The 57671-nt window shown below is 71.3% G+C and carries 45 protein-coding genes (2 of these 45 cut by a window edge); 15 read left to right on the top strand and 30 right to left on the bottom strand.

The features are described 5' to 3' along the window. Nucleotides 1-796, top strand: partial view of a DNA gyrase/topoisomerase IV subunit A gene (locus ACZ7DE_RS27530; RefSeq protein WP_470765687.1) — the 3' end only. 1667 nt of this gene lie to the left of the window's left edge; 796 of the gene's 2463 nt are visible here — the last part of the coding sequence; the start codon falls outside the window, past its left edge; it ends in the stop codon at nucleotides 794-796. Here ACZ7DE_RS27530 and ACZ7DE_RS27525 read toward each other — a convergent pair. Beyond that, complete coding sequence (locus tag ACZ7DE_RS27525; protein WP_470765685.1) at nucleotides 793-1854, bottom strand: CobW family GTP-binding protein; 1062 nt, start codon at nucleotides 1852-1854, stop codon at nucleotides 793-795. The genes ACZ7DE_RS27530 and ACZ7DE_RS27525 overlap by 4 nt on opposite strands. Nucleotides 1855-2174: 320 nt before the next feature. Between ACZ7DE_RS27525 and ACZ7DE_RS27520 the strand changes: the two genes are divergently transcribed. From ACZ7DE_RS27520 to ACZ7DE_RS27495, 6 genes are all read left to right on the top strand, one after another. Further along, nucleotides 2175-2732 (top strand): DUF6082 family protein, encoded by a 558-nt coding sequence (locus ACZ7DE_RS27520; protein ID WP_470765683.1) that lies wholly within the window; start codon nucleotides 2175-2177, stop codon nucleotides 2730-2732. A gap of 233 nt (nucleotides 2733-2965) precedes the next feature. Beyond that, nucleotides 2966-3205 (top strand): hypothetical protein, encoded by a 240-nt coding sequence (locus ACZ7DE_RS27515; protein WP_470765682.1) that lies wholly within the window; start codon nucleotides 2966-2968, stop codon nucleotides 3203-3205. Between the two features lie 419 nt (nucleotides 3206-3624). Beyond that, entirely contained in the window at nucleotides 3625-4899 is a 1275-nt protein-coding gene (locus ACZ7DE_RS27510; RefSeq protein ID WP_470765681.1) for a citrate/2-methylcitrate synthase, read from the top strand. 180 nt (nucleotides 4900-5079) lie between these two features. Further along, nucleotides 5080-6021: a sucrase ferredoxin gene (locus ACZ7DE_RS27505; protein ID WP_470765680.1), complete on the top strand. Its 942-nt coding sequence runs from the start codon at nucleotides 5080-5082 to the stop codon at nucleotides 6019-6021. A gap of 129 nt (nucleotides 6022-6150) precedes the next feature. Next, the gene (locus ACZ7DE_RS27500; RefSeq protein WP_470765678.1) at nucleotides 6151-7845 is read left to right on the top strand and encodes an ATP-binding protein; all 1695 of its coding nucleotides are present in this window, start codon (nucleotides 6151-6153) and stop codon (nucleotides 7843-7845) included. After that, a complete protein-coding gene (locus ACZ7DE_RS27495) occupies nucleotides 7842-8522 on the top strand; it encodes a response regulator (protein WP_470765677.1) in 681 nt (226 codons plus the stop codon). The genes ACZ7DE_RS27500 and ACZ7DE_RS27495 overlap by 4 nt, the downstream gene beginning before the upstream one ends. 120 nt (nucleotides 8523-8642) lie before the next feature. Here ACZ7DE_RS27495 and ACZ7DE_RS27490 read toward each other — a convergent pair whose 3' ends face one another. From ACZ7DE_RS27490 to ACZ7DE_RS27480, 3 genes are all read right to left on the bottom strand, one after another. Next, nucleotides 8643-9704 (bottom strand): ABC transporter substrate-binding protein, encoded by a 1062-nt coding sequence (locus ACZ7DE_RS27490; protein ID WP_470765676.1) that lies wholly within the window; start codon nucleotides 9702-9704, stop codon nucleotides 8643-8645. Between the two features lie 174 nt (nucleotides 9705-9878). Further along, the gene (locus ACZ7DE_RS27485; protein WP_470765675.1) at nucleotides 9879-10742 is read right to left on the bottom strand and encodes an ABC transporter permease; all 864 of its coding nucleotides are present in this window, start codon (nucleotides 10740-10742) and stop codon (nucleotides 9879-9881) included. Then, nucleotides 10732-11547, bottom strand: coding sequence for an ABC transporter ATP-binding protein (locus ACZ7DE_RS27480; protein WP_470765674.1), 816 nt, complete (start codon nucleotides 11545-11547; stop codon nucleotides 10732-10734). Before ACZ7DE_RS27480 ends, ACZ7DE_RS27485 begins: the two co-directional genes overlap by 11 nt. A gap of 160 nt (nucleotides 11548-11707) precedes the next feature. Here ACZ7DE_RS27480 and ACZ7DE_RS27475 point away from each other — a divergent pair, with 160 nt between their 5' ends. Then, nucleotides 11708-12400 (top strand): response regulator, encoded by a 693-nt coding sequence (locus ACZ7DE_RS27475; protein ID WP_470765673.1) that lies wholly within the window; start codon nucleotides 11708-11710, stop codon nucleotides 12398-12400. 80 nt (nucleotides 12401-12480) lie between these two features. Here ACZ7DE_RS27475 and ACZ7DE_RS27470 read toward each other — a convergent pair whose 3' ends face one another. The 6 genes from ACZ7DE_RS27470 to ACZ7DE_RS27445 form a co-directional block, all read right to left on the bottom strand. Beyond that, on the bottom strand, nucleotides 12481-14073 hold the full coding sequence (locus ACZ7DE_RS27470; RefSeq protein ID WP_470765672.1) for a solute symporter family protein: 1593 nt from the start codon (nucleotides 14071-14073) through the stop codon (nucleotides 12481-12483). After that, nucleotides 14070-14648: a DUF485 domain-containing protein gene (locus ACZ7DE_RS27465; RefSeq protein WP_470765671.1), complete on the bottom strand. Its 579-nt coding sequence runs from the start codon at nucleotides 14646-14648 to the stop codon at nucleotides 14070-14072. The genes ACZ7DE_RS27470 and ACZ7DE_RS27465 overlap by 4 nt, the downstream gene beginning before the upstream one ends. An 80-nt stretch (nucleotides 14649-14728) precedes the next feature. Beyond that, on the bottom strand, nucleotides 14729-15421 hold the full coding sequence (locus ACZ7DE_RS27460; RefSeq protein ID WP_470765670.1) for a response regulator transcription factor: 693 nt from the start codon (nucleotides 15419-15421) through the stop codon (nucleotides 14729-14731). Next, nucleotides 15418-16569, bottom strand: coding sequence for a sensor histidine kinase (locus ACZ7DE_RS27455; RefSeq protein WP_470765669.1), 1152 nt, complete (start codon nucleotides 16567-16569; stop codon nucleotides 15418-15420). The genes ACZ7DE_RS27460 and ACZ7DE_RS27455 overlap by 4 nt, the downstream gene beginning before the upstream one ends. Next, a complete protein-coding gene (locus ACZ7DE_RS27450) occupies nucleotides 16566-17090 on the bottom strand; it encodes a DUF1453 domain-containing protein (RefSeq protein WP_470765668.1) in 525 nt (174 codons plus the stop codon). Before ACZ7DE_RS27450 ends, ACZ7DE_RS27455 begins: the two co-directional genes overlap by 4 nt. 254 nt (nucleotides 17091-17344) lie before the next feature. Then, a complete protein-coding gene (locus ACZ7DE_RS27445; RefSeq protein WP_470765667.1) occupies nucleotides 17345-19465 on the bottom strand; it encodes a DNA gyrase/topoisomerase IV subunit B in 2121 nt (706 codons plus the stop codon). A 445-nt stretch (nucleotides 19466-19910) separates the two neighbouring features. Between ACZ7DE_RS27445 and ACZ7DE_RS27440 the strand changes: the two genes are divergently transcribed. Then, complete coding sequence (locus ACZ7DE_RS27440; protein ID WP_266522504.1) at nucleotides 19911-20141, top strand: DUF7455 domain-containing protein; 231 nt, start codon at nucleotides 19911-19913, stop codon at nucleotides 20139-20141. 110 nt (nucleotides 20142-20251) lie between these two features. Here the strand turns inward: ACZ7DE_RS27440 and ACZ7DE_RS27435 are convergent, their stop codons facing one another. The 7 genes from ACZ7DE_RS27435 to ACZ7DE_RS27405 all read right to left on the bottom strand — a co-directional run bounded on the left by ACZ7DE_RS27435 (nucleotide 20252) and on the right by ACZ7DE_RS27405 (nucleotide 32047). Further along, nucleotides 20252-21118 (bottom strand): serine protease, encoded by an 867-nt coding sequence (locus tag ACZ7DE_RS27435; protein WP_470765660.1) that lies wholly within the window; start codon nucleotides 21116-21118, stop codon nucleotides 20252-20254. 133 nt (nucleotides 21119-21251) lie between these two features. Beyond that, the gene (locus ACZ7DE_RS27430) at nucleotides 21252-22796 is read right to left on the bottom strand and encodes an RNA polymerase sigma factor (protein ID WP_470765659.1); all 1545 of its coding nucleotides are present in this window, start codon (nucleotides 22794-22796) and stop codon (nucleotides 21252-21254) included. 427 nt (nucleotides 22797-23223) lie between these two features. Continuing rightward, complete coding sequence (locus ACZ7DE_RS27425) at nucleotides 23224-24111, bottom strand: FadR/GntR family transcriptional regulator (protein WP_470765657.1); 888 nt, start codon at nucleotides 24109-24111, stop codon at nucleotides 23224-23226. Nucleotides 24112-24274: 163 nt separating this feature from the next. After that, on the bottom strand, nucleotides 24275-26431 hold the full coding sequence (locus ACZ7DE_RS27420) for an ABC transporter ATP-binding protein (RefSeq protein ID WP_470765655.1): 2157 nt from the start codon (nucleotides 26429-26431) through the stop codon (nucleotides 24275-24277). Nucleotides 26432-26712: 281 nt separating this feature from the next. Beyond that, complete coding sequence (locus tag ACZ7DE_RS27415; protein ID WP_470765653.1) at nucleotides 26713-27471, bottom strand: NUDIX hydrolase; 759 nt, start codon at nucleotides 27469-27471, stop codon at nucleotides 26713-26715. Nucleotides 27472-27611: 140 nt separating this feature from the next. Next, on the bottom strand, nucleotides 27612-29531 hold the full coding sequence (locus ACZ7DE_RS27410; protein WP_470765651.1) for a glycogen debranching N-terminal domain-containing protein: 1920 nt from the start codon (nucleotides 29529-29531) through the stop codon (nucleotides 27612-27614). Between the two features lie 677 nt (nucleotides 29532-30208). Next, the gene (locus tag ACZ7DE_RS27405) at nucleotides 30209-32047 is read right to left on the bottom strand and encodes a DUF4192 domain-containing protein (RefSeq protein WP_470766073.1); all 1839 of its coding nucleotides are present in this window, start codon (nucleotides 32045-32047) and stop codon (nucleotides 30209-30211) included. A gap of 534 nt (nucleotides 32048-32581) precedes the next feature. Here ACZ7DE_RS27405 and ACZ7DE_RS27400 point away from each other — a divergent pair. Then, the gene (locus ACZ7DE_RS27400) at nucleotides 32582-34747 is read left to right on the top strand and encodes a RecQ family ATP-dependent DNA helicase (RefSeq protein ID WP_470765649.1); all 2166 of its coding nucleotides are present in this window, start codon (nucleotides 32582-32584) and stop codon (nucleotides 34745-34747) included. A 566-nt stretch (nucleotides 34748-35313) separates the two neighbouring features. Continuing rightward, entirely contained in the window at nucleotides 35314-35934 is a 621-nt protein-coding gene (locus ACZ7DE_RS27395; protein WP_470765647.1) for a hypothetical protein, read from the top strand. Nucleotides 35935-36148: 214 nt separating this feature from the next. On the opposite strand, the gene ACZ7DE_RS27390 is transcribed toward ACZ7DE_RS27395, so the two are convergent. The 3 genes from ACZ7DE_RS27390 to ACZ7DE_RS27380 all read right to left on the bottom strand — a co-directional run bounded on the left by ACZ7DE_RS27390 (nucleotide 36149) and on the right by ACZ7DE_RS27380 (nucleotide 38271). Further along, complete coding sequence (locus ACZ7DE_RS27390; RefSeq protein WP_470765645.1) at nucleotides 36149-36784, bottom strand: hypothetical protein; 636 nt, start codon at nucleotides 36782-36784, stop codon at nucleotides 36149-36151. Nucleotides 36785-36852: 68 nt separating this feature from the next. Beyond that, nucleotides 36853-37554 (bottom strand): ribonuclease HII, encoded by a 702-nt coding sequence (locus ACZ7DE_RS27385; RefSeq protein ID WP_470765643.1) that lies wholly within the window; start codon nucleotides 37552-37554, stop codon nucleotides 36853-36855. A gap of 93 nt (nucleotides 37555-37647) precedes the next feature. Beyond that, a complete protein-coding gene (locus ACZ7DE_RS27380; protein WP_470765641.1) occupies nucleotides 37648-38271 on the bottom strand; it encodes a TetR/AcrR family transcriptional regulator in 624 nt (207 codons plus the stop codon). A gap of 196 nt (nucleotides 38272-38467) precedes the next feature. Here ACZ7DE_RS27380 and ACZ7DE_RS27375 point away from each other — a divergent pair, with 196 nt between their 5' ends. Next, nucleotides 38468-40015: an MFS transporter gene (locus tag ACZ7DE_RS27375; protein WP_470765639.1), complete on the top strand. Its 1548-nt coding sequence runs from the start codon at nucleotides 38468-38470 to the stop codon at nucleotides 40013-40015. 374 nt (nucleotides 40016-40389) lie between these two features. On the opposite strand, the gene ACZ7DE_RS27370 is transcribed toward ACZ7DE_RS27375, so the two are convergent. From ACZ7DE_RS27370 to ACZ7DE_RS27360, 3 genes are all read right to left on the bottom strand, one after another. Beyond that, entirely contained in the window at nucleotides 40390-41295 is a 906-nt protein-coding gene (locus tag ACZ7DE_RS27370; protein WP_470765637.1) for an ADP-ribosylglycohydrolase family protein, read from the bottom strand. Continuing rightward, nucleotides 41292-41969 (bottom strand): histidine phosphatase family protein, encoded by a 678-nt coding sequence (locus tag ACZ7DE_RS27365; protein WP_470765635.1) that lies wholly within the window; start codon nucleotides 41967-41969, stop codon nucleotides 41292-41294. Before ACZ7DE_RS27365 ends, ACZ7DE_RS27370 begins: the two co-directional genes overlap by 4 nt. A 119-nt stretch (nucleotides 41970-42088) precedes the next feature. Continuing rightward, a complete protein-coding gene (locus ACZ7DE_RS27360) occupies nucleotides 42089-42694 on the bottom strand; it encodes a YdbC family protein (RefSeq protein ID WP_470765633.1) in 606 nt (201 codons plus the stop codon). A 155-nt stretch (nucleotides 42695-42849) separates the two neighbouring features. Here ACZ7DE_RS27360 and ACZ7DE_RS27355 point away from each other — a divergent pair, with 155 nt between their 5' ends. Beyond that, entirely contained in the window at nucleotides 42850-43383 is a 534-nt protein-coding gene (locus ACZ7DE_RS27355) for a TerD family protein (protein WP_470765631.1), read from the top strand. Between the two features lie 93 nt (nucleotides 43384-43476). Here the strand turns inward: ACZ7DE_RS27355 and ACZ7DE_RS27350 are convergent, their stop codons facing one another. Next, nucleotides 43477-46377: a vitamin B12-dependent ribonucleotide reductase gene (locus tag ACZ7DE_RS27350; RefSeq protein WP_470765629.1), complete on the bottom strand. Its 2901-nt coding sequence runs from the start codon at nucleotides 46375-46377 to the stop codon at nucleotides 43477-43479. Between the two features lie 162 nt (nucleotides 46378-46539). Further along, nucleotides 46540-47109: a transcriptional regulator NrdR gene (gene nrdR, locus ACZ7DE_RS27345; RefSeq protein ID WP_470765627.1), complete on the bottom strand. Its 570-nt coding sequence runs from the start codon at nucleotides 47107-47109 to the stop codon at nucleotides 46540-46542. Nucleotides 47110-47701: 592 nt separating this feature from the next. Here nrdR and lexA point away from each other — a divergent pair. Then, nucleotides 47702-48481, top strand: coding sequence for a transcriptional repressor LexA (gene lexA / locus ACZ7DE_RS27340; protein WP_057575372.1), 780 nt, complete (start codon nucleotides 47702-47704; stop codon nucleotides 48479-48481). A gap of 103 nt (nucleotides 48482-48584) precedes the next feature. On the opposite strand, the gene ACZ7DE_RS27335 is transcribed toward lexA, so the two are convergent. From ACZ7DE_RS27335 to ACZ7DE_RS27320, 4 genes are all read right to left on the bottom strand, one after another. Beyond that, nucleotides 48585-50612 (bottom strand): ATP-dependent DNA helicase, encoded by a 2028-nt coding sequence (locus tag ACZ7DE_RS27335; RefSeq protein WP_470765625.1) that lies wholly within the window; start codon nucleotides 50610-50612, stop codon nucleotides 48585-48587. A 232-nt stretch (nucleotides 50613-50844) separates the two neighbouring features. Further along, nucleotides 50845-51576: a GNAT family N-acetyltransferase gene (locus ACZ7DE_RS27330; RefSeq protein WP_470766071.1), complete on the bottom strand. Its 732-nt coding sequence runs from the start codon at nucleotides 51574-51576 to the stop codon at nucleotides 50845-50847. Continuing rightward, nucleotides 51471-53480: an IucA/IucC family protein gene (locus ACZ7DE_RS27325; protein WP_470765623.1), complete on the bottom strand. Its 2010-nt coding sequence runs from the start codon at nucleotides 53478-53480 to the stop codon at nucleotides 51471-51473. The genes ACZ7DE_RS27330 and ACZ7DE_RS27325 overlap by 106 nt, the downstream gene beginning before the upstream one ends. Nucleotides 53481-53901: 421 nt before the next feature. Further along, nucleotides 53902-55491, bottom strand: a complete 1590-nt coding sequence (locus tag ACZ7DE_RS27320) for a diaminobutyrate--2-oxoglutarate transaminase family protein (RefSeq protein WP_470765621.1) — start codon at nucleotides 55489-55491, stop codon at nucleotides 53902-53904. 281 nt (nucleotides 55492-55772) lie between these two features. On the opposite strand from ACZ7DE_RS27320, the gene ACZ7DE_RS27315 reads away from it, so the two are divergent. Next, on the top strand, nucleotides 55773-56996 hold the full coding sequence (locus tag ACZ7DE_RS27315) for a trypsin-like serine peptidase (RefSeq protein WP_470765619.1): 1224 nt from the start codon (nucleotides 55773-55775) through the stop codon (nucleotides 56994-56996). Nucleotides 56997-57273: 277 nt separating this feature from the next. Here ACZ7DE_RS27315 and hflX read toward each other — a convergent pair whose 3' ends face one another. Then, nucleotides 57274-57671, bottom strand: partial view of a GTPase HflX gene (hflX, locus tag ACZ7DE_RS27310; RefSeq protein WP_470765617.1) — the 3' end only. Its footprint extends 1096 nt past the window's final position; the window shows 398 of its 1494 coding nt (coding positions 1097-1494); its start codon lies beyond the right edge, outside the window — the gene reads right to left on this strand; the stop codon is at nucleotides 57274-57276.

Raw genomic sequence — 57671 nt, 5'->3', positions numbered from 1 at the left:
CGCCGTCGCGGCCACCGCGCGCGGGGAGATCGGCGCGGTCACCTCCGCGGGCCGCCTGCTGCGGATCAACGTCGTGGATCTGCCGCAGCTCCCGGACACCGCGTCGGTGCCGAACCTCTCGGGCGGCGCCCCGCTGGCGGAGTTCGTCTCCCTCGAGGGCGACGAGAGCGTCGTCTGTCTGACCACGCTCGACGAGTCGTCGCCGGGTCTGGCGATCGGCACGGAACAGGGTGTGGTCAAGCGCGTCGTGCCCGACTATCCGACCAACAAGGGCGAGCTGGAGGTCATCGGCCTGAGGGACGGCGACCGGATCGTCGGGGCGGTCGAGCTGCGGACCGGCGAGGAGGACCTGGTCTTCATCACCGACGACGCGCAACTGCTGCGCTTCCAGGCCGCCCAGGTGCGCCCGCAGGGCCGTCCGGCGGGCGGGATGGCGGGCATCAAGCTCACCGAGGGCGCGAAGGTGATCTCGTTCACGGCCGTCGACCCCGCCGTGGACGCGGTGGTCTTCACCATCGCGGGCTCGCGCGGAACGCTGGACGACTCCGTGCAGACGACCGCCAAGCTCACCCCCTTCGACCAGTATCCGCGCAAGGGCCGCGCCACCGGCGGTGTGCGCTGCCAGCGGTTCCTGAAGGGCGAGGACTGTCTGTCGCTGGCCTGGGCGGGCCCCGTCCCGGCCAAGGCGGCACAGAAGAACGGCCTGCCGGCCGACCTCCCGGAGATCGACCCGCGCCGTGACGGCTCGGGAGTGTCGCTGCCGAAGACGGTGTCGGTGGTGGCGGGGCCGGTCTAGGCCGGGGCCTCCTGGAAGGCCTCCTCCTCGGGGTCCGGCACGTAGCGCAGGACGCCCCACAGGTCGTGTTCGCCGGCGGGTGGGGCGTCGCTCACGCACGCCTGGAGTTCCCTGCCGAGCGCTGCGGCGTCGATGCCCGACCCGATGAGGACGAGCTGGGTGGCGCGGGTCTCGGCGTTCGGCCAGGGTTCGGGGTAGAAGCGCAGGAAACGACCCACGGCGTGCACGGCGTACCGGTTGACCGGGTCGTGCGGACCGAAGTCGACATACCCCTTGATCCGGTACAGCCCTTCCGGCCGGCTGTCGAGGAACTCCAGCAACGGCCTTGGGGCGAGGGGGACTTCGGAGGTGAAGGAGACGCTGTCGTAGCCGGTGTGGAGATGGCCGGCGTGCTCGTCCGCGTCGTGGTCGTGCAGGTCGTCGAAGGACAGCTGCCCCACGCGCTCCTCGCTCGGCCGGCAGTCGAAGAGGAACTCGGGGTCGATGCGGCCGTGGGCGGCGGGGACGACGGCGGCGCGGTCGGCGAGGGAGCGGACCAGCCCGAGGATCCCGTCGGCGTCGGGCGCCCGGTCCACCTTGTTCACCACGACCAGGTCCGCCAGGGCGAGGTGGCGGTCGATCTCGGGGTGCTTCGCCCGGGTGCCGTCGAACTCGGCCGCGTCGACGACCTCGACGAGTCCGCCGTACACGATCCGCGGGTGGTCGCTGGCCAGCACCATCCGCACGAGTTCCTGGGGCTCGGCGAGGCCGCTGGCCTCGATCACGATGACGTCGATGCCGGCGGCCGGGCGGGCGAGGCGTTCGAGGTAGACGTCGAGCTCACTGGCGTCGACCGCGCAGCACAGGCAGCCGTTGCCGAGGGAGACGGTGGAGTCGCCGAGCGCTCCGGCCACGGCCATGGCGTCGATCTCGATGGCGCCGAAGTCGTTGACGATCGCACCGATCCGGCTGCCTCCACTGCGGTGCAGCAGGTGGTTGAGCAGGGTCGTCTTGCCGGAGCCGAGGAATCCGGCGAGGACGACCACCGGGATCTGCTGCGGACCGGGACTGTGTGACACCGTGCGACCTCTCTGACACCTGCGCGCACCGGCTCACGGCTGAGGCGCGCGTACGCGGACTGAATGCGGGCCCAGGATACGAGCCGGGGGAAAGCCCGCGAACCGAACGATTGTCGGCAGCACGCGCGGGGCAGACGTCAGGCAAGGCGCTCTGGCGTGCGACCCTCGCTTCCCTCCGTGCGCCTCCCCTCCGCCTCCCCCGCCGGTCAGAGCCGCTCGGCACCCTGGGAGACGGCAAGCGCCGCCCACCGCTCGCCGGTCCCAGTCATGCCACCCGCACCCCGACGACCGGCGCACGGCCGCCTGATCCGGGGGTTGACATGGCCACACAGAAGTCACGGGCACGGGGGCTGGCTTCCCTCGCCGCGGCGGGCCTCGGCCTGGCCGCGGGTGCCCTCGCCGCACTGGCCGCCCAGCGGCATACGCTCGACGCACTGCGGATGCGGCTCGAGCACCTCGAGGCGGCGGCCCGGGACCAGCGCCACACGAACCTCGCCCATCAACAGCGGCTGCACTGGGAGCTTCTGAGCAAGGCCATCGACAGTCCGGAGCTGGCGGAGGTGCTGGACATCTTCGAGGCGCCGGCGTCTCCCCAGCAGCGACGGCAGTACCTCTTCGCGAACGCCCTGTACACCAACCTCCTGTTCTACTACCGCATCGGCAATCTCACCCGGGAGGAGTTCCACGGCCGTATGCGGGGGCTTCTCCAGAACCCCGTGGTGCGGGGGTACTGGTACGCGACGCAGGGCCAGCGGGCCACCCTCCCGGACGATTCGGACGAGGCCGCTCTGGGACGCATGGTCGACGAACTCCTGCGCCTGCTGGAGGAAGCGGACATCGACGAGTGGTGGGTGGTGGGCGAACCGCCCGTCGACTGACGGCGCGCGCCCGCAGCTTCACGCCGACGGGCGATAACAAACGGATGAAGTACGGCGTTGTCCCAGGCACGGCTGGGGTTGACTCACACGTGATCGCGTAGGGCGACCCCATAAGACCGTCGTCCACGCCGCCGGATGACGAACGCGCCCCACAGGGCTGCCTTCGCGCCCCGCAGTCGCCGTGTGCGCACTCTCTTCAGCGAAGTTCACCCGTGAAAGCCAGAGGAACAACAGTGAGTCAGATCATCCGTCGGATCGGTGTGCCCCCCTGCGAGCGGGGGAGCACGGGAGGCGGCAACTGCCCCGACATCTTCGAGTTGGCCGACGGGAACTTCGCCGTGATCGGCAGGGACCAGACCGAGAAGCTCGACGGAGAGCTGCCGCCCGACGCGTCCCGCGCCGACTACGAGCGCATCGTCGTCATCACGCGTGAGACGCTGCTGCGCGCCAAGTCCGACATCCCGGACGCATGAACGCGGCAGCGCCGACCCGGGTCGTCGCGACGGTCGTCAGCGCGATCACCGGTTCATAGGCGCGTCCCTGGCCGTCGAAATGTTCTTCGCCAACCGGCGTACGGTGCCGCCGCTCTTCCGGTTCCAAGCGCCGACGCCTCGGATCCAGGCGAGCAGTCCCACGCCGAGCAGTCCCACGCCGAGCGTCCGCGTCCCGGGCAGGCCGCCCGGGAGTCCGACGCGGGCAGTCGGAACGGCGAGTCCGGGTGACGAGCGCCCAGCGGTCCGGCACCCCCGCGGTGCCGGACCTTCCGTGTGTCCGGGGCCGTCGGGGCGCGCCGCCGGACGACGGCCCCACCGAGCCGACCACCTCCGGCGCCGACCGCACCCCTTCAATGTTGAGTCAGTCAATACACGCAGATGTGGATACGGTGCCCTCCATGCGCGATCAAGAACCCGGCCCCGGTCACCCCGAGCGGCGGCTGAGCACCAAGGAGGCCGCCGAGCTGCTCGGCGTGAAACCGGAGACCGTGTACGCGTACGTCAGCCGCGGTCTGCTCGGCAGCAGGCGCACGCCCGGCGGCCGGGGCAGCACCTTCGACGCCGAGGAGGTCGGGGCTCTCGCCCGGCGCAACAGGCGGGAGAGCAGCGGGGGTCCGGGGACCGGAGCGATGCCGGCCGTACGCACGCACCTCACGTGCATCGAGGAGGACCGCTACTACTTCCGAGGCGTCGACGCGGTCGACCTGACCGCCCGGCACTCCTACGAAGAGGTCGCGGAGTGGCTGTGGACGGGCCGGCTGCGCCCCGGCGTGGCCTTCACCGCCCCCGAGGCGTCCGTCGAGGCCGCCCGCCGTGTCGTCGAGGCACTGCCCGACCACGCCGGTCCCACCGACCGGTTGCGGGTGGCCGCCGTCGCCGCGGCGGCCGCGGACCCGCTGCGCTTCGACCTGTCCGAGGAAGCGGTGCTCGGCACCGCGCGCATCCTGATTCCCACCCTGGTCGCCGCCCTGCCGCCGAAGCGACCCGCCCACCGCGACGAGGGCTCCCTCGCCGGGCGCCTGTGGGGGCGGCTCAGCGGGCGGCCCGCCGGACAGGCGCAGCTGCACGTCCTCGACACGGCTCTCGGCCTGCTCGTCGACCACGATCTGGCCGCTTCGACGCTCGCGGTGCGCGTCGCCGCCTCGGCCCGCGCGCACGCCTACGCGGCCGTCTCCGCCGGGCTCGGCGTGATCGAGGGACCGCTGCACGGTGCGGCCGGCGGGCTCGCCCACCGGATGCTGCTCGACGTGCTCGACCGGGGCAGCGCCGGGCCCGTGATCGCGCAGGAGCTGCGGGCGGGCCGCCGCATCCCCGGCCTCGGCCACCGCCTCTACTCCGGCGAGGACCCACGCGCGCGTGCCCTGTTCGCGCTCCTGGAGGGCATCCCCGAAGCCGCGCCCGCCCTCGCCGCGGCCCGGGACGTCGTGGCCACGACCGCCCGCCACGCGCCCCTGCACGCCAACGTGGACCTGGCGCTCGCCGTCCTCACCGCATCCAGCGGCATGGACTCCTCGGCCGCCGAGACGATCTTCGCCATCGCCCGTACGGGGGGCTGGATCGCGCACGCCTTGGAGGAGTACGGCGAGCGCCCCCTGCGGATGCGGCCGAGCGGACACTATGCGGGCCCGAAGCCCCCGCAGCCACTGCCGGAGCCGGAGCCTGGCCCGCGGTGAGGGTGCCAGGAACAGGGCAGGACACGATCACCGCGTTCGACGAAGAACGCCCGACCAGGGCAGACGCGCCGCGACGCCGGGACCTCGGCTGCGCCGCGGCACGCGCACGCGTGCCGCGAGGGACGGCCGTCGGACCCGGCCGGAAGTCACCCCGCGCCAAGTCAGGTTAGGCTCACCTCTGTGAGTACGTGCGCGACCGTCTCGCGGGACCTCGGCGAGCCCATCTCCGGTACCGCGGCGACGGCAACCACCTGGCTGCTCCTGGAACAGCCCGGCCCCTGGGGTGCGAAGGCGCTGGTCTCGAGCCACCTGGACCCCGCCCTGGGGCGCGCCCTGGAGGCCGCCGCACAGGGCACGGGGGTGCGCGTCGCGCTCATCCGACGACCGGGCCGCCATGCGGACTCCGGCGATGCGACGCTCCGCCAGGTGTACGCCGCCCACACCGTCCCCGGGCGGGTGTGGCTGCACAGCGCCACGACCCACGACCCTCGCCGCCTGCTGGACCTCGACTTCGCCGCGCTGGGCCGGGGCGACCACCGCACCTTCGACACCGCGCTGCGGGGCAGGGCCCACACCGGCGATCCGCTCGCCCTCGTCTGCACCAACGGCAAGCGCGACCGCTGCTGCGCGCTCCTCGGCCGTCCGCTGGCCGCGGAACTGGCCGCCTCGGGGGTGCGGGGCGCCTGGGAGGTCACCCATCTGGGGGGTCATCGTTTCTCCCCCACCCTGCTCGTCCTGCCGCACGGGTACGCGTACGGCCGCGCCGAGGCCGGTGCCGTCAAGAAGGTCCTGCACGGGGTGCAGGAGGGTCGGATCGTCGTCGAGGGGTGCCGCGGGAGCTCCGCCTGGGAGCGGCCCGGGCAGGCGGCGGAACTGGCGGTGCGGGCGGCGACCGGCGAGGACGCGGCGGAGGTGCTGAGCGTCGTCCGGACCGCCGGGCGCGCACCGCGCTGGGAGGTGACCGTCACGCACACGGACGGACGCCACTGGGAGGTCGTGGTGGTCCAGGGCGCCTCGTCGCCGCCCCGGCCGGAGAGCTGCGGAACGTCGGTCCTCGGCTCGCCCGCGCGGATGGACGTGGTGGCGGTGCGCGAGCTGACGGGCGCGCTGCCGACGGGCTGAGAACCCCCGAGCAGGGCCTCTGCGGCATCCCGCGCGGACGCGAGCGGACCGCTCTCCACCCGAGCCGGTCACGAGATCCGCGCCACCCGCCCCTACGGCTGCGCCGTCCCGCCCACGTACCGTCTTGGTATGAGCCCCACTCCCCCCGCACGTCGCCTGCGCCTCGGAATGCCGCGGCGCATGTTCTCGCAGCTTCTGCTCATGCAGCTGGCGATCGCCGCGGGAGTCGTCGTGCTCGCGACCGGGCTGTTCCTCGCCCCGCTCAGCGATCAGCTGGACGACCAGGCGATGCGCCGTGCGCTCGCCATCGCGCAGACCACCGCGGCGGTGCCGCAGATCGCCGAGGACCTGCAGAACACGCGGCCGTCCGTCGACGGGCCGGTGCAGCGGGAGGCCGAACGGATCCGCAGGGCCAGCGGCGCCGAGTACGTCGTGGTGATGGACCTGAACGGCACCCGCTGGTCGCACACCGACCCGGCCCAGGTCGGCGGCCACGTCTCGACGGACCCGAGTCAGGCTCTGGCCGGGCGGGCGGTCATGGAGATAGACAGCGGCACCCTGGGCCGCTCGGCCCGCGGAAAGGTGCCGCTGCGCGACAGCGACGACAAGATCATCGGCGCGGTCTCCGTCGGCATCGAGTACGACAGCGTGCGCGCCCGCCTCATCCACGCGATCCCCGGACTGTTCGCCTACGCCGGAGGCGCGCTCGCCGTGGGCGCGCTGGCGGCCTGGCTGATCTCCCGCCGGGTCCAGCGGCAGACCCGCGACCTGGCCTTCTCGGACATCTCCGCGCTGCTCGCCGAACGGGAGGCGATGCTGCACGGCATCCGGGAGGGTGTCGTCGCCCTGGACCGGGCCGGCCGCGTCCGCCTGCTCAACGACGAGGCCCAGCGCCTGCTGGGCCTCGGGGACGAGGCGGTGGGCACGTTGCCCGACGAGGCGCTCGGCGAGGGACGCACGGCCGACGTCCTGGCCGGCCGGGTGACCGGCACCGACCTGATCGCCGTCCGGGGACAGCGCGTCCTGGTCGTCAACCGCATGCCCACCGACGACGGCGGCGCCGTGGCCACCCTGCGCGACCGCACCGAGCTGGAACAGCTCGGCCGGGAGCTCGACTCGACGCACGGGCTCATCGACGCGCTGCGCGCCCAGGACCACGAGCACGCCAACCGCATGCACACGCTGCTGGGGCTGCTCGAACTCGAGATGTACGACGACGCCGTGGAGTTCGTCGGAGAGGTGGTCGGCGATCACCGGGCCACCGCGGAGCAGGTGACCGAGAAGATCGAGGACCCTCTGCTGGCCGCCCTGCTGGTCGGCAAGGCGACCGTCGCGGCCGAGCGGGGCGTGGCCCTGTGGGTCTCCGACCGGACCCGGCTGCCCGATCGGCTGATCGACCCGCGCGGGCTGGTCACGGTCGTCGGCAATCTCGTGGACAACGCCCTCGACGCCGTCGCGGGCAAGCCGCACGCGCGCGTGGAGGTCGAGCTGCGCGCGGACGGCCGTACCGCGGTCCTGCGGGTACGGGACACCGGTCCCGGCATCCCGGCCGGGCAACACGAGTTGATCTTCACCGAGGGCTGGTCCACGAAGAAGCCGCCGGCGCACGGCAAGCGGGGCATCGGGCTCTCCCTGGTACGCAGGCTCGCCGAGCGGCAGGGCGGCAGCGCGACGGTCGGCGAGGCGACGGGCGGGGGCGCCGAGTTCACCGTCGTCCTGCCCGAGGCGCTGACCGAGCCCGGGCCGGAACCGGGCCGGGAGTCCGGTCTGCAACCCGCCTTGATCGCACCGTCGAAGGGCGCCGTCGAGGAGGAGTCACGATGATCGAGGTCCTGATCGTGGACGACGACACCAGGGTCGCCCGGGTCAACGCCGCCTACGTCGAGAAGGTGCCCGGCTTCCACGTCGCCGGCGAGGCCCACAGCGCGGCCGAGGCGCTGCGCCAGCTGGAGCTGCTGCCCCGGCTGGACCTCGTCCTGCTGGACCACTACCTGCCCGACGAGACGGGGCTGGAGGTCGTCCAGGAGATGCGCCGGCGCGGCCACCAGACCGACGTGATCATGGTGACCGCGGCGCGGGACGTCTCCACGGTGCAGGCGGCGATGCGCCAGGGCGCCCTGCAGTACCTGGTGAAACCGTTCGCCTTCGCCGGGCTGCGCGCCAAGCTGGAGGCGTACGCCGAGCTGCGCCGCACCCTGGACGGCGGCGGCGAGGCCGAACAGGCCGACGTCGACCGCATCTTCGGCGCGTTGTCCGCCCCCTCGGAGCCCGGTCTGCCCAAAGGACACTCCCCCACCACCGCCGAACTCGTACGCCAGTCCCTGATGAACGCCGAGGGACCCTTGTCGGCGCAGGAGATCGCCGACCGGACGGGGGTGAGCCGGCAGACCGCCCAGCGCTATCTGAAGCTCCTGGAGCGCACGGGGCGGGCCCGTCTCACCCTGAAGTACGGCGACGCGGGCCGCCCGGAACACCGTTACGTGTGGGCGACCCGCGCCTGAGGCACGGCCCTTGGGGCGGGGGAAGGAACCGTGCCCTCCTGGGATACGGTTCCGGCCCGCCGGCTGTTCGGCCGTGCGCCCGCCGACTGCCCGCCCGTCAGCCCGCCGACGTCCCGACCGTCAGCCCGCCGCCTTCTCGACGAACTCGGTCGTGAAGGTCTTGCTCAGGTCGACCTTGGCGTTCTGGATGTTCGGGTTGAACGCCTTGAGGACCTTCTCGACCGTCTCGGGACCGTTCTCGGGCATCACACCGTCCTTGGTGAACATGGGCAGTGTGTTCTTGATGGCCACCGAGTACAGCATCTTGTTCCCCTGCGAGTAGTCGGCCGGCATCTTCTCGGCGATCTGGCTCGCGCTGTGTGTGGACATCCACTTGAGCGTCTTGACGAATGCATTGGCCAACTTCTGGACGGTGTCCTTGTGACCGTTGACCCAGTCCGTCTGCATGTACAGACTCGACGAGGGATACGGCCCGCCGAGGGCCTCCTCGGAGCCCTGCGGGGTCCGCATGTCGAGCAGGACCTTGCCGGCCTTCTTGTCCAGGATCGTCGCCACGGTGGGGTCGGTCGTCATGCCCCCGTCGATGGCGCCCTGCTGGAGCGCCGAGATGAAGGTCGGCCCCGCGCCCACGGCGACCGGGGTGAACTCGCTGACCTTCACGCCGTTCTTGACGGCGAGGTACTTGGTGAGGAAATCGGTCGACGAGCCGAGGCCCGTGACGCCGAGCTTCTTGCCCTTGAAGTCCTTGGGCGAGGTGATGTCGCCCTCCGCCTTGGCCGAGACGATCTCCACCTCACCGGGCGCGTGCGAGAACTGGACGACGGACTCCACCTCCTTGCCCTTCACCTGGAGGTCGAGCGTGTGGTCGTAGAAGCCGACGGCGCCCTGCACCTGGCCGGAGACCAGCGCGGTCTCGGCCTGCACACCGGCCGGCTCGCTCAGCAGTTCGACGTCGAGCCCCTCGGCGTCGAAGTAGCCCAGGCGCTGGGTGAGCATGGCGGGCAGGTAGATGACCTTGTCCAGGCCACCGACCATGATCTTGACCTTGGTGCCCTTGCCGTCCCCCTTGCTGCCGGAGCCGCTGGACGCGGTACTGGCGGCGTCGTTGGCACAGGCGGTGAGCGAGGTGAGGGCGAGCAGGCCGGCGGCGGCCAGGGCCGTGTATCTGGCGGTTGTACGCATGGCGGGTTCACGTCCTTGTGAGAGGGCGATGCGGGGTGGGAGGAGGCGCTGGGGGGAGCGTGCGAGGGCGACGTCCGCCTGGGAGCGACCTCCGGGGACGACGTCCCGAGGTCGTTCAACGAGGGTCGGCTGGTCGTCCGACGTGGGGATCAGCTGGTCGCCCGACGAAGGGGGTCAGCTGTCGGAGCCCGAGGGCTTCCAGCGGAAGATGCGACTCTCCGCGAAGGTCAGCAGCCCCTCGGCGACCAGGGCGACGACGGCGAGGATGACCATGGCCGCGTACACGCCGGCCGCGTTGAATGTGCCCTGGGACTGCGCGACGAGCAGCCCGATGCCCTTGGTCGCCCCGATGTACTCGCCGACGATCGCGCCGATCAGGGCGAAGCCGAAGCTGACGTGCAGGCTGGTGAAGATCCAGGACGTGGCCGACGGGATGACCACCTGGAGCGTCACCCTGCGGTCGCTCGCGCCGAGGATGCGGGCGTTGGCGACGAGGTTGCGGTCGACCTCGCGGGCGCCCTGGAAGGCGTTGAAGAAGACCGGGAAGAACACCAGGACGACGGCCGAGGCGACCTTGGAGGCGGGGCCGAGCCCGAACCAGATCACGAAGATCGGGGCCAGCACGATCCTGGGTATGGAGTTGAGAACCTTGATGTATGGACCAAGGATGTCGGCGAGAAAGGTGATCCGTCCGAGCGCGATGCCGCACACGACACCGGCGACCACACCGATGATCCAGCCGAGCAACGCCTCGTAGAGCGTGTACCAGATCTGCTCGCCCAGCGAACCGAGCGCGGTCCCGTGCGTCACCCAGGTGTAGATCTGGTCCCAGATCTTCGTGGGCATCGAGAAGTTGAACGGATCGATGACCTTGGCCCGGGACAGCGCCTCCCACAGGCCGAGCACCGCCACCAGGAGCAGCACACGGGACGTCGTCACGACGATCTTGCGTCTGCGGGCGGCACGCGCGCGTGAGTGGGCGCGGTCCGGGGTCTTGGCCGTGCCGACCACCGGTGTGCTCAGAACGTCAGGCGACATGGGCGGCACCTCTCTCGCGGGTGATGCGGACCTCTTCGCCGAGGGACTCCCAGATCTCGCGGTAGATCTCGATGAACCGCGGTTCCAGGCGCACCGACTCGACCTTGCGCGGCCGGGGCAGGTCGATGTCGAACACCTGCTTCACGGTCGCGGGACCGGCGGTCATCACGACGACCTTGTCGGCCAGCGCGATGGACTCCTCCAGGTCGTGGGTGACGAACACGACGGACGCGCCCGTGCCCTCCCACAGTTCGAGGAGCTCGTCCGACATCAGGGCCCTGGTCTGCACGTCGAGCGCCGAGAACGGCTCGTCCATGAGCAGGATCTCGGGGTCGTTGACGAAGGTCGCGGCGAGGGCGACGCGTTTGCGCTGACCGCCGGAGAGCTGGTGCGGGTAGCGGTCCTCGAAGGCGGCGAGCCCGACCCGGTCCAGCCACTCGCGTGCCTTCCGCTTCGCGTCCGCCTTGGGCACACCGCGGAAGCGGGGGCCGGCCATGACGTTGGACAGGACGGTGCGCCACGGGAAGGTCGCGTCCTGCTGGAAGACGAAGCCGACCTTGTCGCCGACGCCCCGCACGGGCTGCCCGGCGACCAGCACCTCGCCCTGGGTGGGCTCTTCCAGGCCGCTGACCAGGGTCAACGTAGTCGACTTGCCGCAACCGGTCGGTCCGACGACGGCCACGAACTCGCCGTGACCGACGGTGAGGTCGAGTTCCCGCACGGCGGTGTGCGGGGCCCCCGACGGGGTCCTGAAGACCTTGCTCGCACCCCGCAGCTCGATGGCGGGGCTGGTGTGTGCGCTCATGGCCGGGGACGGTAGGGGCGACCCCCGGGGCAGCATCAGCCTTCTGAGCGCATGCGCTTCTTTTGCTTGCAAAGGCCTGTTGTGCTCGTTTTGCTCGCGCTACAACAGCGAAGCCGAAACACGGGCCCGCAGCCCGCCTGGCCCTCAGGAGAGAGGCCCGATGATTGACGTCCTGGTGGTGGACGACGACTTCCGTGTCGCCGAGATCAACGCCAAATACGTGGGAAAGGTTCCCGGATTCCGGGTGGCCGCCCGCGCACACAGTGCCGCCCAGGCGCTCGCCTCCGTGCAGCGCGGGAACATCGACCTGGTCCTGCTCGACCACTATCTGCCCGACGAGACCGGACTCGAACTCGTCCACCGCATGCGGGAGCAGGGCCACGGCACCGACGTCATCATGATCACGGCGGCCGGGGACGTCACGACCGTGCAGACCGCGATGCGCCTGGGGGCGCTGCACTACCTGGTCAAACCGTTCACGTTCGCGGCGCTGCGCACCCGCCTGGACTCCTACGCCGCTCTGCGTCGGACGGTCGACCGGGTCGGCGGCCACGGCGTCGCCGGGCAGGAGCAGGTCGACCGCATCTTCGGCGCGCTGCGCACCGGGCCGGCGCCGTCCTCACCGGGCCTGCCGAGCGGCCACTCCGAACCGACCACGGACCTGATCTGCGCCGTCCTGCACCGCGCGAACCACCCTCTGTCGGCCCACGAGGTCGCCGCCGAGACGGGCCTCAGCCGTTCCACCGCCCAGCGCTACCTGCGGCACCTGGAACAGGCCGGCCGGCTGCGTCTGTCCCTCAAGTACGGAGACACGGGCCGCCCGGAACACCGCTACGCGTGGGTGGCGCCGTAGCGGTCCCGGAGCATTCGGCCGCCGGGTCGTGCGGGCTCTGAGGACAGCATGGCGACGATGCGTGGGCCGTCCGTCGTCCGTCACACGGCCCCCGCCCCCGTCAGCGAGCGCACCTCGGTTTCCGCGTGCTTCGCCTCATCCGCGACCTCGGCGGAGGTCACCGTGCCGAGCCAGCCCGCCACGAAGCCCAGCGGGATCGAGACCAGGCCGGGATTCTGCAGGGGGAAGTACTGGAAGTCCATGTACGGGAAGAGCGACTCGGGGCTGCCCGACACCACCGGCGACAGCACGACGAGCGCCAGGGCCGGGATCAGGCCGCCGTACACCGCCCAGACGGCGCCCCGCGTGGTGAAGCCCCGCCAGAACAGCGAGTACAGCAGGACCGGCAGGTTCGCGGACGCGGCGACGGCGAAGGCCAGCCCGACCAGGAAGGCGACGTTGAGATCGCGGGCCAGCAGGCCGAGCCCGATCGCGGCCACGCCGACGCCCACGGCGGCGAGCCGTGCGACAGCGACCTCGCTGCGCGGCTTGGCGTCGCGTCGGCGCAGGGAGGCGTAGAGGTCGTGCGCCACCGACGCCGAGGAGGCGAGCGTGATGCCGGCGACGACGGCGAGGATCGTGGCGAAGGCGATGGCGGCCACGACCGCGAACAGCACCGTCCCTCCCGTGGAGTCGGCGCCGCCGCCCATGTCGAGTGCCAGGAGCGGCACCGCCGTGTTGCCCGACGCGTTCGAGCCGCGCACGGCCTGTGGACCGACGATCGCAGCCGCACCGAACCCCAGCACGATCGTCATCAGGTAGAAGCCGCCGATCAGCCCGATCGCCCAGACCGCCGAGCGCCGGGCCGCCTGCGCGGTCGGCACGGTGTAGAAGCGGGACAGGATGTGCGGAAGCCCCGCCGTGCCCAGCACCAGCGCGAGGCCCAGGCTCATGAAGTCGAAGCGTGCGGTCCAGTCACCGCCGTACTTCAGCCCGGGCGCCAGGAACGCGGCCCCGTGCCCGCTGCGGTCGGCCGCCGTGCGCAGCAACTGGTCGAAGTCACCGTGGAAGCGCACCAGGACCAGCACGGTGAGGACCACGGTGCCGCCCAGCAGCAGGACCGCCTTCACGATCTGAATCCAGGTGGTGGCCCGCATCCCTCCCAACGACACATAGATCACCATGAGCGCGCCGACCCCGATGACGGCCCAGGACCTGGCCGCCGCCCCCGTGTTCCCGAGGAGCAGCGCGACCAGGCTGCCCGCACCCACCATCTGCGCCACCAGGTAGAGAACGGACACGGTGACCGAGGAGGTTCCCGCCGCGATCCGTACCGGCCGCTCGCTCATACGCGCGGCGACCACGTCGGCGAGCGTGAACCTTCCGCAGTTGCGAACCAGTTCGGCCACGAGGAACAGCACCACCAGCCAGGCCACGAGGAAGCCCACCACATACAGCAACCCGTCGTACCCGAACAGCGCGATGAGCCCGGTGACGCCCAGGAACGAGGCGGCCGACATGTAGTCGCCCGCGATGGCAAAACCATTCTCCATGGGGGAGAACAGCCGCCCGCCGGCATAGAACTCCTCCGCCGAACCGTGCCGCTTGCGGCTCACCCAGGTGGTGATCCCCAACGTCACCGCGACGAAGACGCTGAACAGCAGCAACGCCGGCGCCTGATGGTTGCCGGTCATGACGCCCCGCCTCTCACTCCGCGCGTCAACTCCTGTGTTTCCCAGCGCAGTTCGAGTGCGGCACGGTCCCGCCGCAGCCGCGCGTGCCGGGCGTAGGCCCAGGTGAGCAGAAACGTGCTGAGGAACTGTCCGAGCCCCGCGAGCAGAGCCATGTTCACCGCCCCCGCCACGGGCCGCGCCATGAACTCGGGCGCGGTCGTCGCGGCCACGACGTACGCCACGTACCAGACGAGGAACGCGGCGACGGCAGGCACCACGAACCGCCGGTACCGGCGGCGCACTTCCTGGAATGCCGCGCTGCGCTGCACCTCGAGGTAGATCTGGGCCGCCGCCGCGGCGCCGGTCTCCCGTTCCCGCCGGGCCGCCGGAAACTCGCTCACGGGCGTGTTCACGGCGGCCGACTCGCCCCAGCCCGAGGCGAGAGCGTCGTACCACGGGTCCTCGTAGCGCAGGTCCCCTGTCGGTTCGAAGAATGCCCGATCTGGATCGTGGTGGTGTTCACGCGCGTGCGACAGGGGGCCGCCGATCTCGGGACCGCCCCCGTCAGCACGGACACGGCCGTTGCTTGACTGCATGCCCAAGGATGGACAGAACGGGAAGATCCCCGACTCTTCTTCCCCGAACACTTCACCCCATCAGGTGACCATTGGGCCATTCACCCTGTGGGTGGCCGTACCAACCTCTTTCGATACGCGTAACGCACCGCCTGGGCACGGCCCTTGAGCCCTGTCTTGGTGAACATGTTGTTGATGTGGGTCTTCACCGTCGCGGTGGACACGCCCAGCCGGCGCGCGATCTCCTGGTTGCTGAGCCCCTCGGCGATCAGCACCAGCACCTCCGCCTCCCGCGTGGTCAGTCCGTCCGGCGCGGCCACCGGCTCCGGCGGCTCCGCCGGGTCCGGTTCGGGCGCCGACAGGCGTTCCAGCAGCCTCCGCTGGACACTGGGCGACAGCCCCGCGTCCCCGGACAGCACACTGTGCACGGCCCGTACGATCTCGTCCCCGCCCGCGTCCTTGGTGAGGTAGCCGCGCGCTCCCGCTTTCAGCGCCGGGAACAGGGACTCGTCGTCCGCGTAGGTCGTGAGCACCACCACCTGCGTTCCCGGGTGCTCCGCGCGGATGCGCCGGGTCGCCTCCACTCCGTCGCAGCGGGGCATCCGCAGGTCCATCAGCACCACGTCGGGGGCGAGTTCGGCGACGAGCCGCACCGCCTCGTCCCCGTCCCCCGCAGCGCCCACGACCTCGACTCCCGGCAACAGGCCGAGCAGCATCACGATGCCTTCCCGGACCACCGTCTGGTCGTCCGCGACCACCACCCTGGCGGGCTTCTTCTCCGGCTCGCCGGTCATACCGGCACCTTCAGCGTCACCACGAAGCCCTCCTCGCCCGGTCCGGCGGCGAGCGACCCGCCCAGCAGTTCGGCGCGCTCCCGCATGCCCAGCAGACCGTACCCGCCTCCGACCTCGGCGAGTTCGCCCGGCGAACCCCCGGTGTCCCGTACGTCCAGGGTGACTTCGCGCGGCCCGTACTCCAGCCGCACCCGAACCTTCGCACCCGGCGCGTGCTTTCGGGCGTTCGTCAGGGCCTCCTGGGCGACCCGGCGCACGGCCTGCGAGGCCTCGGCCGTAAGTGGCCGGCGTTCACCCCCCACGGTGACCTCGGCGCCGTCGGACGTGCGGACGAGGCCGGTCAGGAAGTCCTCCAGCGGCGTCAGTTCGCCGCGCAGCGCGGAGAGCGACTGTCTCGTCTCCTCGAGGCCGTCGCGGGCCATTCCCCGTGCCGCCACCACGCGTTCGAGGATCCGCTCGCGGTCCGCACCCCGCTCGATCAGCAGCCGGGCCGCCTCCAGGTGCACGAGCTGCGCCGAGAGGCTGTGCGCCAGGACGTCGTGGATCTCCCGGGCTATGCGCGCCCGCTCCGCGAGCGCGGCCGACTCGGCCTCCGCCACGCGCGCGGCCCGCTCCTGGGCGAGCAACCGCTGTGCGTTGCCTCTGGCTTCGGCGTCCAGTCGCAGGGCGTATCCGGCCAGGGCCATCCCCCCGACGACGGAGGCCGAGGTGAGCCCGGCGTCGTCGTTGACCGTGGCGAAGGCGCCGAAACCGGCCGCGGCCACCGGCAGGGCGGCGACCAGGGGAAGCCGCTCCAGGGCGGTGATGGCGCATCCACAGCACAGGACCACGGCCGGGGTGCGGAATCCGGCGGCCTCGGAAGCGACCGCCAGCCCCAGCAGCATGAGGACCAGCGCCAGGGACGGCCACATCCGGTGTTCGAAGGTGGTCCGGAACAAGGCCCACGCCAGCGCGCCCGCCACGAGGGCTCCGCCGGCCCCGGCCACCGCGACCCACCCGTGGACGCGGCTGTCGTGGACGGCGCTCCACAGCAGCGCGCTCAGCACCAGCAGTCGCACGGCCCAGGCGAGCAGCCGCCTTGGGCGCGAGACCTCCCTGGGACTCAACGCCTCCCGCGAGGGCCAGCGGGTCCAGCCGTTCTCCGTCACACGCGCTCCTTCCACGCGGACCGGGGCGCGCGGTCACCGTACGCCGGGACGTGAGCGGCGGCCGGGCGCACGGACTGCGCACGCCGCATCAGGATGCCCGACCGGACCAGCAGCGTGGCCGCGAGCGCCGGCATCAGGGCCGAGCTGCCCTGGTGGACGCCCAGCAGCACGCCGACCCCGAAGAGCCCCAGCCGCAGACCGATGCCGACGATCCAGACGAGGACGCTCGCTCTGGTGCTCTTGCTCCAGACCGCGCCGTCGGGCTCCACCCAGACGCGCGTGGTCCGGGCCCAGGCCGCTCCCGTGGCCAGCCCGACGAGCACTTCGGCGCCGAGCACGAGGGCTGCCGCCGTTTGATGACGCGCGTCGAGCAGCTCCGGTTCGCGCAGCGCCACGAGGATCAGGATCACCGGGAGGAGCCACCATCGCCGGTCCGTGTCGAGGCGGCTCGCGCGGAACTGACGCACGATCACCAGTGCCACCACGCCCGCGATCAGCAGTACGTTGACGAGCCCGGACATCGCAGCCTCCGTGAGCGGGAAGAGGATGCCGGCAGCGAGCGCCGCCGACGCCTTCGACGCTACGGAAACGTGCCGCTGCGCAGATCGGCGCCGGGGTGGATCATGGGTGGATCTTCGACAGCCGTGGTCTCCACCCGTGGGTGGAGACCACGACCGGACACCCTTGACCAGCGCTGGTCGCGGGCGTGGTGCCCGGCGGGCGCTCCGGTTTTCCGGTCGCGCCTGCCGGGCCCCGGCCCCAGCCGACCTCGCGACTACGCGTCGATGCGTGACCGGTCCAGCGTCGCCGCCGAGCTGGAGATGAACTCCTTGCGCGGTGCCACGTCGTTGCCCATGAGCAGGTCGAACACCTGCTCCGCCGCTTCCAGGTCGGAGAGGTTGATGCGGCGCAGGGTGCGGTGACGCGGGTCCATGGTGGTCTCGGCGAGCTGATCGGCGTCCATCTCACCGAGGCCCTTGTAGCGCTGGATGGAGTCCTTGTACCGGACGCCCTTGCTCTGGAACTCCATGAGCGTGTCGCGCAGTTCGCGGTCGGAGTACGTGTACACGTACTTGTCCTGGCCCTTCTTGGGCTGGGTCAGCTCGATGCGGTGCAGCGGCGGCACCGCGGCGAACACCCGGCCGGACTCGACCATGGGCCGCATGTAGCGGTGGAACAGCGTCAGGAGCAGCGTCCGGATGTGGGAGCCGTCCACATCGGCGTCGGTCATCATGATGATCTTGCCGTAGCGGGCCGCGTCGATGTCGAAGGTCCGCCCGGAGCCGGCTCCTATGACCTGGATGATCGCGCCGCACTCGGCGTTCTTCAGCATGTCGGTCACGGACGACTTCTGGACGTTGAGGATCTTGCCCCGGATCGGCAGCAGCGCCTGGAACTCGGAGTTGCGGGCCAGCTTCGCCGTGCCGAGCGCGGAGTCTCCCTCGACGATGAACAGTTCGCTGCGCTCGACGTCGTCGCTGCGGCAGTCGGCCAGCTTCGCGGGCAGGGACGAGGACTCCAGTGCCGTCTTGCGGCGCTGCGCGTCCTTGTGCTGCCGGGCCGCGATACGCGTCCGGGCGGCGGCGACCGCCTTCTCCATCACGACCCGCGCCTGAGCTGCCGCGTCGCGCTTGGTGGAGGTCAGGAACGCCTTGAGCTCCCTGGAGATCACGGTGTTCACGATGCGCCGGGCCGCGGAGGTGCCGAGGACCTCCTTGGTCTGGCCCTCGAACTGGGGTTCGGCCAGCCGTACGGTGACGACGGCGGTCAGACCCTCCAGGGCGTCGTCCTTGACGATGTCGTCCTCGGCGACGCGCAGCATCTTCTTGGCGCGCAGCACCTCGTTCATCGTCTTGGCGACGGCCTGTTCGAAGCCGGCGACGTGGGTGCCGCCCTTGGGCGTGGCGATGATGTTGACGAACGACCGCAGGGTCGTGTCGTAGCCGGTGCCCCAGCGCAGCGCCACGTCGACGCCGAGCTCGCGGGTGACCTCGGTCGGCGTCATCTGCCCGTGGTCGTCCAGGACCGGGACCGTCTCCTTGAAGGTGCCCTGACCGGTGAAGCGGAGGACGTCGCAGACGGGCTTGTCGGTGGCCAGGTACTCGCAGAACTCACTGATGCCGCCGTCGAAGCGGAACGACTCCTCGCCCTTGCTGCCGCCCTCGCCGAGACCGTACTCGTCACGCACGACGATGGTCAGGCCGGGCACCAGGAAGGCGGTCTGGCGGGCGCGCTGGTGGAGGTTCTCCAGGGAGAGCTTGGCGTCCTTGAGGAAGATCTGGCGGTCGGCCCAGTAGCGCACGCGCGTGCCGGAGCGGTTCTTGGCGACCCGCTTGATCTTGCGCAGACCGCCCGTCTCGAACTTGGCGTCCGGACCGTCCGCCGCGAAGGCGCCCGGCACTCCTCGCCGGAAGCTGATCGCGTGCGTGTGGCCGCCCCGGTCCACCTCGACGTCGAGGCGGGCGGACAGGGCGTTGACCACGGAGGCGCCGACGCCGTGCAGGCCGCCGGAGGCGGCGTAGGAGCCGCCGCCGAACTTGCCGCCGGCGTGCAGCTTGGTCATGACGACCTCGACGCCGGACAGACCGGTCTTGGGCTCGACGTCGACGGGGATGCCACGACCGTTGTCGCGGACCTCCACCGAGGCGTCGTCGTGGAGGATCACCTCGATGTGGTCACAGTATCCGCCCAGGGCTTCGTCGACGGAGTTGTCGATGATCTCCCACAGGCAGTGCATCAGGCCACGGCTGTCGGTCGAGCCGATGTACATTCCCGGGCGCTTCCGCACGGCCTCGAGGCCTTCGAGGACGAGCAGGTGCCGCGCGGTGTAGTTGGAACCGTCCCGGTCTGCTCCTGCCAGCAGCGCTGTGGACGGCACGGACATTTCGGCGGTCACGCGGTTCGCTCCTCGCTGAATTTCAGTTGGGGCCCTTCTGGGTAAGGGCGCGACTTGAGTTGCCGCCACGAGGGTACCGAGGCCTGGTAGAGCCGTTGTAACGCCACCCTCACGTCTGAACTCACACTAGTCCAGCGTCGTATGCGTGTTCGATCCCTCGATGGAGTGAAGTACATATCACGTTCCCTTCGGGGCATGAACCATTTAGGCTCCGGGCACGTCCTCATGAACAAACCGGCAACCCAGCCGGGAGGATCGGACCATGACCGACAGCGCGAAACCGTAAGCACCACAGACCACGCAATACGGCACATTCGCCGCCAAACCGGCAGCAGACGGCCACCTCGGAAAGATTTTTCGAGGAAAAGCCACGAGCGGGAACGTTTTGGGGCTGGTTGGATGTTGACCCTGGTACGACAGCTCGTCGAGCTAGAGAAGAGGCGACGTGACTACTGTTCTGACCCCCGCGAGCCCGCTGACGGCCGCTGACCGCTGCGACCGCTGCGGCGCCCAGGCGTACGTGCGCGTCGTCCTGCTCAGCGGCGGAGAACTGCTCTTCTGCGCCCACCACGGCCGCAAGTTCGAGCCGGAACTCAAGAAGATCGCCGCTGAGATACAGGATGAGACGGAGCGGCTGACTACCGTTCCCGAGTCCGCCTCCGAAGAAGAGCGCTGATCCGACGCGTCACCGACGAGCCAGACCGGCACAGGCCGGCGTACGGGCGGCCGTCCCTGCCACAGGGGCGGCCGCCCGCTCATATGGCTCACGCGCCGCAGAGGACCCGCTCAGGCGCCGCGAGGGGCCTCGTGAGGGCTCCGAGTGCCGGCGTCCCAGCGCAGCGTCCGCAGGGCGTCTGACACCCGTGCGTAGACGCCCGGGCTCCCCGCCCGCCCACAACCGCTGCCCCAGGAGACGAGGCCGATGAGTCGGCCTTGCGCGACCAGCGGCCCGCCGCTGTCGCCCTGACAGGCGTCGGGGCCGCCCCGCGCCTCCCCCGCGCACACCATGCTGCGCGCCTCGTACCTGCCGTCGGAGGAGCCGGGATACGCCCGCTCGCAGAGTGCGTCGGCCAGCACATGGACGCGGGCCGCCCGCAGACTGTGGGCGTAGGCGCCCAGCCCCGTGGTGTCGCCCCAGCCGTAGACGACGGCCTCCTCGCCGGGCGTGTACGCCTTGTCGCCCGCGGCGGCCATGGCTATGGCGGATCCCGCCGGCAGGGGTTCGGCAAGGCTGAGCACGGCGAAGTCGCCGGCATTGCTGGAAGTGTTGTAGTCCGGGTTCACCCAGACGCTGCGTACGGCCACCTCCTGCCCCGTGGCCGAGTGCAGGTCCGTACGGCCCGCGACGACCTTCAGGTCGGCCAACCGCCCCGGCGGCGTCCCCAGGACGTCCTCGCCCATGCAGTGGGCCGCCGTGAGCACGGTGGACCGGCCGACCGCCACGCCTCCGCAGAACTGTCCCGAGCGCATACCTCCGAACCGGTCACGGCTGGACAGCGCGACCACCCACGGGGTCTGGGAGACGTCGACAGGGACACCGCCCAGGACGACGCCGTCGGAGGCCGCCGGGGCGGCGGAGGCCAACGGTATGGCCATCGCCGCGGCCGCCAGGATCAACGGCCGGGACAGGGCCCGGACCAGGGAACGACGCATGCGTGCTCCTCACTCTGAAGTGATCAATGAACACCCAGAGTGATTCAGAGCGTGCCGCCGCGCACCCGCGCACCGACGCCGAGGGCCCGGCTCCCCAGGGGGAGCCGGGCCCTCGGCGTCGTACGGCTACGGCCTAGTCGAGGTAGTCGCGCAGCACCTGCGAACGGGACGGGTGGCGCAGCTTCGACATGGTCTTGGACTCGATCTGGCGGATGCGCTCGCGCGTGACGCCGTACACCTTGCCGATCTCGTCGAGGGTCTTCGGCTGACCGTCGGTGAGACCGAACCGCATGGAGACGACGCCCGCCTCGCGCTCGGACAGGGTGTCGAGCACCGAGTGCAGCTGCTCCTGGAGCAGCGTGAAGCTGACCGCGTCGGCCGGGACCACGGCCTCGGAGTCCTCGATGAGGTCACCGAACTCGCTGTCGCCGTCCTCGCCCAGCGGGGTGTGCAGCGAGATGGGCTCGCGACCGTACTTCTGGACCTCGATGACCTTCTCGGGGGTCATGTCGAGCTCCTTGGCCAGCTCCTCCGGGGTGGGCTCGCGGCCCAGGTCCTGGAGCATCTGGCGCTGCACGCGCGCGAGCTTGTTGATGACCTCGACCATGTGCACCGGGATACGGATGGTGCGGGCCTGGTCGGCCATCGCGCGGGTGATCGCCTGACGGATCCACCAGGTGGCGTACGTGGAGAACTTGTAGCCCTTGGTGTAGTCGAACTTCTCGACCGCGCGGATCAGACCGAGGTTGCCCTCCTGGATGAGGTCCAGGAAGAGCATGCCGCGGCCGGTGTAGCGCTTGGCCAGGGAGACCACCAGACGGAGGTTGGCCTCCAGGAGGTGGTTCTTGGCGCGACGGCCGTCCTCGGCGATGATCTCCAGCTCGCGCTTGAGCTTCGGCGCGAGCTTGTCGGCGTTGGCCAGCTTGTCCTCGGCGAACAGGCCGGCCTCAATGCGCTTGGCGAGCTCGACCTCCTGCTCGGCGTTGAGCAGGGGGACCTTGCCGATCTGCTTGAGGTAGTCCTTGACCGGGTCGGCGGTGGCGCCGGCGGCCGCGACCTGCTGCGCGGGCGCGTCGTCCTCGTCGTCGTCGGACAGCACGAAACCGGCGCTCTCGGTGCCCTCGGGCTCGTCGCCGCCCTTGGGAGCGTCCTCGAGGACCTCTTCCTCGATCAGCTCGGCGTCGTCCTTCTTGCCGGTGGTCTTCTTGGCCGCCGTCTTCTTCGTGGCGACCGTCTTCTTGGCGGCCGCCTTCTTGGCGGTCGTCGTCTTCTTGGCAGCCGCCTTCTTGGCGGGGGCGGCTTCCTCTGCGGGGTCGTCCACAGCTGGTGCGGCCGGGGCTGTCGCGGTGGTGGCGGTGGCCTTGCGCGTGGTCACCGTCTTCGCCGCGACCGTCTTGGTGGCGGTGCGCTTGGCCGGACTCTTCGCTGCGACGCTCTTTCGGGTGCGCTTAGGCTCCGCGGCACTGACCATCAGCGTCACACCCTCTTCCTCGAGGATCTGGTTGAGGCTGCGCAGTACGTTCTTCCACTGAGTGGCCGGAATCTGGTCAGCTTCGAAGGCCCGACGCACATCGTCGCCGGCGATCTGCCCCTCAGCCTTTCCCCGCTCAATGAGCGCCATGACAGAGACGGACTCGGCGATCTCCGGCGGGAGCGTACGGGATGTGCTGGCCGACACGAACAACCTCTCGGAACGTTGGAAAACGGCTTCCGGCCCCGTCCGAACGGACAGGAGCCGACCACCGGCCTGGGGGTGGGCCGACGGCGCGGGCGGGGGCCGGGAGGATGCACAGCGCCTTGAACGGCGTCCGTATTCCCTCCGCGGCAGTCACCTCTTAGGTCATCGCGTTGTTTCCACAAGCGTTACGCCCAATCTTCGTGGCCCGAGTCACACCGCGTAAGCATGGAAAAACGGTCAGACACGGGCAGAGCCGGTCACCCGTGGTGTCTACCCGAGCTTGCGCGACCGAATCCCCCCTGTCGACCGTCGGACCCCGCAGGCCCCGTGACGGGTTCTGCGGGGTCCGACGGGAGTGCGGGCGAATCGGCCGAGGATGACGCAGGAGGGGGAAGGCATCCCCGGACCGTTCCACCCGCGGGTGCGGTCAGTGTTCGCGCGGCGCCGGCACGACGCGCTCCACCTCGGGGTGCACGGTGAGCAGCTGTCGCATGGCCGTCTCCGCCGCCGTGCCGTCGCCCGCGGCGAGGGCGTCGACGATCCTGCCGTGGTGGGACAGCGACGCGTCGGTCGGCCGGTCGCAGGCCGTGACGGGGCCGCCGGAGACCTGGAGGGCGGAGGAAACGATCCCGGAAAGGTGTTCCAGCATGCGGTTGCTCGCGACCTGGATGAGCAGCGAGTGGAACTCGGTGTCGGCCCGGGAGTACGTGAGCGCGTCGCCCTGCCCCATGGCGTGGGCCATGATCTCGACCATGTCGCCCAGTCGCTGCTGGACGTCGGCGCGCCCGTGCCCGGCCGCGAGGCGGGCTGCGAGCGGCTCGATCGTCCAGCGCAGCTCGCTCAGCTCGCGCCGCTGATCGTCGCGCTGGGGGCCGAAGGCCCGCCACTCGATGATGTCCGGGTCGAGGAGATTCCAGTCGCTCACGGGACGCACACGCGTGCCGACGTTCGGCCGGGCGCTGACGAGGCCCTTGGCTTCGAGGACGCGCAGCGACTCGCGGACGACGGTGCGGGACACCTCGAACCGCTGGCCGATCTCCTCGGGCACCAGCGGGCGGTCGGCGCCCAGATCACCCGAGACGATCATCTGGCCCAGCTGCTGGACGAGTTGGCCGTGCAGTCCGCGTCCGCGGCTGCCCGCGGCACGGCGGCCCACGCGGCCCAGCTCGGGATCCGCGCCCTCCCAGACGGAAGCCCCGACGCGGTCGGCGGCAGGGGCCTCGGCGTAGGGATAGCGGTCGAGTCCGCCCGGGCCGGCCAGACCGGAGTCGGTGGAGCGGGCGGCGGTCATCATGGTGTGCGCAAGGGTACTCACGGATCCTTTGTCGGCGCTGCCTCCAACTCCCTTGAGGTCTTTGGTGAAAAGCACACGAAAGGGTGATCGCTCACCCCGTCGCAATTGACGCCTTATCGGAAAGAAATGGGCTTTCTGTGGGGAGTTGCGCACATGCCAGGACGGGATCGGCCGGGGACAGTCGTCATCGGACCCTGCTACGCAGGGCTGTGAGCAGATACGCGCACAGCAGGGCGGTCAGGGACAACGTCATTGCCCCACCGACAGGTTGGGTGATCACCCGTGCCAGACCCGTCAGATAGCGCTCTCCCCCGAAGGGCCACTGCACCAGGAGCGTCTCGCGCAACCGCATCGAGAACCCCGCCGCCATCCGCACGGACGTGCTCTCCACGGCCTCCTGTACGACGGGTACGACGACCACGGGCACGGCGAGCACCGCCGCCAGTCCGGCCGTGGTGGACCGGAAGACCCCGGCGGCCAGCACTCCGGCCCAGGCGCAGCCGACCACGAGCCCGACCCAACTCGCGCTCAGGCCGATCCAGTCCGCGGGAACTCGCGCGAGCTCCCGTCCGTAGACGAGATAGAGCGCTTCGGCGTCGCAGCCCACCGTGACGAAGGCGAGCATCAGCGCGGTCAGGGCGGCCACGAGGAGCTTGGCGGTGAGCACCCCGAGCCTGCGCGGCACGGTGCCGCGGTCCGCGGCCAGGGCGGGGTGGCGGAACTCGTCGCCGAAGGCCAGCGCGCCGAGCAGCCCGGCGCCGAGCGCGGCGGGGGGCAGCGGCAGTTCCACCGGCCACGCGGCCAGCAGTCGCGCCTGCTGGGTGTGGCCCGCGCGGGCCAGGAGCAGGGCGGTGAGGACGGAGGCGAGCAGCACGGCGGCACCGGTGACGAACCCGGTGCCGATCCCGGTGGCGCGGCGGATTTCGTAGCGGAGGGGGCGCAGGGGACTGGGAGCGGAGCGGACGGAGATGGGAGGCGGCAGGGCCGGCAGGACGTCGGGGGTCCGGGACACGGACACTCGGGCGGTGCGCCGGGCGTAGGGCACTACGGGCGGTTCGGCGCCGGGTCGACGGTGCTCCACGGTGAGAGCCGTGGTCGCGGCCGGTGCGTCCGGTGCGTCCGAGGGACCGCTGTCGGCGGCGCCCGGCGCGGCCGCGGCGGGCCGGGCGGCGGCTTCGGAAACCGCGGCGCCGTTCGTCGAGGGCTCATCGATCGGCCGGTACGTCGCGAGGGGCGGTGCCAGTTCGGCGTCGGACGGATGCGGCGCGACAGCGGCGACCGTCTCCCGGGCGCCGTCCTGCGCACCGGAGCGCTCGGACGACTCCAGGCCGTCCGCGCCCACCCCGGAGACGACGACGGCACGCCTCCCGGCCGACGTGTCCGGCCCCGCGGCTCCCGACCGACACGACCCCGCTCCGGCCCACGCCCCACGCAGCGACTCCGTCCCTGCACCCGCACCTGCTTCTGGCCCCATGTCCCCCGTCTCGTCGGCGAGTTGGTGGACGAGGATGCCGTTGCGGAACGCCGTTTCGCCGACGTCGGCGCACGTGCTGCCGTACACGGAGAGCCGGTTGCCGTCCTCCTGCACGACCTCCACGGAACGTCGCGCGGCTCGGGCCTCCGTGGCGAGCAGGGCGGCCAGCCGCATGGCGTGCGGGCTGCGCACGGCCACGCGGGGGCGCAGCCGGGTGCGGGCGAACTCGGCGACCTCCTGATCGGCGACGACCCTGCCCTGGTCCAGGGTGACGACGCGGTCGGCGGTGCGGGCGGCCTCCTTGGAATCGGCCGTGGTCGTCAGAACCGTGCCGCCCTGGTCCGCGTGAGCACGCAGCATGCCGAAGAGCCAACGGCTCTCGCGCCCGGAGAGCCCGTCTGCGGGCTCGTCGAGGACGAGGGTGTGCGGGTCGGCGAGAAGGGCGCAGGCCAGTCCGAGTCTCCGGTCGACGCCGCGGGAGAGGGCACCGAGGCGCTCGTCGCGCAGGCTGACCAGCCCGACCACTTCGAGCACCTCGTCGGCCCGCCGGACCGGCACGCCGGCGGCCGCGCACAGCATGCGCAGATGGCCGCGCACCGTGCGGGCGGGGTGCCCCGGCACGTCGCCCAGAAGGACGCCGACCTCGCGCGAGGGGTGGGCGATGCGGTGCAGGGGGCGGCCTCTGAAATGGGCGAGACCGCGGCCCTCTTCGAGTTCGAGCATCAGTCTCAGCACGGTGGTCTTACCGGCGCCCGGAGCTCCGAGCAGCACGGTGACGCGGCCCGCGTGCGCCTCGAAAGAGACGTCGTCGACGGCGGGCGGAAGCGCTTTGCTGGAGTTGCTGGTCAATCCGAAGGCCTGGATCACCCGTAGCAAGATAGCGCGCTATGTCCGTTTTTTCCGTTCACCGCACGGTCGAGTGCGCAAGCCGGCTTGCTCCGTTCGGAATCCGTTCCCGTGCGTCAGCCGCCAGGGCGGACCGACGTCGGGCCTCGGGGCCGCCACCGTCCGGGCATGCCAGACTTCGGGGCCGCCGGACGCCTGGGCTCATCAGACCTCGGGCACCTCAGGCTTTGGGCACGTCAGACTTCGGTCCTGCCGGACGTCTAGGCACGTCAGCCGTCCGGGCATGTCAAAGCTCGGGCGCGTCAGACCTCGGGCCGCAGCATCGGCGGGTTGAGCAATGTGGCACCGCCCGCCCGGAACAGTTGGGCCGGGCGGCCGCCCTGTCGGGTCGTGGTGCCGCCGGTGGGCACCAGGAAGCCGGGGGTGCCGGTCACCTTGCGATGGAAGTTGCGCGGGTCGAGCGCCACACCCCATACCGCCTCGTAGACGCGGCGCAGTTCGCCGACCGTGAATTCGGTGGGGCAGAACGCGGTCGCGAGGGAGGAGTACTCGATCTTGGAACGGGCTCGCTCCACCCCGTCCGCGAGGATCTGGGCGTGGTCGAAGGCGAGCGGCGCGACCGGTTCGCCGTCCCGGCCGTAGCCCCCGTGGTGCAGCAGTTCCTCGACTGGCGCCCAACGCGCGTTGCTGGCGTCGCCGCCCGCTCGCGGAGCCGGCAGATCCGGGGCGAGTGCCAGATGGGCGACGCTGACGACGCGCATCCGGGGGTCGCGCTTGGGATCGCCGTATGTGGCGAGCTGTTCCAGGTGAGCGCCGTTGTCCTGAGCCGGAACCGAGGGGTCGTGGGCATGCAGACCGGTCTCCTCGGCCAGTTCACGCGCCGCCGCCTGGGTCAGGTCCTCGTCGGCCCGTACGAAGCCGCCGGGCAGCGCCCACCGTCCCTGGAACGGCGCCTCGCCCCTGCGTACCGCCAGCGCGCACAGGGCATGGCGACGCACGGTCAGCACGACCAGGTCCACGGTGACGGCGAAGGGCGGAAAGGCTGACGGGTCGTAGGGCATGCGGCGATCATAGTCGTCTTCCTGACGATAAACACTCCCTTCCGCGGTCTCGTCGACCGCTGATCCACTTCGGTTCGGCACGGGTGTCACCGTGCGCCCCGGCGCCTGAGCTGCTTCGTGTCCCCCGAGGTCACATGGGGTCACACCCCCAGTTGGAGGCCGTCGGCGGCCTCCTCCACCATGGCGAGTCCGAGCCGGCTGACCCGTACGGAGAAGGGGGCGCCCGCCACCCGCAGGCCGGTGAGGCCGACCTCGCCCAGAGGCGCGCTCGGCAGGGGGCGCAGCGTGACGGTTCCGGCCGGCGCGTCCGGCCGGATGCCTGCGAGGGTGGTCAGCAGCAGGACTCCGGCCGCCGCCGCGGTGGCTGCGGGCCGGCAGGCGGCCGGGTGGGGCAGGGGCGCGCTTCCGTCGCCGCGCTGCTCGCCGGCGTACATCTCCGGGAGGCGGTGGTTGAAAGCCTCGGCTGCCGCCAGTACGCCTCGCAGCAGCGCCGTGCTCTCCCTCTCGTAGCCGGTGGCGGCCAGTCCCGCGACGGCGATCGCCGTCTCGTGCACCCGTACGGCGCCGCTGCGATGGCCGAAGGGGTTATGGCCGACCTCCTTCGCGCCGAGGCCGCGAAGCCCCCAGCCCGAGTCCATGGCGGGACTGCCGAGCAGCCGGGCGAGTTGCTCGGTCTGCACCTTGTCCAGGAGCCCGGGTGCGTGGGCGCCGCCGCCGAGCAGACCGGTGTCGAGGATGTGGACGGTGGTCGCACAGAGGTGGGGCAGCGGCCGCCCGTCCGGTCCGAGGGCGGCAGCGGGCCGACCGCCTCCCGGGTCGTCGATCCAGAAGTCCCGCCGGAACACCGCCCGCGCCGTCCGGGCCCACTCACGTAGCGCGCCGCCGCCCGGTCTTCCGCAGGCGTCGAGCAGGTCGGAGCCGAGCAGTGCCGCACGGTGGGCGTGCGCCTGGGTCTCGCAGCGGACCGGTCCGTTGGGCTGGGGATCCCTCAGGTAGGGCCCGTCACCGACCGAGGCGCGCAGCCAGGTCAGGCAACGTTCGGCCGCCGGCAGCAGTTCCTCCGTCTCACTGTCGGGCAGACCCCAGCGGCGGGCTTCGGCGAGGAGCACCGGGAAGAGCAGCGTGGCTTCCGTTCCCGTGCAGGCCGGTGGCAGGTGCACGCCCGCGTCCCGTCGCGGACCGGGGATCATGCCGTGGCGGGGTCCCGGGGCCGTGACCTGGGTACGGGCGAGCGTACGCAGCGTGCCCGCGGCGAGACGGGTGCCGAGAGGCAGCGTCATACGGGCCGCGGCGAGGGCTTCGGCCGGGGCCAGGCCGCAGCGCCACGGTGCCCCCGCCGCGAGGTGGGTGTCCGCGGGGTACTCGGGGTCGCGCACCAGCAGAGCCTGCAGATCCTCGACGCTCGTCGCGAGGAGGGCGCGGACGCGCGGGTCGTCGCCCGTGGCTTGTGCAGACGCGAGCGGGTTCGTCGCCGCACGGCCCACGGCACGGACCGGGCCCGTGCCGTCCAGCCGGACTCGCAGTTCCACGCAGACGCTGCCGCCGGGCGGCACGTCGAAATTCCAGCGCAGCAGTCCTGCGGAGGCGATGGCGTCGGAGGGTGGGGGGTCGGCGGTGACGCTCGAGGTCCCGGCCGCGCAGGACCAGCGCAGCCCGCAGTCGTGGACGCTGGCGGGCAGTTCGGGGCCCACGGTGCCGGCGGCGATCGCCCCCAGGTCCGCCAGGTCGGTGCCGAGGGCCACCTCGACGGGGAGGCGAAGCGGCCGTGCGGCGGCGCTGCGCAGGGTGATCCGCTCCGTTCCGTCCGCGGACCGGGTCCGCTCGACGACGACGTCCGGGTCGGGGCCGCCGTGCGGAGTGACGCGCAGGGTTCCGACGAACCGCGCACTGTCGGCCAGTGTCATACGGGCCTGGACGACCAGCGGTTCGCGTCCCGCCACCCGAACCTGGCAACGGGACAGGATGCGCCGCCCCGCCCGGTAGAAGCCTTCCAGGCCCCGCCCGTTCAGCTGCCCCTGTTCCGTCGAGATGGCGAGGCCCGGCAGGGCGACGCAGATCATCGCCGTGTGAGCGGGGGGCAGACCGGCGGTGCGTGGCGGCGCCGGCGACCGGGCAGGTGGCGTGGCGCCCCTGCCCGAGGTCGCCGACGGACGACCGGCCACGGCGGACGTCGGAAGGCGGGACAGGGCGCGGCCGTCCTGTCCGGTGTACGGGCCAGGGCCCCCGTCCGACCCGTCATGGGGCCAGGGGCGCCGGGCGTCTCCGGGGAACAGGGCCCTTCGCGGATCCGGCGGCCCGTCCGAAAGCGGTCGGTCGACACCCTCGCCGCGGGGCGGCACGGGGTTCTCGTGGCTGGAGCGTTCGTCGGCGGCGGAGGGCGGAGTCGGCTGATGCATGCGGTGACTTCTTCTGCTCTCTGTGCGCCTCGGGCGGGGTCGAGGCCTGGTGGAAGGCTCCGGCAGGGCGGGTGAGCTGCGGCGGTACGCCCTGTACGGGGCAATCCGCCACTCAGGTGAACGGGACGGGGCTTCACCAAGTCACGCATCTGGGCTCGCGCCCCACCGAATGGCGGCCTGGCTGGACGCACCGGTCAGGATCCGGGCGCGCTACAGACGGGCCACGGGGCCCATACGGGCGGGAGACCGGGCCCGGTACGGACGGGGATACCGGGCCCGATTCGGACGGGAAACGGGCCGACGGACAGGGGTCGGTCACCAAGGTTTGCCCGAGGCATCGCTCAAGCCTTGTCACGAGTGTCGCCGCCGTCGGACCGCATGCCTTCCAAGCCCTCGCCGTGACGTCGCGTAGGGGGCTTGCGTACCGGACGCGTGCGGGATCCTCCTAGGCCCGGGGCAGTGGGACGTGCGGCGTGCGTCTTCGTCAGCGGAGAGCGAAGGCCGCCCTTCCTCGCCGCTGCGCAGCGGTCCGGGGCCCGTCCCGGTTCCGTGCTTCCTGGCGTTGCTGCTCGTTCTGTCCCCCCGGCTCGTTCTGTCCCTCCTGCGCCTCCGGCCTCTGGTGCTGCTTCGGCCCCTCCTGCGCCTCCGGTCCCTTCGGCTCCCCCTGGTTGTTCGGCTCGCTTTGATCCCACTTCCTTCGTCCCGCCCTCTGCTGCCGGCGCCGGGCCGCTCCCGGCGGGGGCAGGACGAAGGCGGCGGCGCCTGCGGGCAGTAGTGCGGGCGGATGTGCTCGCAGGCCCTGACGCGTCTGCCTCCGAGCCGCGCGGGCTCGAGTCCGCGGCGCCCTTCCCGACACCGGGGCGGGCCATGTCGTCGGCTTGGCCGAGGTCGTCGGCTTGGCCGGGGCCGTCGACTGGGCCGAGGTCGTCCACGACGTTCCGTGTGCCGGTTCCGCCCACGGCCTCCTCGGCAGGCGCGCCTTCCCCTCCCCCGGCCGTCGCGTCCCAGCCCGGCCTTTGCACTGCCGGGCGCTGCCCGCGTCCCCCGCGCTCGGCGCGCAGGCAACGCCGTACCGACTCGGGGTCGAGGCCCTCGTTGCAGGCCTGGTGCAGGAGACGGGCGAAGAGATATTCCGGGTCCGCGCCCAGAGCCATCGCGAGGGCCTCCCTCGCCTCGAGTTCGTCGCCGCTGGACCACGCGACCCAGCCGGCGAGGGTGAGCGGCGCCGCCGCATGTTCGCCGTAGGGTCCGACGCAGCGGCGCGCCAGTGCTCGCCACAGGCGCAGCGCGGGGGCAGCCTCCTCGCCCTCCATCCACTCCGCCGCGCGGTCGCGCGTCACGCGGTCCTGAAGGCCGAGAATCAGGGCCGCGGCCTCGTCGAATCCGAGCAGTTCGTCGTCTCGGTGATCCGCGAGGAGAGCGCCCGGCACGACGGGCCCTTCGGCGAAGCGACGCATGACCTGTCCGGCCAGTTCGAGCGTCTCGGCCGAGACGGCCGCGCGATTCGCGTCGTCGAGGATCCTCGGTACGAGCGCCATGCCTGCGGTGTCCAGGGCGACTTCCTGCTGCAGCGCGGCGCCGGTCTCCAGGGGCTGCAGCCGCGCCCGTAGCTCACGCAACGTGCCTCGGACCTGGATGCCCGCGTACGTCGCGGCCGCGGCCAGCACAGAGGTACCGGGCAGGCCCATCGGAACGCCCTCGACCGGGCAGCATCCTGCGCCTGCGCAGCAGTACGACCAGAATCGGCCGTCGGCGATGCAGAGCGCTTCGATCACCGGGATGTCGAGGCCGCCGCATTCGAGACGGAGCTGTTGGGCCAGTGGCTGCAGGCGTTCCATGACCGCACGGCCCGTCTCCCCCGTCCCCGGCTCCTGACAGAGGTAGGCGACCATCTGCGCGGGACGATCGCCCCGGCGCTCACTGCCCTTGACGAGGCCTTGCGCCAACTGCTGGGCCACTGCGGGCCAGTCGTCCGGGTTCGCCGGGATGCCGAGCCGGGCGCGGCCACCGAACCGGCCTCGTCCGCCGCGATCGTGTAACGCGACCAGGACGATGCTGTCCTCCGGCCGGTATCCGAGCAGGTAGGGCAGGGCATCGGCCAGTTCGCCCGGGGAGCGCAGAGTGACCTGGTGGGCGGCCTGACTCACGCCGTACTCGGTGCCGGCGTCGCCTTCGCACATCGTGTGACTGACGTACGTCGTGTGGCCACCCGTCTCCGGCGGGGCCTCCCGAGCTGCCCGGCTCTCGTTGAGGCCCCGGTCGTCGACGCGGTCTTCGCCGTCTCCGCCCTCTCCCTCGTCGCCGGGCACTCCCGTTCCTCCCCGCTCCCCGTGTCCCGCGGCTCCTCCCTCCGGCTCGTCCTCTAGATCCCGCCGACCGCTTCCCCTGCTTCCCTCGCTCGAGCCGAGGGCGTTTCGGGTGTCATGGGCGTCACGCCCGCCCCGTGCCCCTCGTGCGTCACATCCGCCGTGTCGGATGATGTCGTCGTTTCCGGCGGATCCAGTGGTTTCGCTGTGATTCGTCATGCGCAGACGATCTCGCGGATCCCGAAATCCCGCTGACCCTGTGGATAACTCCGATCAAGGACATGCCAGACCTGGGTGCCAGGCCTAGACATGCCAGACCTGCCCGGAATCGCGGATCCGACCAGCCGCGAGCCCTGCTCCCCCAACGGCCGTGACCGGATTGTCAGCGCCGTCCTGTTGTATGGAGGCATGGAGCACACGAGCAACACGGATCTCCGGGCCGACGCCGACGCCGTCCTCGCCCGCCTCGTCGGCGACGCCTCGGGCGTGGCCAGACTGCGCGAGGACCAGTGGCGGGCGATCGAGGCGCTCGTCGCCGAGCGGCGCCGGGCCCTGGTGGTCCAGCGGACGGGATGGGGGAAGTCCGCGGTCTATTTCGTGGCGACCTCGCTGCTCCGCGCCCGTGGTTCCGGTCCCACCGTGATCGTCTCCCCGCTGCTCGCCCTGATGCGCAACCAGGTCGAGGCCGCGGCCCGGGCCGGCATCCATGCACGCACCATCAACTCCTCGAACACGGAGGAATGGGAGACGGTGCGGGGCGAGATCGCCGCGGGCTCGGTCGACGTCCTGCTGGTCAGTCCCGAGCGGCTCAACAATCCGGACTTCCGTGACCAGGTGCTGCCCGAACTGGCCGCCGCGACCGGGCTGCTCGTGGTCGACGAGGCCCACTGCATCTCCGACTGGGGCCACGACTTCCGGCCGGACTACCGTCGCCTGCGGACCATGCTCGCCGACCTGCCGCCGGGCGTCCCGGTGCTCGCGACGACCGCGACCGCCAACGCGCGCGTCACCGCCGACGTCGCCGAACAACTCGGCACCGGGGGTTCGTCGGACGCCCTGGTGCTTCGCGGCCCGCTGGATCGCGAGAGCCTCAGCCTGAACGTGCTGCGGCTGCCTGACGCCGCGCACCGCATGGCCTGGCTCTCCGACCATCTCGACGAACTGCCCGGCTCCGGAATCATCTACACGCTCACCGTGGCCGCCGCGGAGGAGGTCACGGCCTTCCTCAGGCAGCGCGGCCACGTCGTCGCCTCGTACACGGGCCGCACCGAGAACGCCGACCGGCAGCAGGCCGAGGAGGACCTGCTGGCCAACAAGGTGAAGGCGCTGGTGGCGACCTCCGCCCTCGGGATGGGCTTCGACAAGCCCGACCTCGGCTTCGTCGTCCACCTCGGCTCGCCCTCCTCCCCCATCGCCTACTACCAGCAGGTGGGCCGCGCCGGGCGCGGTGTCGAGCACGCGGAGGTGCTGTTGCTGCCGGGGAAGGAGGACGAAGCGATCTGGGAGTACTTCGCCTCGCTCGCCTTCCCGTCGGAGGACCTGGTGCGTCGCACTCTGGACGTTCTCGCGCGCGCGGAGCGGCCCGTGTCGTTGCCCGCTCTGGAGCCCATGGTGGAACTGCGCCGCTCTCGCCTGGAGACCATGCTCAAGGTCCTCGACGTGGACGGGGCGGTCAAGCGGGTCAAGGGCGGGTGGCTCTCGACCGGGCAGCCGTGGCAGTACGAGACCGAGCGCTACGCGTGGGTCGCGCGGCAGCGCAGGGCCGAGCAGGAGGCGATGCGGCAGTACGCGTCGACGACGGAATGCCGGATGGAGTTCCTCCAGCGCCAGTTGGACGACGACGGGGCCAAGCCGTGCGGACGATGCGACAACTGCGCGGGCGCGCGCTACGCCGCCGAGACGTCCACGGCCGCGCTGGACGCCGCCCGGGTGGACCTGGGCCGCGCGGGGGTCGAGGTGGAGCCCCGCCGGATGTGGCCGACCGGCCTGGCGGCGATCGGAATGGACCTCAAGGGACGCATTCCGGCGGGCGAACAGGCGGCGACCGGTCGGGCCCTGGGACGACTTTCGGACATCGGCTGGGGCAATCGGCTGCGCCCGATGCTCACCCCGCAGGCTACGGACGGGCCGGTTCCGGACGACGTGGCGAGGGCGGTGGTGGACGTGTTGGCCGACTGGGCCAAGGGGCCCGGCGGTTGGGCTTCCGGAGCGGCCGACGCCGCACCCCGCCCGGTCGGTGTGGTCACTGTCGCCTCCCGCACGCGCCCGCGGCTGGTCCACTCCCTGGGCGCACGGATCGCGGAGGTGGGCCGGCTGCCGCTTCTGGGATCGGTGGAATACACCGCCGACGGCTCACCGATCTCCCGGAGCAACAGCGCCCAACGTCTCAAGGCTCTTGACGGCATGTTGGAGGTGCCGCCCGGGCTCGCGGCCGCGCTCGCCGCAACGCCCGGGCCGGTTCTGCTGGTGGACGACTACACCGAGACGGGCTGGACCCTTGCGGTGGCGGCCCGCATGCTCCGACGGGCGGGCGCGCAGGGGGTGTTGCCTCTGGTGCTGGCCGTGCAGGGCTGACCATGCAGGGCTGACCGCCCGACGGAGTGAACCACGACGAGGCCGCCCAAGGCGCTGCGAGACCGGCGGGACCTGGCGAGACCCAGCGGGACCTGGCGGAGGCAGGCGGGACTCTGCAGTGACTGGCGAACCCGACAAGACCCGGCGAGATACGGCGAGATACGGCGAGCGCCGCCGGCATCCGGCGGGGCTCGACGGAGAGACCCGACGAACCCCGGCCCGCACACCCTCTGTGCCCCCACGACTGTGCCCTGCGTCGGTGGTCCGGCGTCGGTGGTCCGGCGTCGGTGGTCCGGCGTCGAACCCCCTGCCTCACGGGCACCTACAAGGCTTGAACTGTGGGCTCACGCATCCATCCGCGCATCACAGGGTAGGGATATATGCCACCCACCGCCATATAACGGTCGGTGGCCCCAATTGCTCGTTGCCGCATCCAAGTTCGACAGGAAGAATTGAAGTCCGCTCCCCGCACGGCTCGGTCCGTCAGTCCGGTTGGGCTCTGCTGCGGCGTGCGCTCCCCCGAATCCGACCCGCCCGCAGTGTGGGCCGTAGCCGAAGGGAGGATCGTGACCTTCGGATTCGCTCCGTCCTCGGCGGCATCGTTGTCGACGTCCACGTCCGCCACCTCCGCCAACCGCTTGCTCGAGCCTGCCGAATGGGCCGCGGCCGGCATTCCGCTGCTGCGCAACCCACGGGAAGTCGTCAGCGGGCTGCACTCGCGGCACCGGCCACGGCCGGCCACGGCGATCGTGGCCGTGCTCGACCCGGACGAGCGGGTGCGGGCCAGCGCCTCGTTCACCCGCCGTCAGGCGTCGAGTGACGGCTGGGTGTTCCGCAACGCCCTGCTTGCCCAGCTCCGCCGGGTCATACCCCATGACCTACGGCTTCGTACCCCTGTGCGTACCGCCGTGCTGCTCTACTGCCGTGAGGGCGAGGCGCGCTGGACGGAGGAGGACGGGGCGTGGATGTGGGGCCTGCGTGACGCCTGCACACTGCACGGCTTGCGTTGCGGTGCGTACATCACTTTGACCCAGGACGGCTGGCAGGTCCTCGGCGAGGGGCGCGGGGGCCGACGGCCGAACACCGACTCGGCTCCGGAGCCGTTCGCCCTGTCGGAGGCCCCGCCGCCGCTGCCCCGGACCGGCGGTGCCGCGTCCGAAGTGATGCGTCGCGCGGCCGCTCGCTGAAAAGAGGCGGCCGGTTGCCGTGAGGCCCGGCCGCCCGAGACTCCCGTCCGCCCGACCGGCCGACCGACCGACTGGCCAGCTGAACGACTGGCCGGCCAGCTGCCTGAATTACTGGCCGGCCGAGGTGGAAGAAACCGGCCCAGGGCACACCGCAGAGGCGCCGCAGCAGCGACGCCTCCCGGGGCGCGGCGCCTCCCGGCCTACCGGAACGGACTCAGACGCCCGCGCCCAGCACCGCGTTGATCTGCTGCGGGTCGCCGCAGACGATCAGCAGGGCCGAGGCTCGCGCGAGGGCCAGCGGCAGAACGGTGGCGGCCACGGTGTCGGGCCCGCCGTTGACGGCGACCACGACGACCGGACGCACGCCTGCTCGGGCCGCCGCGGTGGCATCGGCGTAGAACACGTCGTCCCCCGCGTCGTGCTGCGCCCAGTAGGGCGCCTCGCCGAAGGAGAGCTCGTGGGCGGCCCAGGGGTGTTGTTCGCCGGTGGTGATCACCAGCACGTCCCCCGGGGCGCGACCGGATTCCAGGAGGAGGTCCACGGCCTCCTCGGCGGCGTCCAGCGCACCCTCGGCCGAGGCCGGGATCAACTGGACCTGGGCCGTCGCCGCAGCGCGGGCGGCGACAGGAGCGGCCGGGGCCGAGGGCCCGGGCTTGGCGGCCACGTCACGCGGCGCGCGTTGCGCCGGCGGCGTGGGCCGGAGCGGTCCGGGACGACCGGGACGCGACGGAGCCGCGGGACGGGGTCCGGGTACAGGTCGAGGGGTCGGCGCGGTGCGGCCGCTGGCCGGAGTGGCGCGGGGACCCTGGGCACTCTCGTGAATCTGAGGCTCCTCGGGAATGAGAGGCATGAGCTGTTTTTTATCAAACGTTGGTGCGGCACGCGCCAGCGGGTGGCACATCAGTGCGAGCGAAACCGTCAGAAGTCGAAGCCGAGTTGGCCTTCGACCGCCGGAACGCTTTCGCTCGCCCAGCTGCGGGCCTTCTTGAGGTGCCGCCACTGGGGCAGCGCATCAAGATACGCCCACGACAACCGGTGGTACGGGGTGGGTCCCCGCTCCTCCAGTGCGGCCTTGTGCACGGGCGACGGATACCCGGCATTGTCCGCAAAACCGAAGTCTGCATGGTCGATGCCCAGTTCGGCCATCATTTTGTCGCGCTGGACCTTGGCGATCACCGAGGCCGCCGCGACCGCCACGCACGACTGGTCGCCCTTGATCACCGTGCGGACGCGCCAAGGGGAACCGAGGTAGTCGTGCTTCCCGTCGAGGATCACCGCGTCCGGGCGGACCGGAAGCGCCTCCAGGGCGCGTCCGGCGGCGAGCCTTAGCGCGGCGGTCATCCCGAGGTCGTCGATCTCCTGGGGCGATGCGTGCCCGAGGGCGTACGACGTCACCCACTTCAGCAGCTCCTCGGAGAGCGCGTTGCGACGCTTGATGGTGAGCAGCTTCGAATCGGTGAGACCTGCGGGGGGCCGACGCAGTCCGGTGACCGCCGCGCAGACGGTGACAGGTCCGGCCCACGCGCCCCGGCCCACCTCGTCGACACCGGCGATGACCTTGGCTCCGGTCGTGGCGCGAAGGGAGCGCTCGACGGTGTGTGTGGGTGGTTCGTACGGCATGGCGCCCTTAGATTACGCCGCCGGGATCCCGTCGCGACACCCCGGTCGGGATCGAGCTCGCGCCGGTCGGTCACATCCACGCCCCAGGCCCACTCAGGGGGCGTCCGGCCGGAGCAGCGGCAGCATGAGCCGGTCGATCATCTCCTCGAGTTCGCGATCATTCCATTCGCAACCGCACATCTTCGATCGGTACATCATCATGGCGGGAATGGCGTCGAAGACGTAGCTGTCAGCCGCATCGGACCGCACCTCGCCTCGCTCGATTCCCCTGCTGATGACTTCATGGAGCAGCTTGAGCGCAGGCTCCACCACACCCTCGAAGATCAGCGTCTGGAAGCGCTCGGACTGGGAGGGGTCGCACTCGTGAATGATGGAGCGCAGCGCCAGACCCGGACGGGAGAACATCGCGTCACGCGTGACGCGGCACAGCGCCGTCAGGTCCTCGCGCACGCTCCCGCGATCAGGTGCGCCGTCGAGCCGGGGCAGCCCCGCCCGCAGGGCGTCCGCGACCAGGTCCTCCTTGGACGGCCAGCGGCGATAGACGGCGGCCTTGCCCGTCTGGGCACTCGCCGCGACGCCTTCCATCGTGAGGCCGTTCCAGCCGACGGTGCCCAGCTGCTCCAGCGCGGCATCGAGAATCGCACGTTCGAGCACGGCGCCGCGTCGGCGGGGGGAGGCCGTCGGCGCGGGGGCGGCGGCCCAGCGCGAAGTAACCATCTGAGTGTCTCCAGCGAGCGGAAAGGACGGGGAGGGGAGGGCGAGCGGGAGGGGCAGCGGCTCTGCGCGACAGCGGCGGGGGACACGCCGAGGGGCGACGCCACAAGTGAACGCTTGCGTTCACTACGAAGAACTCACTACCGTTGACGGGCCAGTGAACGCCACCGTTCACTAACGCTCTTGTGGGGGACTCACAGTGACAACCTCTCAGTTGATTCAGGATCAGAAACCGGGCGCGGCCCGCCGTGAAGGACATCCCGGCATCGCCCTCACCGTCATCGCGGCCTGCCAGCTCATGGTGGTACTCGACGCGACGATTGTGAACATCGCACTCCCGCACATTCAAGGCGCGCTCGAGTTCAGCACCACTGACCTCACATGGGTGGTCAGCGCCTACACGCTCACCTTCGGCGGCCTGCTGCTGCTCGGCGCCCGAGCCGGCGACATCCTCGGCCGGCGCCGGGTGTTCATGACGGGCATCCTGCTCTTCACGTTCGCCTCGCTGCTCGGCGGGCTCGCCCAGGAACCCTGGCAGTTGCTCGCCGCACGCGCCCTGCAGGGCATGGGAGGCGCCATCGCGTCGCCCACCTCGCTGGCGCTCATCACCACCACGTTTCCCGAGGGCCCCGAGCGCAACCGGGCCTTCGGCGTCTTCGCCGCGGTCTCCGCGGGCGGCGGTGCCCTCGGGCTGCTGGCCGGCGGCATGCTGACGGAATGGCTCGACTGGCGCTGGGTGCTGTTCGTCAACGTGCCCATCGGCATACTCATCGCCGCGCTCGCGCCGCTCTACATCAGCGAGTCGGAACGGCACCCCGGGCGCTTCGACATCGCGGGCGCGCTGACCTCGACGACCGGTATGGCCTCCCTGGTCTACGGCTTCATCCGGGCGGCGGAGGAAGGCTGGCGGGACGGTCTGACGCTCGGCGCCTTCGGAGCGGCGCTGATCCTGCTGATCGCCTTCGTGTTCACGGAGATACGGGCCAGGGAGCCGATCACCCCGCTCCGGATGTTCGGCGACCGCAACCGCTCCGGCACATACGTGATCATGCTGAGCCTCGCTGCAGCGATGTTCGGCATGTTCTTCTACATCGTGCTCTTCGTGCAGAACGTGCTGGGCTACAGCCCGATCAAGGCAGGCCTCGCCTTCCTCCCCGTCACGGTCGCCATCGCGACGGGCGCGGGTCTGTCGCAGCGGTTCCTGCCGGTGCTCGGCCCGAAGCCGTTCATGCTCGCCGGATCCGCGCTGGTGGTGGTCGGCCTCACCTGGCAGGCCTTCATCAGTCCCGACAGCTCCTACGTCGGCGGTGTGCTCGGACCGATGCTGATCTTCGGCTTCGGCATGGGCCTGAACTTCGTGACGGCGACCGTCACCGCCGTCTCGGGCGTCGCCCCGCACGAGGCCGGCGCCGCTTCCGGACTGCTCAACGTCATGCAGCAGGTCGGAGGTTCGCTCGGCCTCTCGATCCTGACGACCGTCTTCGGCTCCGCCGCCAAGGACGAGGCGGAGAAGCAGCTGCCGAAGTTCCTCGCCGACGGCTCCGCGGAGCAGAAGGCCGAGTTCGCCCGGACGCACCAACTGCCCGCACCCTGGGGCCACGAGGTACTGGCGCAGGGGATCTCGACGGCTTTCATCCCTGCCGCCGCCATGGCCGTCCTCGCCCTGGTGACCGCCGGGCTCGTGATCCGGGTCCGCAAGAGCGACCTCGAGGCGCTGGCCGGTACGGCGGGTCCCGCGGTGGGCTGACGGGACGGTTCCACGGGCCGACCCGGGAGTGTCGTCACCCGGCACGGTGGAGGCGCGTCCCCCGCTCCCCGGTCGGCCCGCCCAGACGTTCGACATCCACAGCGCGATCATGAACGGCGCCCACCGCATACCCCACCCCCTACGTCGCTCTCCCGGCCCCCGTGCCCTCCGTGCACACACGCACACGTCGCACCGCGGTTGTCCGGACAACGCGGGACCGTCACGCAGAGTTCCCGGCGAACACCGAGAGTTTCCATCGGTCGAGCCGGACACCTGCCCACGTGAGCGGTCCCGCACGCCGGGGCAGCCGCACACCACGCGCTTCGGGAACTGCCACCACCCGCGTCCTGGCGGGCGAGCGTCCCCCGCTCACGTCACACGGACGCCGACAGCCACTCCGGCAGCGCCTCCACCTGCTGCGCCCACGCCGCGGGAGGCGATCCGGCCTTGGCGGCGGCGAGCACCCCGCCCACGATGGCGCAGGTCGTGTCCACGTCCCCGCCCGCCTGCGCGGTGGTCCAGAACGCCGCCTCGTAGTCACCGAGGGCGCGAGCGGCCGACCACAGCGCGAAGGGCACGGTGTCGTGGGCCGACGTCCGTCGGCCGCAGCCCAGCACGGCCGCGACGGTGGCCGCGTCCGCGTAGTCGAGCATGTCCCTGGCACGCCGCAGGCCCGCGCCGACGGCGCTCTTCGGAACGAGGGCGACGACCCCGTCCAGCAGCGCCTCGGCGTTGGGCGGCCCTCCCGGGGCGCCCGCCAGCGCGGCGGCGGCGGCCACGGCCATCGCCCCGACCACGGCCTCCCGGTGCTGATGCGTGGGGTAGGAGGAGATCTCGGCCTGGTGGGTCGCCTGCTCGGGGTCGTCCGCGTACCAGGCGCCGAGGGGCGCGATCCGCATGGCGGCGCCGTTGCCCCAGGACCCCTGGCCGTTGAACAGGGCGGAGGAGAGTTCGCGCCAGTCGGCGCCTTCCCTGACCAGCCGCAGCAGCCGGTTGACCGCGGGGCCGTACCCCCGGTCGAAGTCGTGGTGCTCGGCGAAGGAGCGGGCCAGGGCGTCCTGGTCGATGCGGTGATGGGTGGTCAGGACGGCCACCACCGAGCACGCCATCTCGGTGTCGTCGGTCCACTGCCAGGGACCGGGGGGCAGCTCGCGGCGCTGCAGCAGCGGATAGTTGGCCGGCACGAAGAACTGGGAGCCCAGTGCGTCGCCCACGGCGAGGCCACGCAGGCTGGCCAGGGCGCGCTCCAGGCGCCCGGCGGGAGAGGAGTCAGTGGTCATCTCTCAGCCACTCTATCCCCGGTGATCCCGTAGGGCTCCGGTTCCCGCCAGCGGTTGAAGGGCCGGTCGAGGGTGTACTTGTCGTCGTCCCCCAGAACGAGCATCCGCATCTCGGCGTTCCCCGGGTTCGCGAGGGACTCGAATTCGGCGACCGTCCAGTGGAACCAGCGCATGCAGAACAGGCGCATCGCCAGGCCGTGGGTCACCAGGAGGACGTTCGGCGGGTGGTCGGGGGCCTCGAAGCTGCGGAACAGGCTCTCCAGGAAGCCGCCGACCCGGTCGTAGACGTCGGCTCCGCTCTCGCCCTGCGCGAAGCGGTAGAAGAAGTGTCCGTAGGCGTCCCGATAGGTCTTCTGCAGCTGTACGTCGTCGCGGTCCTGCCAGTTGCCCCAGTCCTGCTCGCGCAGCCGGGGCTCCTCGCGTACCCGTATCAGCTCGGGATCGAGGTGGAAGGCCTGCAGGGTCTCGTGGGTACGCCGGTAGGGGGAGACGTACACGCTGACCCGCTCGCGGCCGAACACCTCCCGCAGGTGCTTTCCCGTCTCCTCGGCCTGCCTCCGGCCCCGCTCGGTCAGGGCCAGTGCGTGGTCGGGTTCTCTCTCGTAGACGGTGTCATCAACATTGCCCGTTGACTCCCCGTGCCGGACAAGGACGATGCGCCGTGGTCGTGCCATGCCAAAACCCTAGATCGGTTGGCGGCCAATGGAGCACTCGTAGGGCCTCCATACGGCGTAGGTCACACAAATCACGCGGCGGAGGGCCGCCGCCGGCGTACGTCGCCCGGCCTGCGCCGTCACACCGTCCAGGTCGGTTCGAGCTCGACGATGTCGCCGGTGAGGGAGGAGATGTCCGCCTCCGTCTGCGCGCGCAGGGCGAGCCGCTCCACGCGTTCGGTCCGGTACTTTCCGTGCTCGGCCTGCGAGCGCCACATCGACAGCACCAGGAACTCGCTGCCCGGCGCCTCGGCGAACAGCCCGCGGATCATGCCGGGTGAGCCGGCCATCGCGGGGTTCCACACCTTCTCCTGCATCAGGGTGAAGTGTTCGGCGCGTTCCTCGTGGACCCGGCAGAGGGCGACCCGCAGCAGGTCGGAGTCGGTGAAGCGGGGCTCGAAGCCGGTCTTCACGTCGAAGCGGTAGTCGAACAGCCGCACCTGCGCGTCCTTGAAAGTGCCCGACTGGGTCGTGGCCAGCCGGTCGTGGGAGCGCGCCATGAAGGAGTCGTAGAAGGCGCGGCTCTCCCAGAAGGCGAAGACATGCGCGACGGAGGGCCGTGCCCTGCTCCAGCCCCCGCCCTGTCCCCGAAATCCCGGCTCCCCCAGAAGCCCCGCCCACTTTCGCTGTCCCCGTTCGAAACCGCGGCGGTCCACCACGGTGCAGCGAATCCACTTGACCAGCACCGCGCCATGGTAAGGCCAGCAGGCGTGGCGTTGGTCACCCTCGGACGCAGAGCTGCACTGCGACAGGGCACGCGCGCGTGGCAGGATGGGCAACCGGCCCTGACGGTATGGCCGTTCGGAATGACAGCAGGCGGGGAAACGGGGAGGGAAGTCCGGTGAGCGGCCTCAACAAGGGAATCCGCAAGATCGAGATGGCGCTGAAGTGGGACCCGAGTCCTGCGGGGCAGCCGCCCACCGACCTGGACATCGTGGCGGCGACCTACCTGGCGAGCGATCCGCACGGCGCCCCTGACTACGTGGTGCACTTCGACAGTCGCTCACCCGACGGCACGATCTATCTGAATCGGGACAGCAAGGACGGCAAGGGCTTCGGCTGGGACGAGGTCATGACGCTGGAACTCGACCGCCTGGACGCGCGGTACGCGCGCGTGGTCCTCGGCGTCGTCATCCAGCAGAACCCGGAGCACCGCACCTTCGTCAGCGTGCTCAACCCCGCCTTCCGGATAAGGGAGGGATACACCGTCCTCGACGAGGACGACTTCGGGGCCGTGCTCGGCGCGAGCGCGGCGACGGTCGCGGAGTTCGTCCGCGAGTCGTCCGAGGGCTGGTCGTTCCACTCCGGCGTGCAGGGCTTCGAGGACGACCCGACGACGTTCACGAGGCTCATGGGCCAGGCGCGCCGGTCCTGAGCCCGCAAGGGCGCGAACGCCAAGGGCGGTGGAGCCGGAGAACCGGCGCCACCGCCCTTTCCGGATCACACGGATCCGGTCGGCACGGCCAGGTCAGCTGCAGCCGCTGGTCGAGCCGCAGCCCTCGCAGATGTAGCAGGAACCGGCCCGCTGCATCTTCGTGCCGCAGGAGAAGCACAGCGGGGCGTCGGCCTGGATGCCCAGCTGCATCTCCACCAGCTCGGCGCTGGTGTGGGCCTGCTTCGGGGCCGGCACGGCAGCCTCGATCTCGGCCTTCGGGGTGGCCACGGCCTTCAGGTCCGTCGGGCGCGGAGCGGACTGGGCCATGCCCTCGACGTCCACGTCCTCCTCCTCGAGAGTCGGCTCGTAGGAGCCGGTCTCCAGGTGGCGCTGACGCTCCTCGGCGGAGTGGATGCCGAGCGCGGAGCGCGTCTCGAAGGGCAGGAAGTCCAGCGCCAGGCGGCGGAAGATGTAGTCGACGATCGACTGCGCCATCCGCACGTCCGGGTCGTCGGTCATGCCGGCCGGCTCGAAGCGCATGTTGGTGAACTTCGAGACGTACGTCTCCAGCGGCACGCCGTACTGGAGGCCGACGGAGACCGCGATGGAGAAGGCGTCCATCATGCCGGCGAGGGTCGAACCCTGCTTCGACATCTTCAGGAAGACCTCGCCGAGACCGTCGTCCGGGTACGAGTTGGCGGTCATGTAGCCCTCGGCGCCGCCGACCGTGAACGAGGTCGTGATGCCGGGACGGCCCTTGGGCAGACGCTTGCGGACCGGGCGGTACTCGATGACCTTCTCGACCGCGGTGCGGATCGTGTCCTCGGCCTTCTCGGTGACCTCCGCCTTCTCCTTCTCCTTGGTCTTGGCGGAGAGGGGCTGGCCGACCTTGCAGTTGTCGCGGTAGATCGCGAGCGCCTTGACGCCGAGCTTCCAGGCCTCGAAGTAGATCTCCTCGACCTCCTCGACGGTCGCCGTCTCCGGCATGTTGACCGTCTTGGAGATGGCGCCGGAGATCCAGGGCTGGATGGCGGCCATCATGCGGACGTGGCCCATCGGGGAGATGGCGCGCTCGCCCATGGCGCAGTCGAACACCTCGTAGTGCTCGGGCCTGAGACCGGGGGCGTCGATCACGTTGCCGTTCTCGGCGATGTGGGCGACGATCGCCTCGATCTGCTCCTCCTGGTAACCCAGGCGGCGCAGGGCCTGCGGGACCGTGCCGTTGACGATCTGCATCGAGCCGCCGCCGACCAGCTTCTTGAACTTGACCAGGGCGAGGTCGGGCTCGACGCCGGTGGTGTCGCAGGACATCGCCAGGCCGATGGTGCCGGTCGGGGCGAGCACGGACGCCTGGGAGTTACGGAAACCGTTCTTCTCGCCGAGGCGCAGCACGTCCTGCCATGCCTCCGTGGCGGCGGCCCACACCGGGGTGTCCAGGTCGTCCATGCGGACGGCCGTCCCGTTGGCGTCGGAGTGCTGCTTCATGACGCGGTTGTGGGCGTCGGCGTTGCGGGCGTAGCCGTCGTACGGGCCGACGACGGCGGCCAGTTCGGCGGAGCGGCGGTAGGCGGTGCCCGTCATCAGGGAGGTGATGGCGCCGGCCAGGGAGCGGCCGCCGTCGGAGTCGTAGGCGTGGCCGGTGGCCATCAGCAGGGCGCCGAGGTTGGCGTAGCCGATGCCGAGCTGGCGGAACGCGCGCGTGTTCTCGCCGATCTTCTGGGTCGGGAAGTCGGCGAAGCAGATGGAGATGTCCATCGCGGTGATGACGAGCTCGACGACCTTCTGGAAGCGGTCGGCCTGGAAGGACTGGCTGCCCTTGCCGTCGTCCTTGAGGAACTTCATCAGGTTCAGCGAGGCGAGGTTGCAGGACGTGTTGTCCAGGTGCATGTACTCGCTGCACGGGTTCGACGCGGTGATCCGGCCGGACTCCGGGCAGGTGTGCCAGTTGTTGATCACACCGTCGTACTGGATGCCCGGGTCGGCGCACGCCCACGCGGCCTCGGCGAGCTTGCGGAACAGCGCCTTGGCGTCGACCTTCTCGATGATCTCGCCGGTCATGCGGGCACGCAGACCGAACTCGCCGCCGTTCTCGACGGCCGTCATGAACTCGTCGTTCACGCGGACGCTGTTGTTGGCGTTCTGGTACTGGACGGACGTGATGTCGTCGCCGCCCAGGTCCATGTCGAAGCCCGCGTCGCGCAGGGCGCGGATCTTCTCCTCCTCCTTCACCTTGGTGGCGATGAAGTCCTCGATGTCCGGGTGGTCCACGTCGAGGACGACCATCTTGGCGGCCCGACGGGTGGCGCCACCGGACTTGATGGTGCCGGCGGAGGCGTCGGCGCCCCGCATGAAGGAGACCGGACCGGAGGCGTTGCCGCCGGAGGAGAGGAGTTCCTTGGAGGAGCGGATCCGGGAGAGGTTCAGACCGGCGCCCGAACCGCCCTTGAAGATCATGCCCTCTTCCTTGTACCAGTCGAGGATCGACTCCATGGAGTCGTCGACGGCCAGGATGAAGCAGGCGGAGACCTGCTGGGGCTGCGGGGTGCCGACGTTGAACCAGACGGGGCTGTTGAAGCTGAAGATCTGGTGCAGGAGGGCGTAGGCCAGCTCGTGCTCGAAGATCTCCGCGTCGGCGGGCGAGGCGAAGTACCTGTGGTCCTCGCCGGCCTTCCGGTACGTCTTCACGATGCGGTCGATCAGCTGCTTGAGGCCGGTCTCGCGCTGGGGGGTGCCCACAGCACCGCGGAAGTACTTGCTGGTGACGATGTTGACCGCGTTCACCGACCAGAAGTCGGGGAACTCGACGCCACGCTGCTCGAAGTTGACCGAGCCGTCGCGCCAGTTGGTCATGACGACGTCACGGCGCTCCCAGACCACCTCGTCGTACGGGTGCACGCCAGGGGTGGTGTGGATGCGCTCGATGCGCAGGCCCTTGGTGGTCTTGGCCCCCTTGGCTCGGGAACCTCGTGCCGGACCGCTCGCCGTCTCTGTCATGCCGCCTCCCTCTACGGGCGAAAACGCCCTGAAATGCCACGCTGTTCCCGTGACACGTTGTTCTGTCTTGTGTTGTGGGCACCCACGCGCTGCCGCCCACAACAGGTCTTGGTCACGCCGCCGTCCGCCGGCCCGGAGTCCGAGTCCCGGTCCGGCCGTCGATCAGTCGGCGGCGTTGGCGGGCTCGGGGACCTGCACGGTCCCTCCGCGCCCGCCGTCGTCCTCCCGGCTCCCCACGACATCCCCTGCGTCGCCCGCGCGGTCGTCGTCGTCCGCGGCGGGGGGTCCCGTCTGGTCCCTGAGTTCCGCGATGGCCGCCTCGAAGTCCTCGAGCGAGTCGAACGCCCGGTAGACGGAGGCGAAACGCAGATAGGCGACGAGGTCGAGCTCCTGCAACGGGCCGAGTATGGCCAGCCCCACGTCATGGGTGGTCAACTCGGCGCTTCCGGTGGCCCGCACCGCCTCCTCGACCCGCTGGCCGAGCTGGGCGAGGGCGTCCTCGGTGACGGGCCGTCCCTGACATGCCTTGCGCACGCCGTTGATGACCTTGGTGCGGCTGAACGGTTCGGTGACCCCGGACCGCTTGACCACCATGAGCGAACACGTCTCCACGGTCGTGAAACGACGGGAGCAGTCGGGGCACTGGCGGCGCCTGCGGATCGACGTGCCGTCGTCCGTCGTACGGCTGTCGACCACACGGCTGTCGGGGTGCCTGCAGAAGGGACAGTGCATGAACTCCAACCCTCCTCACAGCAGACTCAATGGCCTCGCCAGGCCTCACAGGCCCCTCGAAGCAGCCCCAAGCATAGGGGATCCATCCGCGCCCGAAGACACGGGGGACCACAACTTCTGGGCCGCTGCCGCAATCCAACCACTAGATATGGGGCTTGGCCCATACATCCAGGCTGTATCGCGTGTCGCGTCCACCGCGCTCGGCGCATCGCTCACCGCACGCGATCCGGCCGTCACACCGAGCACGCGGAATGCACCCCTGCACGCGCGCGTGCGGCCGTATCGCGGTGGCGCTTACGGCGATACCGTGAGCGCCACAAGGAGGAGCGGTGCGACTCTCGCGCAGAGCGGGGCCGGTCCCGGGGCGAAGGGGGGCCGGATGGCAGACTGGGGCCACCCCACAAGGTCATCGGCTCCGGCGGTGAAGGCTACAACAACGAGTCCTTTCGCCTGCCGGGGACCGCGTTAGCCATACACCCATACACATGATCAAGTCAGGCTATCCGCGCTTTTTCACTCGAACGTGTGTTTGGCGCAACCTTTCGAAAGCAACTACCGTTGTCCAGCAGGGAGACAACCGAGAGGGGCCGACGTGACCACCACCGCAGACAGTGCCACCATCACTGCCCAGGACCGCTCCCAGGGCCGACTCGAGCCGGTGCATGCGATGAACGAAGCCATGAATCCCGAGGGACACAAGCGCTCTCTGCCTGGTCGACCTCCAGGCATCCGCGCGGACAGCTCGGGGCTCACCGACCGGCAGCGCCGAGTGATCGAGGTCATCAGGGACTCCGTACAGCGGCGCGGCTACCCGCCGTCGATGCGGGAGATCGGTCAGGCGGTCGGCCTGTCCAGCACGTCCTCGGTCGCCCACCAGCTGATGGCACTGGAGCGCAAGGGCTTCCTGCGCCGCGATCCGCACCGCCCGCGCGCGTACGAGGTGCGCGGCTCCGACCAGGCCGCCTCCGTGCAGCCCACCGACACCGCCGGCAAGCCGGCCGCGTCCTACGTGCCGCTGGTCGGCCGGATCGCCGCCGGTGGCCCGATCCTGGCCGAGGAGTCGGTGGAGGACGTCTTCCCGCTGCCGAGGCAGCTGGTCGGCGACGGCGAGCTGTTCGTCCTGAAGGTCGTCGGCGACTCCATGATCGAGGCCGCGATCTGCGACGGCGACTGGGTCACCGTCCGCCGTCAGCCCGTCGCAGAGAACGGCGACATCGTGGCCGCGATGCTCGACGGCGAAGCCACCGTCAAGCGCTTCAAGCGGGAGGACGGCCATGTGTGGCTCCTGCCGCACAACGCCGCCTACGAGCCGATCCCCGGCGACGACGCGACCATCCTCGGCAAGGTGGTGGCCGTACTCCGCCGCGTCTGAGAGCGGCGACGGGCGGGGGTCTCCCCCGCCCTGCCCCTGACTGGGCCCCGGGATCCCTGCGCCGGTTCCGGGGCCCTGTGCTGTGCCGGTGGTGCTGTCCGGCCTACGCCTCTGCGTCCGCCGCCACCGTCTCCACCTCTGCCTGGTCGGCTTCCGCCTCTGCCTCTGCCTGTTTGGCCTTCGCGTCGATCGCGGCGAGGGACTTGCGGACCTGATTGCGGTCCGTGGTGTACCAGAAGTCGGGCAGGGACGCCTTCAGATAGCTCCCGTAGCGGGCCGTCGCCAGCCGCTGGTCCAGTACGGCGACCACGCCGCGGTCCCCCGACGCGCGCACCAGGCGGCCCGCGCCCTGCGCCATGAGCAGCGCCGCGTGGGTGGCGGCGACAGCCATGAAGCCGTTGCCCCCGGCGTCCTCCACCGCCTTCTGGCGGGCGCTCATCAGGGGGTCGTCCGGGCGCGGGAACGGGATCTTGTCCATGACGACCAGCTGGCAGCTGGGGCCGGGGACGTCGACGCCCTGCCAGAGCGACAGCGTGCCGAACAGGCACGTCTTCGGGTCCGCCGAGAAGTTCTTGATCAGCTCGCCGAGGGTCTCCTCGCCCTGGAGGAGGATCGGGAACTCGGGGATGCGGGTGCGCAGTTCCTCGGCGGCGAGCTGTGCGGCGCGCATGGAGGAGAAGAGGCCGAGCGTGCGTCCGCCGGCCGCCTGGATCAGTTCGGTCAGTTCGTCCAGCATGTCGGCGCGGTCGCCGTCGCGCGCGGGGCGCGCCAGGTGCTTGGCGACATACAGGATGCCCTGTTTGCGGTAGTCGAAGGGCGAACCGACGTCGATGCCCTTCCACTGCGGGACGTCCTCGCCCTCCGTGCCCTCCGGGGCGAGACCCATCGAGGCGCCCACTCCGTTGAAGTCGCCGCCCAGCTTCAGGGTCGCCGAGGCCAGGGTGACGGACCGGTCCGTGAAGAGCTTCTCCCGCAACAGGCCCGACACGGACATGGGAGCCACGCGCAGCGAAGCGCCGAAGCGGTCGTGCCTCTCGTACCAGACGACGTCCCATTCGGAGCCGTTGCAGATCCGCTCCGCCACGTCGTGCACGGACTCCACCGAGGCCAGCGCCTGCTTGCGGACGGCATCCTCGTCCTGGACGGACTTGTCGCGGGTGGCGCCGATGGCGGAGATGACCGTCCGTGCGGCGTCGCGCAGCGCCATGAGGGCGTAGCCGAGGTCCTCCGGGATCTCCTCCAGGCGGCCGGGCAGGGCCAGCTCCATGAGGCGCTCGAAGCCTTCGGCGGCGGTCTGCAGCTGGTCGGCCGCCTTCTCGTTGACCAGCTTCGCCGCCCGGCGCACGGCCCGGTTGACCTGGCCGGGGGTGAGCTCGCCGGTGGCGACGCCGGTGACCCGCGAGACCAGCTCGTGGGCCTCGTCGACGATCAGCACCTCGTGCTGCGGCAGGACCGGGGCGCCCTCGATGGCGTCGATGGCGAGCAGCGCGTGGTTGGTGACGACGACCTCGGCCAGCTTGGCGCGCTCACGGGCCGTCTCGGCGAAGCACTCGGCGCCGTAGGCGCACTTCGTCGCGCCGAGGCACTCCCGGGAGGACACCGACACCTGGGCCCAGGCCCGGTCGGACACGCCGGGGGTGAGATCGTCGCGGTCGCCCGACTCGGTCTCGTCCGCCCAGTCCCGCAGCCGCAGCAGGTCCTGGCCCAGCTTGCTGGTGGGCGCGGCCGCCTCGAACTGGTCGAAGAGGCCCTCCTCCTCGTCCTGCGGGACCCCTTCGCGCAGCCGGTGCAGGCACAGGTAGTTCGACCGGCCCTTGAGCATCGCGAACTCCGGGCGCCGGCGCAGCAGGGGCTGCAGGGCGTCGACCGTGCGCGGCAGGTCCCGCTCGACGAGCTGGCGCTGCAGGGCCAGCGTGGCGGTCGCCACCACGACGCGCTCCCCGTGGGCGAGCGCGGGCACGAGGTAGCCGAGTGACTTGCCGGTGCCGGTGCCGGCCTGGACCAGCAGGTGGGAGCCGCCGTCGATCGCTTCGGCGACGGCTTCGGCCATGGTCACCTGGCCGGGGCGCTCCGTGCCGCCGACGGCGTCGACAGCGGCATGCAGGAGTTCGGGGAGTGAGGGCTTCGTCATAGCGCGACCACCCTACGGCGCGGCACTGACAATCGGGGGGTCGAGGCGGACGGGAGGGAAGGGATCAAGACCGTGGGTTTCTCGGAGGGGGCGGTGGACCGGGGTCGGCCGTGGCCGGGGGTGACCGTCGGGCGACCGGAAGTGGCCGAATGCGGCCGGTTCGCGAGCGTCGGGTGTCGCAGGCAGGGGTGACGCGGACAGGGCGGGGTGACCCGGATGTCGTCAGGTGGCTTCACAGGAGATCACGGAGGTGTCGCTCCCGGACCATGAGGGCGGCCCGCTTCGTGGGCAGGTCGAGCTCCGCGACGAAGCGGAAACCGGCGCGGAGGAACGTGGCGACGGACGCGACGTTGCGAAGGTCGGGTTCGGCGACGACGCGGGTGCAGGCGGGCGCCCGGTCGAGGATGAGGTCGGCGACGGTTCTGAGCAACAGGCCGCCGAGGCCTCGCCCGCGGTCGGCCACCCCGCCGATGAGGAGGTGGACGCCGGTGTCGTGGGGCCGGGCCGGATAGTGCCCGGCCAGGGGGTCGAGGTCCGCGCGGTAGATCTCCCAGTAACTCATCGGCCGGCCGTCCAGGACGCCCAGGCACGGCACGCTGTGTCCGTCGTCGGCGAGTTGGCGGCACAGGTGCCGCTCGGTCACGGGGTGAGGCCCCGCCAGCTCCCAGAACGCCGCGACCGCCGGGTCGTTCATCCACCGGCCGACGAGGCACAGGTCCCGGTCGATGCGCACGGGGACGAGACGGAACGCACCCGCGGGGGTGGCGGTGGCTCCCCAGTCGCCGACGGCGAGGGCAGGGGGCGCACCGGTGGGGGAATCCGTCCCGACGGGCGGCACGGCGGGCTCCTCTCGAACGTTCAGGAACGCAGGGGGTTGGCGAGGGTGACGTAGACGGACTGGGTGTCCACCGGGCCGACGAGTTCGTCGAGGCCGTGCAGGCGGGTCAGGAGGTTGGCCTTGCAGCGCAGGACGGGTGAGTCGAGCAGGCGGGAGGGCAGCGAACTGCGCGGCCGGTCGGGGCCGCAGGCGGCGTCGGAGAGAAAGCGCCGGAAGGCGGCGAGCAGCAGTCGCTCGTCGGCGAGCCGCTGGGAGCCGAACGCGCCGATGAGTCCCAGCACGTTGTTGATCCCCAGGTAGTAGCAGAAACGCTCGTCGGTGACCTCGTCGGAGACGAAGGTGTCGCTGCGCTCGCCGATGCCGGGCAGCTGGGCTTCGAGTTCCGGGCGGTGGGACTCGCGGAAGTAGTAGCCCTGGTTGTCGCGATAGCGGCCGCCCCGGGGCCAACCGTCCGGGTCCAGCAGGAGGAGCGTGTTCTGCTGATGCGCTTCCAGTGCGATCCCGGCGGCGCCGTCGAGCCACAGGACGGGACGGACGACCTGTTCCAGGTAGCGCAGGAACCACTCCGTCGCGACCGCCCCCACGGGTCGGCCCGTGCGCCCGGCGAGACGCGTGACGAGGCAGGCCAGCCGGGAACGTCCGGTGGGAGCCTCGGCCGGGAGGTCCGGGTGCGCCCCGGACGTCGGGACGTCCGCGCCCGCCGCCGCCCCGCGCACCTGCGGCCGGGGCGCCACGAGTCCGGCGACGCAGGAGACGTCGTCCGCCGGAGCGAAGGGGTTGTGGCGGATCATCACGTCGAGTCCCGTCAGCGGGCGGCCGTCCGGTCCGTCGACCGCGAGCCAGGCCGGATCGCGGACGATGTCGAAGCCCGGGTGGGCCGCCTGCCACCGCTTGGCCAGCCCGGCGCGCAGCAGCCGGTGCACCTCGACGCCCCGCTGGAGTTCCTTGCGGAGGTTCTCGCGGCGGGAGTTGGTGATGCGCAGGCCCAGCGAGAGTTTGAGCATCGCCGGAGCACCGGACCGATGGACGGTGCGCACGGACGAGGTGGGGTGCCACAGTGGGCCGTGCGCGCCCAGCCCGCGGAGCAGTCCGGCGTCGAACAGCGCCTCCGCCTCGGGCCGGTGCCGCATCTCGCGCAGTTGCCAGGGGTGCACCGGCAGGGCGGCGAATCCGTCGGGCAGCGGCAGTCCGTCGCCGGCGAGCCGCGCCGTCAGCCGGGGGGCGGGGACCGGACGGCCGCCTTCGGTCCAGGCGGAGTCGGTGGCGAGCACGGAAGGAGCGACGGCGATCCAGTGCAGGGGGAACGAGCCGCGCGACTCGGGTGAATACGGGCGCGTTTCACCGTCCGAGAGCCCTTCGCGGCTCTTCGGGGTCGGGTGCAGCGGATGTCCGAGCACCAGTGCCTGCTCGGCGGTCAGGAACAGGTCGGCGCCGCCCTCGGGGCGCTCTCGCCGCTCTCCGATGAAGACGGCGGTACAGCGTACGGAGTCGGCGACGCGCGCCACGAGGTCGACGCCTTCGCCGCCGGGAAGGCCGGCGGGTGCGGGGGCAGGGGCATCGTCGGCGGCGGGGCAGTGGGCCCGGCCGGAGCCGCCGTCCCGGTCCGCAGGCTCCGTGCCCTCGTCGTCGGGCACGGCTCGAACAGACGTGACGGACGTGGCGGACGGGTCGCCGCCGTTCGGGAGCGCCTCGCGGGCCAGCAGGGCCGCGACCGTGACGGCGTCCGCGTGCGGGGACTGCGCGGGGGCGCTCGCCAGGCGCGGCAGGCCGAAGCGGTGCCAGCCCGTCGGGGACCAGTAGTGGACGGGGACGAGCAGGGTGACACCGCTCGCGGGCAACGGCACGCGCAGGACGTCGTCGCCCGGCACCGGGGCGGACAGGCCGGTCTCGCGGACCCAGCAGCGCAGCAGGTTCTCCACGGCCGCGGCCTGAGCCGCGGTGAGCGGATCGGGGTGGTCCAGAAGATCTGCGGCTGGGCGCGGCGGCGGTTCGGCGTGCGGGGCGTCTCCCAGCCGACGCGGTGACGGCACCGGGGGCGGCGCGGACGGCACGGCGGGCGCTGCGGCGGAGGGGGACGGCTCAGCGGACGCAGGACCCGCCGCGGCGGAGGCGGGCGACCGCTCGGGAGGGGCGAGAGAGGTACGAGCCGTGGTGCCGGAGTGGGAGTCGGATGCGGATGCGGATGCGGTGGGCTGCGGAGAGGTGGTCAAAGGTTGTTCCTCGTGGAGTGATGGGGGCGAGCGCGAGCCGGAAGTGGCGGGAAGCCTCGCTCGCTCTCGGCTCACCCGGCGGCCGGAGGCCCGACGCGCCCCGCCGCCGGTGTCGCCGCCCCCGGAGAAGTCCGGAGTCGCGACGTACCGGGTTGTGGTCACGTCGTACGGTCTGCCGTCGCACGGGGTCGCGTCGTGCGGCCTGCAGTGCGCTCGCGCGGGGTCGCGTCGACCGTCCTGGCTACCCCGCGCGTTCGGCGCGACCGTCCTGGCGGGGGACATGTTCGGGCGGCCGGTTGGGCCGGTTCGGCCGATTCCGGTGGGGCTCCGCACGACCGCCGCGGCCCGGGCCACGGGCGTGACCGCCGGCCACGGCGGCCATCGCGTCCGCGAGTCGGTCCAGTACTGCTGCGGCCTGCTCGTCGGTGATGGTCAGCGGCGGAAGCAGGCGTACGACGCTGGCGTGGCGTCCGCCGAGCTCGACGATCAGGCCGCGCCGCAGGCACTCTCGCCGCAGGGCTTGGGCCAGAGCGGGGGCGGCAGGCAGGGGGGCGTGCGCGGAGTCCGCGAAGACGTCGGCTCCTGCACCGGCCGCGGCTGCCTGCAGCGGGGCGTCCGCACCGTCACTTCCTGTACCCCGTGCACCTCGCGCACCTCGTGCATCTTGCGCACCTCGTGCGTCTCGTACACCGCTTTCACCTCCTTCGGTCCCGTGTTCTCCTTCGGGATCCACCATCTCGACCCCGATCATCAGCCCGCGCCCCCGCACGTCCCCCATGCACGGGAACTCCTCGGCAAGGCGCTGGAGGCGGCCCAGCATGCGGGCTCCCAGGACGGCGGCGCGGTCGGCGAGGCCGTTCTCGCGGACGTGGGCGAGGGTGGCCGTTCCGGCGGCCATCGCGAGCTGGTTGCCGCGGAACGTGCCCGCGTGCGCGCCGGGTTGCCAGACGTCGAGTTCGTCGCGGTAGACGACGACGGCGAGCGGCAGGCTGCCGCCGATGGCCTTGGACAGGACCATCACATCGGGTGTGACCCCGCTGTGCTCCACCGCCCAGAAGGCGCCGGTCCGTCCGACGCCCGTCTGGACCTCGTCGGCGATCAGCGGGATCGAGCGGTCCGCCGTGATCTTCCGCATCCTGCGCAGCCAGGCGTCCGGTGCGGGAAGCACACCGCCCTCGCCCTGAACGGGCTCGAGGATCATCCCGGCGGGCGGCCGCACCCCCGACCTGGGGTCGTCCAGGACGGACTCGGTCCAGCGGGCGGCGAGTTCGGCGCCGCGCTCGCCGCCGACGCCGAACGGGCAGCGGTAGTCCTGCGGATAGGGCAGGCGTGCCACCCTGACGTCGTGGGCGGCCCCGGAGGCTTCGAGGGATCCGGCGGTCATCCCGTGGTAGGCGCCGGTGAAGGCCAGGACGCCCGTGCGGCCGGTGGCGGCACGGACCAGTTTGAGGGCGGCCTCCACCGCGTCCGTGCCGGCCGGCCCGCAGAACTGCACGCGCGCGTGGTCGGCCAGACCGGGCGGCAGCGTCCGGAACAGCTCCGTGATGAAGGCGTCCTTGACGGGGGTCGCGAGGTCGAGCACGTGCAAGGGCGCGCCCGAGTCGAGCACCTTGCGGATCGCCTCCAGCACGACGGGGTGGTTGTGGCCCAGGGCGAGGGTGCCGGCGCCCGAGAGACAGTCGAGGTAACGGCGGCCGTCCGCGCCCTCGATGGTCAGCCCGCGGGCCCGCACCGGCACGATGGGCAGGGCGCGCGCGTAGGTGCGCGCCGCCGACTCACGCGCCGCCTGACGCCTCAGGATGCCCTCGGGCACTGGCTCGGTCACGACCACGGCTCCCCGTCCTCCCGCAGTTCGGGGAGCCGGGCGCGGACAGCGGACCCCCCACCGCTAACAACCCCGGACAGGCTTCCCGGTTACGGGTTGCCTCAAGATCCTTGCTGTGACCGAACAGTTGCCATTCCGTCGGAAGTCCCCCACAGCGACCGCATATCGTGTGGTGGCATCGCACCTGGCCGTGAGACCCGCTTGAACCCGGGATGAGATCCCCGTGAGTTCCGCTCCGGGGAACGGCCGGTGTTTCACGTTCGTTGACAGCAGGGGGAGTTCACACCATGCGATCCACACGTCCGTCGTTCACCGTTCGCCGGAGGAGGGACGCGCGCCGCAGGACCTCCCCCGTGCTGGGCGCCGTGGCGCTCGCCTCGGTGCTCGCGCTCACCGCGACCGCCTGCGACTCGGGCGACACCGAGGCCGGCGGGCAGGCCGACGCGTCGGCATCGGCCACCGGCGACGGAAAGATCACGATCCCGGACGACATCAAGGACAGGCTCAAAGAGCACGGGATCGACCTCGACAAGTGGAAGAACGGCGCCTGGAAGAACTGGGACAGGGACGACTGGCTGCGTGAGGCGCAGGACTACGTCAACCCGATCATCAAGGGTCTGTGGGACCCGGACCGGATGCGCGAGGCCGAGGACCCGGACCGGAGCGTCGATGACAGCGACCTCTCCGGCGACCAGGGCGTGACCGACCCGACGCCGCAGGCCGTGGACGCGAAGGCCGTCCCGACGAGCTACCACGCCAACGCCCCCGAGGCGGGCAAGGTGTTCTTCGACTCCCCCGAGGGCACGATGGTCTGCTCGGCGACGGTCGTGCAGGACCCGGCCCACCCGGGCAAGTCCAACCTGGTGTGGACCGCGGGCCATTGCGTGCACGCGGGCAAGGGCGGCGGCTGGTACCGCAATATCGCCTTCGTGCCCTCGTACAACGACGAGGGTCTGTCGTCCCAGCAGTTGAAGACGGCCACCAAGGAGCAGGCCGCTCCCTACGGCGTCTGGTGGGGCGACTGGACGAAGACCTCGGACCAGTGGATCGCACAGGGCGGCCAGACCGGCGGTGACGGCGCCTCCTACGACTACGCCGTGATCCATGTGACGCCGGAGGAGGGCGGTTCGGGCAAGTCCCTCGAGGAGACGGTCGGTTCGGCGCTTCCGGTGAACTTCAAGGCTCCGGCCGTCCCGAAGGTGGACAGCATCACCGCGACCGGCTACCCGGCGGCCAAGCCGTACGACGGGCAGAAGCTCTACCAGTGCCAGGACAAGCCGGGCCGGTTCTCGCTCAGTTCCTCGGACCCGACGATGTACCGCATCGGCTGCACGATGACCGGCGGTTCGTCGGGCGGCGGCTGGGTGGCGACGGGCTCGAACGGCAAGCCCGCGCTGGTCTCCAACACGTCGATCGGCCCGGTGAACTCGGGTTGGCTGGCCGGCCCGCGGCTGGGCGATGTGGCGAAGAGCGTCTACGACTCGGTGAGCGACAAGTTCGCCGGCCGCTAGCGGGATCGGCGGTGGGACGCCGGAGGCAAGCCCTCACCGTCCCGCCGCCGTCCGTCCTGGAGCCGACGGCGCCTGCGCCGTACTGCGTGTCACTTCGGAGCAGGCCAGGCCGGATGTCGTCGGCGCAGACGCTGGTCCGCGCGCTGGACGTGGACCGGGTGCTCTGACGGAGACCACGAGCAGGAAGTACGGCGGCCGGTGAAGCCGGACATGCCGAAGGCCCGCCCCCGCGGCAGAGCGGGGGCGGGCCTTCACGCGTTCAGCGGGCCACGAGGCCTCAGGCGGCCGGCGCCGGAACGTACGGCGCGAGGTCCGCCGCCAGTTCCTCGTGCACCCGCACCTTCAGCAGGGTGCCCTCCGCCGTGTGCTCCGCGGAGATCACCTCGCCCTCGGTGTGGGCACGGGCGACCAGGTTGCCGTGCGTGTACGGCACGAGCGCCTCCACCTCGACCGACGGGCGGGGAAGCTCGTCGTCGATCAGCGCGAGCAGTTCGTCGATGCCCTGGCCGCTGCGTGCCGAGACGGCGATGGAACGCTTCTCGATCCGCATCAGCCGCTGCAGCGTCAGCGGGTCGGCCGCGTCCGCCTTGTTGATCACGACGATCTCGGGCACGCCGGTGGCGCCGACGTCCCGGATCACCTCGCGCACGGCGGCCAGCTGCTCCTCCGGGTTGG

The sequence above is a fragment of the Streptomyces sp. NPDC037083 genome (assembly GCF_055606485.1).
This window is presented reverse-complemented; position numbering and strand designations above follow the sequence as displayed.

Coding starts and splice junctions, on each gene's coding strand:
- ACZ7DE_RS27520 (WP_470765683.1), top strand. CDS start 2,175: ATGGCCACACAGAAGTCACGGGCACGGGGGCTGGCTTCCCTCGCCGCG.
- ACZ7DE_RS27510 (WP_470765681.1), top strand. CDS start 3,625: ATGCGCGATCAAGAACCCGGCCCCGGTCACCCCGAGCGGCGGCTGAGC.
- ACZ7DE_RS27500 (WP_470765678.1), top strand. CDS start 6,151: ATGAGCCCCACTCCCCCCGCACGTCGCCTGCGCCTCGGAATGCCGCGG.
- ACZ7DE_RS27495 (WP_470765677.1), top strand. CDS start 7,842: ATGATCGAGGTCCTGATCGTGGACGACGACACCAGGGTCGCCCGGGTC.
- ACZ7DE_RS27490 (WP_470765676.1), bottom strand. CDS start 9,704: ATGCGTACAACCGCCAGATACACGGCCCTGGCCGCCGCCGGCCTGCTC.
- ACZ7DE_RS27485 (WP_470765675.1), bottom strand. CDS start 10,742: ATGTCGCCTGACGTTCTGAGCACACCGGTGGTCGGCACGGCCAAGACC.
- ACZ7DE_RS27480 (WP_470765674.1), bottom strand. CDS start 11,547: ATGAGCGCACACACCAGCCCCGCCATCGAGCTGCGGGGTGCGAGCAAG.
- ACZ7DE_RS27475 (WP_470765673.1), top strand. CDS start 11,708: ATGATTGACGTCCTGGTGGTGGACGACGACTTCCGTGTCGCCGAGATC.
- ACZ7DE_RS27470 (WP_470765672.1), bottom strand. CDS start 14,073: ATGACCGGCAACCATCAGGCGCCGGCGTTGCTGCTGTTCAGCGTCTTC.
- ACZ7DE_RS27465 (WP_470765671.1), bottom strand. CDS start 14,648: ATGCAGTCAAGCAACGGCCGTGTCCGTGCTGACGGGGGCGGTCCCGAG.
- ACZ7DE_RS27460 (WP_470765670.1), bottom strand. CDS start 15,421: ATGACCGGCGAGCCGGAGAAGAAGCCCGCCAGGGTGGTGGTCGCGGAC.
- ACZ7DE_RS27450 (WP_470765668.1), bottom strand. CDS start 17,090: ATGTCCGGGCTCGTCAACGTACTGCTGATCGCGGGCGTGGTGGCACTG.
- ACZ7DE_RS27435 (WP_470765660.1), bottom strand. CDS start 21,118: ATGCGTCGTTCCCTGGTCCGGGCCCTGTCCCGGCCGTTGATCCTGGCG.
- ACZ7DE_RS27415 (WP_470765653.1), bottom strand. CDS start 27,471: ATGCCCTACGACCCGTCAGCCTTTCCGCCCTTCGCCGTCACCGTGGAC.
- ACZ7DE_RS27410 (WP_470765651.1), bottom strand. CDS start 29,531: ATGATCTGCGTCGCCCTGCCGGGCCTCGCCATCTCGACGGAACAGGGG.
- ACZ7DE_RS27405 (WP_470766073.1), bottom strand. CDS start 32,047: ATGTGCGAAGGCGACGCCGGCACCGAGTACGGCGTGAGTCAGGCCGCC.
- ACZ7DE_RS27400 (WP_470765649.1), top strand. CDS start 32,582: ATGGAGCACACGAGCAACACGGATCTCCGGGCCGACGCCGACGCCGTC.
- ACZ7DE_RS27390 (WP_470765645.1), bottom strand. CDS start 36,784: ATGCCTCTCATTCCCGAGGAGCCTCAGATTCACGAGAGTGCCCAGGGT.
- ACZ7DE_RS27385 (WP_470765643.1), bottom strand. CDS start 37,554: ATGCCGTACGAACCACCCACACACACCGTCGAGCGCTCCCTTCGCGCC.
- ACZ7DE_RS27380 (WP_470765641.1), bottom strand. CDS start 38,271: ATGGTTACTTCGCGCTGGGCCGCCGCCCCCGCGCCGACGGCCTCCCCC.
- ACZ7DE_RS27370 (WP_470765637.1), bottom strand. CDS start 41,295: ATGACCACTGACTCCTCTCCCGCCGGGCGCCTGGAGCGCGCCCTGGCC.
- ACZ7DE_RS27365 (WP_470765635.1), bottom strand. CDS start 41,969: ATGGCACGACCACGGCGCATCGTCCTTGTCCGGCACGGGGAGTCAACG.
- ACZ7DE_RS27350 (WP_470765629.1), bottom strand. CDS start 46,377: ATGACAGAGACGGCGAGCGGTCCGGCACGAGGTTCCCGAGCCAAGGGG.
- nrdR (WP_470765627.1), bottom strand. CDS start 47,109: ATGCACTGTCCCTTCTGCAGGCACCCCGACAGCCGTGTGGTCGACAGC.
- ACZ7DE_RS27335 (WP_470765625.1), bottom strand. CDS start 50,612: ATGACGAAGCCCTCACTCCCCGAACTCCTGCATGCCGCTGTCGACGCC.
- ACZ7DE_RS27315 (WP_470765619.1), top strand. CDS start 55,773: ATGCGATCCACACGTCCGTCGTTCACCGTTCGCCGGAGGAGGGACGCG.